Below are 42,669 nucleotides of genomic sequence, written 5' to 3' on the forward strand. Positions count from 1 at the left end.
GGTCCACGGGGTCGAGCCGATCTGCAGGGCTCTGCCGATCGCCCCGTCTACTTTCTATGCTCATGCAGCCATTGCCCGTGATCCTAATTTGGCTTCAGACCGGTCCAAACAGGACGCCTTAGATCGCAAGAAGATCAAGGACGCCTTTGATGGCAGTGGTAAGCGATATGGTGCACGTAAAATCTGGCACGAGTTGCGCCGAAACAATCACGACATCGCGCGCTGCACAGTAGAACGGTTGATGAAAGTTATGGGAATACAGGGCGTTGTGCGCGGTCAGAAGCCGATCACGACCAATCCAGACACGTCCCAACCCTGCCCAGATGATAAGGTCAACCGCGACTTCACAGCAAACATGCCAAACCAGCTCTGGGTTAGTGACTTCACCTATGTCTCAAGCTGGCAGGGCATGGTGTATGTCGCTTTTGTCATTGATGTCTTTGCTCGCTGTATTGTGGGTTGGCGCGTGTCCACGTCCATGACAACAGGGTTTGTTTTGGACGCTCTCAACCAAGCCATATGTCAGCGTATTCCATCAGGGGCGGAAGAGCTGATCCATCACAGCGACCGAGGCAGCCAGTATCTGTCGATCAAATACACCGAACGGCTAGTAGAGGCAGGTATCGACCCTTCCGTGGGAAGCGTTGGTGACAGCTATGACAACGCTCTAGCGGAAAGCACAATCGGTCTGTTCAAAACCGAGGTCATCGATTTTATGGGGCCTTGGAAATCTGTTGGACAGATCGAATGGGAAACCCTGAAATGGGTGAACTGGTACAACAAAAAACGCCTACACAGCAAAATCGATTACATCACCCCCCATGAAGCAGAGGAGAACTTCTATGAAGCCTTGAATGCCGCTGAAAAAGCAGCTTAATATTTGAACCAACAACTCTCCGGTAAAACCGGGGCGGTTCAGTACTGGCTCAGAAGGTGGCGGAACGGGCGAAGCGGCTGGGGTGATCTGCATGATCATTCCACCAATCTGACAAACATGGCTCAGAGTTTTCATGTACAGAAACTGCCTAGGAACTGACGATCACTACAAAATGAGGTTATTTTTCCAGGCAAAGCCCCATCTCTGAAATAAAACGAGACGGTTGTTGAGTTCTTGCAGCCCCCCATGGCATCATACGTGAACGCGGATAAGAAACGAATAACCAACGGCGAGCCCGTGTGACGGCGACAAATGCAGTGTTGCGTTCTTCGTTTATCTTCGCCTCCGTGTTTGCGCGGTAGTCAGGAAATGTTCCTTCACAAAACCCCATCAAGAACACAATATCCTTCTCAAGCCCCTTCATTGTGTGGACAGTGCTTAGTGTTAATCCGGTCTCGGACACGTCTGGGTTCAACTTGCCCAAAGCTGTCGCATTCCTAAATGCACTGAGAGTGCTGCCAAGACCGAGTTTCCGGAATCTGGTCCACCGGTCCGAAAACTCTTGTAGTTCAACGAGGCTACGATCAAATTCCAGCCTCTTCTGTTCATCATGCTCAGAGAGGGCCAATTCGCGCAGCTTCTTTTCGAAGAGATTCTCAAACTTCAAAACGTTTGGATTCTCGAAGTCCAGCTTCTCTATTTCAATAAGAAGGCCTCCGATCAAATCGATGCAGGATCCGTCTGAATTCGAGTAGCTGTGCCCAAACTGGCTCAGAAGATCTTCGCCTCCCCAACTCGACGGGGCGGGAATTCCGAGAAGTTGGCATAGCTTCTTTCCATCAACCCAATCGTTTGGATTGAGTTTCACCCTAACAGCGGAATCCAGCACTTTCCCAAATAGTGACACTGGTAGTTTTTCTCGCTCGCCAACCTTTACGTTAAACTCGATACCCTGTTTTTTGAGGGTACTTTCGAGTTTGGAAAACACAAACCGGTTCCGGGCAATTGCGACCATATTATCAACCGAAATCTGCCCCTCAATTTCCGGATGGCTTTTCAGTCCCACAAGGTTTTGAATGCTTGACAAAATCCAGTCCGCTTCTTCTTCCTCCGAAGGAAACGCGGCAAGTTTAACAGTGCCTTCGAGAGCGAATTCAGTTTCTTTCTGTGCACCAGGGCGAAGGCCATTTGCCGCTCGTACGACGGCCTTCGAACTGCGGTAGTTCTCGGTCAAACTAAAGGTTTTTGGCGCATAGTCTGCAACAAAAATCTCACACAGATACTGGGATGAAGACCCGTTAAAGCCGTAAATCATCTGATCTGGGTCCCCAACCATCATGATATTGTTGTCTTTGGACCCCGCCAATGCCTTCACGAATTCGTACTGAATGCGGTTTAGGTCTTGCGCCTCATCCACACAGATGTGGCTGTATTTGGCTCGATAAATGTCGCCAATCCACGGTTGGGTGAGAAGAATTCGATGCGCGTATCTAAGAATGTCGTCGTAGTCTATTCCCCGGCTGTTCAGAAGTGCGTTTTGATAGTCATTGTAGACGCGCCAAACACCCGGGTTTTCTGAGAGCCGCTCTGAAACATCCTCTTCAGACAGCATTTCTCTCTTAATTGTGGAGAACCCATCCATGTAATTTTGAAGATTTCGTTCTCTGGATTTCTTTTCCTTCGGATCTTCCACATCAAGATAGTCGTCGATGTCTACGCCATCAGCTCTTAGTGCCTCAAGAAACACCTCCATGCGATCCTTGTCACGCTCGAAGATTTGAACATTTGAGGGCAGACCAATAGTATGCCCATACTGTTCAAGGATACGTTGTGCGACAGAGTGAATTGTACCGACCCAAATCCGGTCTTCGTCGCATCCGCTACGAGTTAACCGCTCTTTCATCTCAGAAGCAGCCTTGTTGGTGAAGGTAAGAGCGATCACTCCATCCTTCTTCAAGTTAGAAAGAATGAACCGTATTCGCTCCGTCAACACACGTGTTTTGCCTGAGCCAGCCGACGCCAGAACCTGAATAGAGCCTTGTAGCGGCTGCTCGACAATCTCGCGTTGTCCTTCTGAGAGTTGTATGCTCACGTCAGCCAAGCCTCCACCTTTAAAAATGCGCTTTGAAACGCTTGCGGCACTACGGCTTCACGGGACTTCCCGAAGCCATTTTGAGAGAGCTTGTCGGCTAAGAAACCTGAATAACTGGTTTTTTCGCTACGCATTTTCTCAATCAAGTCATCGTCGCTAAGTTCTTCAAGTTCTTTTTGCTTAACTGCCAAGTATTTAGGATGCTGATTTACTTCTTTCGCTCTCTCAACAAAGGCCGCAATAATCTCATCACGCAGTCCGCATGCTTTGACTATCTCAGCTTCAAGGTCGTTCGGGTCTGATAGGTAGCCCAAGAAAAACCAGTCCTCGGAAAAGTCCAAATCCGTCTCGGATTTGATTTTGTCAATCTGGTTGTCCACAATTGTCTTCGTGGAATTTCCGTCAGCGGTATCATTATCGCTGACTATCGCGACTGGTATCCCAAGACTCAGGGCAAGTTTGATATATGGTCCATAATTCCGCCCATTTACAGCCGCCAGCGTAACACCCTTTGAAAACGCGGTTGCTTTGAACCAGTGCTCAAAGAACACCGGAGCCACTTGATCCTCCGTTTGCCCCTCAAAAAGAATTATGGCCTTCGCGAACAGTATTTCGCCCTTATTTCGCATAACTTCACGGTGAAGGGACTTCAGTTCTTCACCTGACAATCCATCGATCAGGCTATAGCACTGGGTGTGCCCACCGCGTGCTGACAAGGATCTCAAATTTGCGAGGGCACACATCGCAGCAAGATATGGAGAATGAGTGCTAACGATGGCTTGTCCAGTGCTGTCGAACAACTGAGAAAAAAGCGAGCGCTGCGCATTGGGGTGCAGGTGTGCTTCGGGTTCTTCAGCAGCAATAATTGGATGATAGGGTTCAGCCTCTTCTTGGTGCAACTCCTCCATAAGGCCTGTAAAGGCCTTTACTGCCAACATAGACGCCCAACTTCGCGTGCCCATGCCATGGTATTCCATAGAAAAGGAGCTGGCTGCGGTATCGCCAAAGTGAACGCTGAAATTCTTCGAGAGGTCCCGCAATTTTTTCGGGAACGGCGTCACTTCGGCGTTTCCTTCACCACCGAAAGACTCGTTTAGGGCATTCAGTTGCTCTTTCAATCGCGCCAGGGGTGCGCTTTTCGAAACCGCTTCTTTGTTGACGTCCGCAATCATGTTTTCAAGCACGTCAACGTCAGCTTTGTCGTATTTTACCTGTGAAAGCACTCTTCCAACAAACGATGATCTTTCATTCAGTTCGTGGTGTATGTCCCGCTGGGCATCAATCGAAACAAAAGGTACGAATTCCGAGCGGCTCGAGAACTTCAGGCTTGAAGTAGTTACAACGGAGAGCCAATTCGCGTACTCAACCCACTCTTGCAGCGTGTGCCGTTCGACCAAGAAGCCTGTTCTTGCGGCTTGCGGTTCGGCGGTAGTTCGGAATGCAAAGAATTGTCTTCCCGCAGCGTCTGCCCGGATTTTGTCTCCAAATTCGTTGGTCCATTCCTTTGAAAATGCGTTCTGACGGCTGCCTTCGTCATTGGTTGACACAATCCGAACATCTACGATAATCTTCTCCGACCGCTCATCGTCGCCATCAATGTGGAAGTCTTCATCCGACAAGTGTCGTCCATAGTCTCCCAAAGCGAGTTGCAGAGCTTTAAGTACAGAGGTTTTCCCGCAGTTATTTGGTCCGATAAGAACAGCAACCCGTGGCAATGACATTTCAAAGTCTCTGATGCCTCTGAAGCCAGAAATTCGAACTTTATCAACTAGAATCGACATCGTATATTCTTTCTGAATGCCTGCGCTCAAAGCAGCACCCGTCAACCTAAACTCTAAGTTTGTATAGAGTTTTTCAGAACTTCCCGCTAGAGGCGATCTGAAGTCATATAGTTTATTGGGTATGGGTGTTTTATTCTACGGCAGCTCCCTCCAAAAATCGATCAACCCGTGCCGACGCATCCTGATAAGCTTCGATGGTCGGCACACGCTGCGGTTCTGCACCGGCACCTTCAGCGGTTAACGCATCCATTTCAGAGCGCCTCGCAGGTTTTTCTTTCTTCCCAGAGGACACTTGCATCGCCCCAATCTTCTGTTCCAACGCCTGGATTTGCCCCTGCAGACCACGCATTTGATCCTTGGTCGATGGATACGGCAATTCCCCTGATTGCTTGTCAAATATCTCTTTGAAGAAACGGTCCTCATAGTATTTGATCCGCTTGGCTCTGACCGGCATCTGCGCATCGACCACTAGAACGATGTCATCCAAATCCATGCGTCGCACCTCATCTTCAGGCAATAGCGCTGTTTCTTCAGTGCGCTCTGACATACTGCGGCCAGCAAAGGGATTGCGGCCAACCGAGCGGGACCGCGTCACCACCCGCTTTGTGGTCTTACCGACAGCCTTGCTCAGTTCCTCAATAGTTTTCTCATCGGACGGGGTCAGGTAGAGCTTGATCCCGGCGTTCCCTTGCAATGCACGACGGGCATTCTCGCCGTAGATCTCATCAAGCGCGGGAATGGTTTGCGTCACGATCGCCAGGTTGGCCCGATATGAGCGCAGAGTTTCTATGCTGTCGGTGACAATGGGCATTTTGCCAAGCCGGTTGAATTCATCGAGCATGATCATCACCGGCCATGGCTCATCGTCTCCCGGTTCATGATCCTGTAGGGTTGCCAGAAGGTCGGAGAAAAACAGGCGGATTAACGGGGCCATTGGCTTCACCATCAAAGGCTCGACCACCAGATAGACGGACAGCGGTGTTTTCCGGATCTCTGCAAAATCAAAATCAGATGTGACCGTGGCGCGGTCAATAGCTGGATTTGACCATTGCTTGAGGCCAGATGTCATCAAGAGCGACAGATAAGAAGTCAGCGTGTCATTGTTGGTGGACGCCATGCGCATGAAGATCAGCTTGGCCGCAGGGTTTTGCACCTCATCAGCGCGGCGACGGTATTCTTTCTGCTTGTCACCCCCGGATGCTGTGATGCGATAGATTTCGCCCAAGGTGGGGCGCTTGCGCTCAAACGCCAGTAGCCCAGCCGCCACGAACAGGTCGATGCCGCCATCCAACAAGCCCTGCACGCGGTCACTATCTGCCTGTAGGAACAGGGTCGCCAGCAACTGCAATTCCATCTGTTGACGGTCTATATTCTCAAGCCCCGCAATGCGCAGCAAAGGATTATAGCGATGCGAACGGCCATCTTTCCAATCGGTCGGCGCACACCGAAACACCTTATCACCCTGCGCTGCTCGGTGGCGCGAGGTGGCTTCAAAGTTCTCGCCCTTCACATCCAGCACCACGGCGCTGCCTCGATAGGTCAAAAGGTTCGGGATCACAAAACCAGTGGTTTTGCCCCGACCTGTTGGCGCAACGATCAGCGCGTGAGGGAAAACCTTGGACATGATTAAGGGTTTTCCGCCTTTAGGTTTGCCCATTTTACCAAGGATAAACCCGTGACCGGCCTCTCCTAAAAAACCGTTTCGCTTCATCTCGGAAAGCGTCTGCCAATGGGTTTCGCCGAACTTGGTCAGGGCGTCATTCATCAGAACTGCACTCAACAGAACACCCGCGCTGGTACAAATACCGACGATCAAGTGCACGATCCGCATATCGGCAGGCCGCGTAATGCGTAGATCGATATATCCGCGCGCCAGCATCAGAAAGTCGATATCAGCACCAACGCCGAACCAGCGGAACGTCAGGAATGCCGAAGCCAACACATAGCCGAGGATCGCCCCAAGCACTGCAAAGCTGAGGAGCCCAAGGGCAATGCGCGATTTATCCATGGGTCACGCCTTTCTCACCATCTGTATCGACGTGGCGCTGGCGCTGCACCTCAAGTTCCTCGTTGGCGATTTCATCCAGCACATGCTCCATCGCAACCGAATTCGCCAGCTCTGGTTCGCCTTGCAGATAGGCTTTGGCCATATAGAGGCGATCCAGCCGGTCTTCGATGTGATCTTCCAGAACACGTTCGTCACCGATGGCGAGGTCATCGGTGTGTTTGTCACCAATCAACTCATGCAATTCCTGACGCAGTGTATCGCGATCCAAATCATCACGGAAAGGATCAGAAGCCGGATCCTGCCTGAGCCTCTGCAAGGCCTCAGATGCGGTTGGCGGCAGACCGTCAATCGGGTCGCGATGATCGTTCGTCACCTCGACATTCCCGGCGTCCCGCAGAACGTCGGCATCATTCAGGACGCGGCCTAATTCACCATGCAGCTCATCCAGCCGATCAACCGCCTTTTCCAGGTCATCGCGTCTGGACAGATCGAGCCCTTCGGTTTCGGCGATGGCAGTCAGATCACGACTGAGCCACTGACGTTCCAGCGCTGCATTCTGCGCACCGATCTCAATGCGTGACACAACCTCCTGCGTCGAAATGCCTGTGCCTTTGAGAGCCATATCCATCCGCTCAGCCACGGCGTCACTGCCAAGCTTATCCTGCACCTGATCTGCGATATTCTCTGCTGAATAAATCCCGCTATTAGACGGCGTTTCCAGCAAACTATGGGATCGAACGCCGATTGGGCTCAGATGAGAAATCGAGCGATAGATCTCGTTCAGCTCCTGCTCCAGTGCCGCGCGGCGATCTGGAGGGGCTTGTTCCACCACCTGTTCAGCCTGTTCGATCTTGCCGTGGAACGCATCCACGACCTCGTCAAATGAATGCTGTTCTTCCGCCATGCCGTACACCTTTCCGTCTGCTTCAATGGATTTGCCCTGCGCCAACATCATGGCGGCGCGCTCCAGCGCACGGGCGATATCGTGTTGATTTTCGCGAGACACCTCTGCCGCCAGCCCCTGATAAAGTCTGGCGTGCTGGGCAACATCCGCCAGCGCTTGATCCAGTTCCGGACCAACGCGTTCACGCTCGGACAGATCCTGACCACGCTCTTTTGCACGGCGATATTCCACATCGCTCAGGCTTTTGGTGGTGATCCCGCGTTCCAGCTTATGGGTCGCCTCAAGGCGGACGCCGTAGCGATCAGCGGCTTCAACCATCGCCTCGCGAAAGCTGTCATAGTTAAAATGATGCCCCTGCTTGAGATAAAAGAACTCGCCATCCTTGCTGCGCCGGTTCAGCACGATATGGGCATGGGGGTGATCACGATCTTCATGCACCGCCGCGATAAAATCAAACTGGCTGCCTTCACCCAGAAAGAACCGCTCGCAGATATCGCGGGTGATCTCAGCCACATCAGATCCCGAGGTGCCGATGGGATAAGCCATCAGCAAATGAGACGTATGGCCCAACTTCGGATGAAACCCTTCATTCCACTGCGCCGAAAACCGGCGCGTGACCTGTTCAATCTCTTTGGGTGACAGCACCTTCTGACCATCATAAGTACCGCGGCTATCGATGATAAAGCTCGACTTGGTGGTCAAATATTCCAGCTGATTGCGCAGCTGTGCTTTGCTATGGGTGCCGCCCTCACGGATCGCTTTGAAGATCGCGGGGGAATGGCCCATGGCTGCGCGAACCATCTGCTTTTGTCGCTGGCGCAGAACATGACCCCGAATGCGGCTCCAGTCCCCATCGAAGAATTCTGACCGCATGGCGGTGACGGTATTACTCCGGGCCATCGGCGAAACCTCCAAGAATGCGCGACACCTCACCAGTCAGATGACTGCGGCGGCGCTGCGCCATGTCCTGCACCTGATCCGCGATTTCAAAGATCAGCCCGGCCAACGCACGCACCTGACCATGGGCGGCATTGCCATAGGGCGGCGTCTTGCCCTGGCGTTTCGCCTCATTCAGACGCTGCGCGATCTGGTTGATATTGTTGCCCGCCCGATTGAGCGACGCCGACAACCCGCGCATCTGCTCCGCCAGATCATCATCCGGGACAAAGACGTCATTGGCGGATTGAATCAACCGGCGCAAACCATCGGCGCGCGAGTGAATATCACGCCGCGCCAGCACCGCGTCAAAGCCGTTCAGTTCTTGTTTAGTCAGACGCACATTCACCAGCTCGGACCGTACATGGCTGTCCAGCTTGCGTGCCTGATCGGCTTTCAAAGTGTAGAAAATGCTGCGCGTCGTGACGCCATATTCACGGGCCAGATCCTCAACAGAAACACCATCAGCCCGCTTGCGCACAATCGCAAAACGCTCGCTTTGCGTCAGTCGCTTGTGCCGTGGTGTGCGGGGCTGGCCCATGTGAAGTAATCATCCCTATTTCTTGCCAGTTTCATACAGACAGCCTTGTTATGGCATCTCGCCATAATTGAATCAATATTATAATATTGATGAAGGCTGTCTGTATTCCATTTGGAGCAGCCATGGGCTGCGACGGCCGGGCAATGCCCGGCCTCATGCACAAGGCATGCCACCACTTAATCGTGGTGCCATGCCTCAGCATCGCCCAACAATTGCAGAGCAGTTGCATGGGCCGCGCCTTTGGCGCTTTCAAAAGTTGGATGGTCTGGCAGTTCATGCAGATCGAAAGGCTGTTGCGGATCGTCCGGTGTTTCCACCCTGATATAGATCGCCCAACCATCGATCACAGTCTGATCATCACAATATTCCTGCCCGCCATCGGGCAAATTGCAGAACCCATGCAGATGCACGCTGGCGCGGCCCTCACGGGCCGCTTGTTTGATTTTAGAATACTTCATTGCAAAGCCTCCGTGCTGTCCGCAATGAAAAACTCATCTGGCTTTCCGTTCAGGCGGGTGCCGTCGCGATTGGTCAAACCGATCGTTGAACCGTTCTTTTTGAATCTGATCAAGTATTGCCCCAGTCGATCGCGCGTCACGACATAACCGGCATTGCTCCAGTGAACGCGATTGCCCGCGTCCACGGCCTGTTTGATCTCTTGCAAAGTCATAGCAACGCCACCTCAAGGATTGCGATTGCCCCCAAACAGTCATCGATGAGGGGTTCCTCCCCTCCGCTCATATCGCGTGTCTCTAGCCGTTCCATAACATTGTAGAGCGTGGCGCGCGCCTCTCGGGCAGCGCTGCGCAGGGATGCGGTGTCAATTGGCCGCCCGGTGGCAAATTCGTCGCTGTGAAAATCGGGGATCATGCTGCTGCCTCCTTGGTTTGATCTGCGGCTTGCAAGATAAAATCGGCTGCCTTTTGCGCCTCAGATGCCGCGCGAAAGATCGCTCGTTTGTCGTCTTTCAATGCCTTCAACCAGCCCTCAACATAAGCCGCACTTTGGCCAAATTCCGGCGCAACGCCGATCTGCGCTCCAAGGAAGCACGCGCCAATCTCGGCTACCAGTTCTTCGAATGCGTAGGCCTCACGGTTCGCAAATTTCTTGATCCGCTCAAGCCGTTTTTCGCTGCCGGTCCAATGGATCGCCTCATGCGCCAAGGTGCCAAAATAGCCCGCCGCATCGTGAAACGTGGCAATCGGCGGCATGTGGATGTGATCCTTTGCAGGGCTGTAATAGGCGCGCGGGTCTTCGGTCGTGATGATCTCCGCACCGGTTCGAGTGAAAAATGCCGCAAGCTCGGGATCCGTCTTAGTACCAAGGTCGCGCGGGGGCTCTGGCTTGATATAGTAATCCTCGGGCAAGCCTTCGATCTGATCCGCATTGAATACGCGGTAAGCGCGCGCATAGGGCAATTCTTCCTCAACGCCCAAATCATTTTCGCGGGTGAATGTTCCGTATTTAACAACGGTTGTGGATGTCTCCCCCTTGCTAACCTGTCCGCCCAATTCCTGTGCCTGTTTGTACGTCATCCAGCGGCTGGACGCATAACCGTTCTTTGCAGCCATGACCCAAAGCATCAAAATATTGATCCCTCGGTATTCCTCGCCATTATGGCGGGTTGGCAAAGCAATGCCGGATGCGCTGCCGGTCCAAGGCTTGCGCCATGGCGGCGTGCCTGCCTCGATCTCTGCAATAATGGTGTCGGTGACATGTGCGTAAACATCAAATTTCTGTGCCATTTGTGGCCTCCTTGATCAAAGTGACGCGGGTGAGGCTTTGCGCCCCCTTCCGCCGATGGGCTGCGCCTCGGCCACCTGATCTGACCGAATACGCATGTATTCGGCGGAACAAAGTGGGAGAGGGCAAAGCCCGACCCACGGCCCTGAACGGGGCTGTCAATCGGCCACATTTGCGAAGAAAATGTCTGCGCCAAAATCAGACGCCAATTTGCCGCGCGAGGAATGGCTCGCCTGCGAGACAGGGGAAATTGGTGGCTAATTTTGGGGATGGACTTAGGTTGACCGCCACGGTCAGGGATGTTGGGCGGACCAAATCAGAAGAATGAGGTCTGGATCGGGGTGAGCGGGCCAACGGCCCGTTGATCCCAGGTGCAGCCTACTGAAAATATGTGGCCCGCGCGCAAAAGCGCGGGCTCTTCTGAAATCATCGACAACTTCCAGATCAAAAAAACATGGAACATTCCCAACCCACTGACATAATTATAGATTACAACGCGAGATCCACTGAGTATATGGTTCTTAAATGTAGACCCATCCTTTGGGTTGAGTTAACCTGCCCGCATGACTAGCGAATCGAACAATCTTTCACGATGGCAGCGGGATCGCCGTGCATTCATTGAGCACAGGGTCTTTTGGCGTGGGCGTGTCGGCCTTGCCGATCTGATGGACGTTATGGGCCTCAGCCGGGCTCAAGCTTCAAAAGATCTCAATAGCTACATCAACGATCACCCCGAGCATATCATCTACGATAAGACGGCCAAGACCTACGTTATGGGTCCGAAGTTCGAAGAACACTACATTGCGCTTGATCCGTCAGAGTATCTTGATGATCTCCTGTCTATCTCACGGGGCGGTTCGGTCCCCGCTGCAGACTGGATTGTCTACCAACCGGACATTTTGGCAACCACCGTGCCTGGGCGCGGTCTAAGCGCGCTAACACTTCGCAACCTCTTATTAGCCTGCGAACAGCGCAAAGAGCTGCAAATAAGCTATCAGTCGATGTCGTCCCCCGATCCTGAAAATCGCGTTATTGCTCCTCACGCGCTTGCACATGACGGATTTCGTTGGCATGCGAGAGCGCTTTGCTCAAAAGATCAAGTTTTCAAAGACTTTGTTCTCGGGCGCATACTGAAGAGCGCATTGGGGGAACAATCAGATGCCGACGCCGGCACCGATGAAGACTGGCACCAAACAATAACGCTCAAAATCGCACCGCACCCTGGTCTGTCTGAAAACCAACGCAGGATTGTCGAGCTCGACTATGCAATGAATGACGGGGCGGCAGAACTTTTAGTGCGAAAGTGCCTTTTGTTTTACAATTTAAAGCGACTAGGCCTCGATGTTGATCCAAGTATCCGCACGCCACAGGATCAGCATATAGTTTTGATCAATGACGGAGAAGTCCGCGCTGCTCTCGAGAGGGGACGGCGATGAGTGCTTTCGCGAGACAAGACTACAAGATGTCATTCAGCACCGGCGGGCTCTTCCTGAACGAAAGCCTGGAAGTCGCCCGCTTGCATGAAAACGGTGAAGCTTGGGAAGACACAATTCTCAGAGCCATGGAGGAAGGCACAACCAGCCTACCGAAATCAGCATCGAACCGTCGATCGTTGCGCGAAATTTCTAACCGCCTGCTTACTCTTACAGATGAGGAACGCGCTTACCTTGTGGAAGAGGCTGACCGCTCCGAACAGCAGGCGATGTTGTGGATCGCCACATGCCGCGCATATCGGTTCATTCGTGAATTCGCGGTGGAAGTGGTGAGAGAGCGATACCTATCTTACCAACTCGATCTACCGCTCGAAAGCTTTGACATTCTTTTTGAGGCAAAAGCTGAATGGGATGAAGGACTGGCCGGATTAAGTCGGTCGACCCGCCTGAAACTTCGTCAAATCATGTTTCGCATGATGCGTGAGGCCGGAATCATTTCAGAAGATGACCGCATTCAAACTGCGATTGTCTCCACACGTTTGAAACACATGATTGAAGACCACAACCCCGGCGAACTGGTGATTTTCCCCAGCGTTCCGGTCGAGGGAGCTTAAATTGAAACGAGAATTAGACCGAAGAGAACGGGCCGAGCATCTCTGTCGCGTGATCAGCAGCGAACGGTTCCTTACGAAACAGGGTCTGGGGAATGAAGTGCCGTTTTTCATCTACCCCTTTCCCGCCGAGGAAGGGCTCACCATGGTTGAGGATCGTGAAAATCTTGTGACCCGAATTCAGCATTCCGGCACTCGAGTGTTGGATCTGAACCTTTACGATCTCGCGCTCGACGTACTTTCAGAGCGCGGGATCTTAGAGCAAGTGCTCGAAATCGAAGCCGACAGTAGCAAGGATGAGATCAAGGAGCTTCTACAAGGCGTCTTGGACCCACAAGCTCACCTGATCCCGCTTATTGGCCAAGCGATCCAAGCGACCCCACATGACGTCATTTTCTTGTCAGGCGTCGGTGAGATATATCCTTACATCCGCTCTCACAACGTGCTGAACAACCTACAAAGCACGGCAAAAGAAGCACCGACTGTTCTCTTCTTCCCTGGCAGCTATACCCATGCTTTGGCGACTGGCGCGTCATTGGATCTGTTTGGTCAGCTTCATGACGACAAGTATTACCGCGCTTTCAACATTTTGAATTACGAGATTTAAGCCTATGTCCCAGTTCCTATCAGAAATTTTTGAGAAACCCGTTGATCGCGCTATTGACGGCGTCATCAAGGCCGACGACGAGGCAAGCCTTCGCATCGAGCTCGACGAATATGTCATCACTGGCGAGATAGGCCAACGGCTTGAGCAGTTCCTCGAAGCCTACAACAACTATGACACATCGAATGGCGTCTGGATCTCCGGATTTTTTGGCTCAGGCAAGTCACACTTGCTCAAAATGCTGGCTCTACTGCTTGAAAACCGTGAGGTCGACGGCAAAATCGCTCACGAAATTTTTGCCGAGAAGCTTAAAGGCGAGCCAATGCTGGCAGGCGCACTCAACAAGGCCGTATCCATCCCATCAAAATCGATCTTGTTCAACATCGACCAAAAGGCAGATGTGATCACGAAGACAGACGTCGACGCCCTCCTGTCGGTCTTTCAAAAGGTCTTTGACGAAACTTGCGGGTTCTATGGAAAACAACCTCATATCGCGCAATTCGAACGCGACTTGCAGGGACGTGGCCAATTCGAAGCATTCAAAGAAGCCTATCAAAGTGCTGCAGGAAAAGACTGGGAACGCGGCCGTGAACAGGCACTCCTCGAAGCCAAGAATATTGCGGCGGCGTTTGCAGAAGCAACCGGTGGTGATCCTTCAGATGCAAAGGACATCTTGAGCCAATACCGGAAGGACACACGCGTCTCGATTGAGGACTTCGCTGGCACAGTCAAAGCTTGGATCGATGACCAGCCCAAGGGTTTCCGGCTCAACTTCTTCGTTGACGAAGTCGGCCAGTATATTGCGGACAATGTTAAGCTCATGACCAACCTGCAAACCATCGCAGAGAGCCTGAACACCAAATGCAAAGGGCAGGCTTGGATCATAGTAACTGCGCAGCAAGATATGGCGTCGGTTATCGGCGACATGACGCAACAGCAAGAGAATGACTTCTCCAAAATCCAGGCCCGCTTCAGCAACCGCATGCCGCTGAACTCGGCCGATGTCGCCGAAGTAATCCAGCGCCGCCTGCTCGCCAAGACGTCGGAAGGGCAAGTAACGCTTGGCAACCTTCATGACCGTGAAGAAAACAACCTCAAGACCCTATTCGATTTTGCTGACGGATCGATGAAGCTCAAAAACTACCGGGATCGCGACCACTTCATCTCAAGTTATCCTTTCCCCCCCTATCAGTATGACCTCTTTCAAATGGCGATCACGTCTTTGTCGGAGCACAACGCATTTGAAGGCAAACACAGCTCGGTCGGCGAGCGGTCGATGTTGGGCGTTTTCCAGGAGGTCTCGAAGAAGCTGAAAGACAAAGAAGTTGGAGGGCTGGCCACTTTCGATCTCATGTTCGAAGGGATCCGCACCGCACTGAAATCTTCGGTTCAACAGAGTATTCAGATTGCCGAAAAAAACCTGGACGATCCTTTTGCCGTTCGGGTTTTGAAATCCTTGTTCCTCGTCAAATACGTCAAAGGCTTCAAACCATCGGTTCGAAACATCGGAATTCTGCTGCTGTCAGAGTTTGAGGCGGACCAGACGAGCCAACGCCGCAAGATCGAGGAAGCATTGAGCCGTCTGGAAAGGGAAACCTACATCCAGCGGAACGGTGAGGTCTACGAGTTCCTGACGAATGAGGAAAAGGATGTCGAAGCGGAAATCAAAGCCCTCGACATCGATCCCTCTGAGCTAGCAGGTGAACTGTCGACGATCGCGTTCGATTTGATCCTAAAGCATCGCCGGATCAACCATGTTAAATCGGGATATGAATACGCCATTACTCGTAAGTTGGACGACCACGCGATTGGTCGAGAGCACGAGCTCTCTATCAATCTGATTTCGCCCCTAAATTTTGACGCTGATAACTTTGACGCCTATCGAATGGCGACAATGGCAAAGGATGAGCTCGCCGTCTGCACAGGAGCGGACGCCAACTTCTACAAAGATCTTGAGCTATTCAAGCAAACGGACAAGTTCATCCGCCAGTCTCGCAGCGGTTCTCCGCAGCCGGGTCGAGACCGTATCGTCGCCGAAAAAGGCGAGCAAAACGGTCGCCGCGCAAAAGACCTTGAAATGCGACTTCGCAAGTTGATGGGAAGCGCCCGACTTTTCGTCAGGGGTGACGAATTGGAGATCGGTGGAGAAGATGCTCAAGAGCGCATCAGCAAGGCGTTCCAGTTACTGGTCGACAAAGTTTACACCAATCTCCCGATGCTGCGCGGAGTCAGCTATACCGAGGCCGAAATCAACAAAGCGGTACAGTCGGAAAGCGGGCTCTTCGGTTCTGACGGCACAGGTATCAACGAAGCCGAACAAGACGTCCTCAGCTTCATCAATGCGCAGGCACGCAACGGGATGAAGGTCTCCGTCAAATATCTGGCTGATCGGTTCACATCTAAACCCTACGGCTGGCCAGTAACCGCAGTCCTTTGCCTTGCAGGCAGCTTGGTCGCCAAAGGAAAAATCGAAGCGCGCGTTGACAGCGCCATCAAGGAAGGCTTGGAGCTTGCCAAGGCGCTGAACAACAGTCACGCGCTAACGAACATATTGCTGACCCCTCAGACGGAATTCTCCGCTGCAGAAATTCGTCGGGCGAAAGAACTTTATCAGGAACTATTTGCGCACCCCTCATCAGGAACTGATGCGCGTGGTTTGGGTGCGGAATGGGCTACAAGCATCGATACGCTAGAAGCCGAGGTAGACGGGCTTGTTCGCCAGTCGCACCGCTACCCTTTCCTAACCGCGCTCGAGCCGTTTCATGAACTGCTGCGGGGCATGAAGGGCAAACCAGCGAACTGGTATATTTCCGACGCCCCCAAGCGCGAGGATGACCTTCTGAACGCGAAGGAGGATATCCTAGACAAGGTGAAATCTTTCATTGGTGGCGCGCAAAAGGGTATCTACGACGATGCCCGCGATATGCTCGCCAGCCAATCCGCCAACATCGACTATGTCGATCCTGATGCTGAGGCGAAGCTGCGCGCTGCATTGGAGGATCCAGGCTGTTTCAAAGGCTCAATGATCCAGAACCTCAAATCCGACCTGTTTGATCTGAAAAACAAGGTCGAACTCAAGGTGCTTGAGGAACGCAAAGCCGTCATCGCAGAGGTGGAAGACGTTTCAGCAAAGATCGCACAAATGCCTGACTTCCAGGCACTCGATACGGAAAAAAAAGCCCGTATCACCGCGCGCATTGAGAGCCACAAGGCAGGCCTTGATACGGTCACGCTAATCCCTATTCTTCAAAACAAAGTCACGCAGATTAGATCCAACTTGCTCGCTGAATTGATCGGTCAAATTGACCAGCTCGCGCATCCGGCTCCCTCTCCATTCGATCAACCCGGCGCGTCTGAAGCGCCCGCCGCGCCGCCACAGGCCCCGAGCTATATAAAAGCCGATCAGATCAAGGTGAGCTTTGACAAGCCTTACCTCTCAGATGTTTCCGACGTCGACCAGTACCTTGAAGAAATGAAAAAGACCCTGCTGGCCGAAATCCGCGCGGGCAAGAAAGTTATTGTGTAATGGATACCAACGCGCTCAAGAAATTCGCCCAAGCGGCCCGCAACCTGCTGATCGATCAGGTAACATCAAAGCTCGATGTCGTTCTGGCCGAAAACAGCGCGGCGCAGCGCGAGGCCCCCAAGGCGACCAAAGACCTCGACAACGCGATCAAACGCACCAGTAAAACGCAGGTGATCGAACAGGTCGCCTATACGTGGTTCAACCGCTTCACCGCCCTGCGCTTTATGGATGCCAACGGTTACACGCAGGTGCGCGTGGTCTCTCCGGCTGAAGGTGCCACGCGGCCAGAGATCTTGTCAGAAGCGATGGCGGGCAACCTGCCGGACAAAGCCCCAACCAGCATCGAAGCCCTGCTGAACGGACGCGCGCCATCGAATGACCCCCAGGCCGAAGCCTACCGTCAACTGCTGGTCCACACCTGCAACCAGTGGCACGGGCCGATGCCCTTCCTGTTCGAGCAGATCGACGACTACACCGAACTGCTGATGCCCGAGGATCTGCTGTCGCAGACGTCCATCCTCGCCGAACTCCGTAAAGTCATGACCGAGGACGCCTGTCAGGACGTCGAGATAATCGGCTGGCTTTACCAGTTCTACATCTCGGAGAAGAAGGATCAGGTCTTCGCGGGCCTTAAGAAGAACCAGAAGATCACGGCCGAGAACATCCCCGCCGCGACGCAGCTCTTCACCCCGCATTGGATCGTCCGCTATCTGGTGGAAAACTCTCTGGGGCGGCTCTGGCTGCTGAACAATCCGCACAGCGGGCTGGCGGCCAAGATGGACTATTACATCGCGCCGGAAGAGCCCGAGACGGATTTCCTGCGCATCGCCCGCCCCGAAGACATCCGCATCTGCGATCCCGCCGCAGGCTCGGGGCACATGCTGACCTATGCCTTTGACCTGCTCTACGCCATCTACGAGGAAGAGGGATACGACGCGACTGAGATCCCCGCGCTGATCCTGACGCACAACCTGACAGGGGTGGAGATTGACGACCGCGCGGGCGCGCTGGCGGCCTTTGCCCTGGCGATGAAGGCGGCGGGCAAGCTGGGGCGGCGGCGGTTTTTGCGGATGGAGGCAAAACCCGACATCTGCGTGTTGCAGAACGTAGCCTTTACCGATGCCGAGATGCAGGACGTGGCCGCCGTGGTGGGCAAAGATCTGTTCACCGATGAGCTGCGCGAAACGCTGGGGCAATTCGAGCAGGCCAAGAACTTCGGTTCGCTGATCGTGCCGAAACTGCGCGATCCGGCAGAGACGCTGCGGGTGGTCGAGGCGCGGGATTTCGGCGGCGACCTGCTGCTGAAGGACGTGCAGGCGCGCGTCATCGCCGTGCTGCGCATGGCCGAGGCGCTGTCGCCGAAGTATCACGTGGTGGTGGCCAACCCGCCGTATGCGGGAGGGAAAGGTCTCAATCCAAAGTTGTCCCAGTACCTGAAGGCTATGTTTCCTGCTGGCAAATCCGACCTAATGACTGCCTTCATGGAGCGTATGCCATCTCTATGTGCTCATGCTGGCTACTGGGGAATGATCAATCTTCAGTCTTGGATGTTTATCGGTTCTTATGAGCAACTTCGTATTGAGTTGATTGAACAGCAAACCATCTCCAGCTTTCTTCACTTAGGAAGAGGGCTCTTCGGGTCGGATTTTGGTAGCGTAGCGTTCATTGTTAAGTACGCAGAACCAAACGATAAGTCGCGGGCTGTGTATCGCCGCCTTTTCGAACGCCATGTACAAGTTCGGCCGCCTGAGCAAATTGAAGCACTGTTTCAAGATCGCGATTACAACCGCTTCTCCGTTGAGCAGCGCGCGATAGCAGCGATACCAGGAAGCCCCATATCGTATTGGATCTCCGAGCCGGGGATTAGAGCATTCGCCGAAGGCAACTCGGTAGGCGACAATTTCAAGGCGCGACAGGGTCTTGCAACCGCTGACGATGAACGTTTTTTGAGGAGTTGGCATGAAGTCTCCAAAGATCGATCAAGCCATTTTTCGGGAGAAAAATGGACGCCTTTTTTGAAGGGTGGTGACTTTCGAAAATGGTATGGCAATCAACACCATCTGGTGAACTGGGAAAATGATGGCGAAGAAATCAAAAATTTCACTGACGATAAAGGAAAGGTTCGATCTCGGCCTCAGAACACTCAATTTTACGGGAAGCCAGGAATATCTTGGTCGATTGTATCCAGCGGTGCTCCTTCGTTTCGTAAATTCGATGAAGGCTTCATCATTGGACACGTAGGACCAGGTATCTACGCTGAAACGACTGACGAGGAGATGGGCTTAATTTGCGCACTTAACAGCGGCGTATCGGCATACTTTCTTGGCATAATCAGCGAAACCTTCAAGTATGAAGTAGGACATGTAAACAGGCTGCCACTTCCAGTAGCTCCGCCAAAATTGATCATTGATCAGCAACTTATCAATTTGGCCAGATCCGACTGGGACGCCTACGAAACCTCCTGGGATTTCACCACGCTCCCGCTGCTCTCGCCCGATCATCGCGGCGACACGCTGGCCGACAGCTACGCCACCCTCCGCGCCCATTGGCAGTCTATGACGGACGAGATGCAGCGGCTGGAGGAAGAGAACAACCGCATCTTCATCGACGCCTATGGCCTGCAAGACGAGCTGACCCCCGAGGTGCAGATCGAGGAGATCACCCTCACCTGCAACCCCGCCTATCGCTATGGCGTGAAGGGCCTTGAGGCCGACCGCGAAACCCGCCTGCGCGCCGACACCATGGCCGAGTTCCTCTCCTACGCCGTGGGCTGTATGTTCGGCCGCTACAGCCTCGACGCCTCCGGCCTGATCCTCGCCAATCAGGGCGAGACGCTGGCCGACTACCTCGCCCGCGTCCCCGAGCCGTCTTTCATGCCGGACGAAGACAACGTCATCCCCGTGCTCGACGCCGACTGGTTCCCCGACGACATCACCGAACGCTTCCGCCTGTTCCTGCGCGTGACTTTCGGCGAAGCACATTTCCGCGAAAACCTGAAGTTCATCGAGGACTCTCTGGGCAAGAACGGAAAACCACGGTCCCTGAGGGACTATTTCACCAAGGATTTCTACGCCGACCACTGGAAGCGCTACAAAAAGCGCCCGATCTATTGGATGGTCTCCTCCCCCAAGGGGACGTTCAACGCACTGATCTACATGCACCGCTATCGTGATGACACGGTGTCGGTGCTGCTCAACGACTACCTGCGCGAGTTCATCACCAAGCTAGAGGGTGAGCGCACTCGGCTGGAGAAACTGGCCGATGATCCGAGCGCGACACAGAGCCAAAAGACCAAGGCGCTTAAGGATGTGGCCAAGGTCGCCAAGCAGATCGACGAGCTGAACGAATGGGAACGCGACGTGATCTTCCCGCTCGCGCAACAGAAGATCGAGATCGATCTGGATGACGGGGTAAAGGCGAACTATCCGAAGTTCGGCACGGCCCTGAAGAAGATTACGGGGCTGTCATGACCGACCGGATAAAAGCGGGCCTAGAGCGGCTGTTCATCGATCACCGGATCGTCTTCTGGTACGACGCCGCGCGCGACATGCGTGATGCATATGACGCCGTGGACCTGCCGGATGTAGAAAAGGTCGAGATCGCGAATAACGAGTTCGGTCTGAAATACCGGATGCTGCGGCAAGAGCCGAAACAGAAGTTTCTGGTGTTCCACGACGGCCCCGCGCCCGAGATGGCCGACAACTGGCTGCTGGACCTCTATTTCGCCTGCGGTGTCTTCAAAGCCGATCAGGCGGCGATCTGGCTGGCTGAACTGGGTCTGCCGCTGCAGTTCGAAGACGTGGTGCGCGACCACATGGAGTTCTACCGCGCCAAGGGCCGCATCGAGGCGTTAAAGCAGATGATAACCCCGTCTGACACGAAAACTGATGTGCTGCGCCGCATGCTGGCCGTCTGCGCAGGGACAGAAGGTGCCCTGGACACGGTTATCGAAGAGCTGCTAGCCGAGCTCGCGGACGAGCGAGACGATGCCATGCGCCTGATTGAGCGGTCTGGGCTAACAGAGTTCTTCTGGAAGCAGGTTGAGAATGCCTACGGCTATGTCAGCGATGCGCCCGACTTTGAGGATTTCGCGATCACATTGTTCCAGTCCTGCTATGCCCGCGCCTTGGGTGAAGATGGTAAGCTGAACGGCGAAGCGCTTCTTGTCTACCGCCGCTGGAAGAACAATCGGCTGGGGGCGAAAGCATTTGAAACGCTGAGCGGTAAGTATCAGCAAATCTTGCGTATCCCAGAAGACGTGCAAGAGCACGACATCAATGCCCTGCGTGCCATTGACCACTTCGAAGAGATCGACCGACAGATCATTCGCTCTCTGGTGCGTGAGATGGCGAGCCAGACGGTCTCATCGGCCGAGGTGCTCAAGACCGTGCGAGAGCGGCGGCAAAGCCATTGGTATCCGACCTATGAGGATATTTATCAAGCCATCGGCTATGCCACAGAATTCCAGCAGGCTTTGGCTGAGGCAAACTTGACCATGACCTCCCCCGCTGAGGGGGTTAAGCGCTATGTTTCGCACTGGTACAAGATCGACCAGCTCTACCGCAAATTCATCTATCATATGCAAAAGAGCGGTCAGGCCTCGCTGCTTAGCGCGTTGTTCGAGAGCGTAGAGAACCGCTATACGACCAATTTCCTATCTGCCGTCAATGATGCCTGGCAGGATCAGATCGCTGGACTGAGCGATTGGAGGATCTCGGGCTTTGCGCATCAGACCGATTTCTATATGGACCAGGCCGCCGAATTCCGCCGCCGCGATCAGAAGGTGGTGGTGATTATCTCAGACGCATTGCGCTATGAGGTTGCAGAGGAAGCCCTGCGTGAGATCCGCAAGCTGAACCGGTTCGACGCCGATCTAAAGCCGATGATTTCTGCTTTGCCCAGTTACACGCAACTCGGCATGGCTGCGCTCTTACCGAACAAGGATCTGGAGTTGTCGGAGGACGGCAACGTGTCTTCGTTTGGCTTGCCTACTCAAGGAACCGCAAACCGAGAAAAGGTTCTGGGCATGGGGCGCACGGGAGACCGTGTCAAAGCCATGAAGGCCGATGATTTCATGAGCCTGAAGGCGGACGACGGCAAAGAGGTGTTCCGCGATCATGACATTCTCTACCTTTACCACAACAGGATCGACATCGTTGGCGACAAGCTTGCCACCGAGGAACGCATGACAGAGGCTGCAGAAGTCGCCGTCGAAGATCTGACCAAACTGGTCCGCAAGCTTACAACCGCCAACTTTTCCAACATTCTTGTGACGGCCGATCACGGTTTTATCTATCAGCACCGCGCGTTGGATGAGACAGATTTTTCGGTAGCGGTTCCTGCTGGTGCGGAAATCCTTGTTAAAAATCGTCGATTTATCATCGGGCGAGACCTTGATGCGACATCTGGAATGAAGAAGTTCTCATCCGCAAATCTGGGTCTATCAGGCGACTTGGATGTTCTACTGCCCAATTCGATCAATCGTATGCGCGTCAAGGGGGCGGGAAGCCGGTTTGTGCATGGCGGGGCCACTCTTCAAGAGGTCATTGTTCCCGTACTCCGCGTTGGCAAACGACGCGAAGCGGATGTTGAAAAAGTTGAAGTACAGATCATCGCAACCGGAAAAAGCCTGATCTCTTCCGGCCAGACGGCGGTCACGCTCTATCAAGCACTACCAGTTTCAGAGAAGCAACAACAACGTGATGTTCTTGCGGGGATTTACGCGTCGGACGGCACGCTGATCTCAGATGAGCACCAACTGACTTTTGACTACACTTCACAAAATGCGCGCGAACGGGAACTGCCCATCAAGTTCTTACTTTCTCGCGATGCTGACCGTTTCAATAACCAGGACGTCTGTCTCAAGCTTCGCGAACGCATCGGCAAGACGAGCCACTTTGAAGATTACACAAGCCACAGCTTTCAACTGCGTCGTGGCATATCGACAGATTTCGACTTTTAAGGACCTATCATGAGCGCACTCGACGAAAAAATTAACGAGCATTTCGCGGGCTACGTGGTCCGTAAAGACCTTGTAAAAGCGGTCAAGGGCAACGCGATCGTTCCAACCTATGTTCTCGAATACCTGCTCGGGCAGTACTGTGCGACTGACGATGAAGCGTCGATTGAAAGCGGCATCGAAACCGTCAAAGAAATCCTACGCAAACACTACGTTCATCGCAGCGAAGCCGGTCTGATTCAGTCCACAATCAAGGAAAAGGGCCAATACAAAGTCATCGACCAGATCAGCGTTTCACTCAACGAAAAAACCGACAGCTATGAAGCCACATTTGACAACCTTGGGATCAAGAAAGTCGCAGTCGACAGTGGGACGGTCAAAGCGCACCCTAAACTCCTAGTCACTGGTGTTTGGTGTATCGCTGACGTCCAATACGAGTTTTCTGAAGAAGCGCGCACATCTCCATGGGGGTTGGAGACCATAAAACCAATTCAGATAGCAAAGGTAGACTACGACGGATATAAAGAAGCCCGTGCGCGGTTCACAAAAGACGAATGGATTGACCTGTTGATGCAGTCGATCGGTTTCAATCCAGAAGCCTTCGGTCGACGCAGTAAGCTTTTGCAGCTAATGCGCCTCATTCCCTTTGTGGAGCGGAATTACAACATCATCGAGCTTGGCCCCAAAGGAACGGGTAAATCACATATTTACTCCGAATTCTCGCCGCATGGGCAACTGATCTCTGGTGGTGAAGTGTCGATCCCCAAGCTTTTCGTAAACAACTCAAACGGCAGGATCGGACTTGTTGGCTATTGGGATGTCGTGGCTTTCGATGAGTTTGCGGGGCGCGAAAAGAAGGCTAACAAGGCGCTTGTCGACATTATGAAAAATTACATGGCAAACAAGACCTTCTCGCGCGGTATTAATCCAATGGGGGCTGAAGCCAGCTTCGCGTTTGTGGGGAACACCGATCACAACGTGCCCTTCATGCTAAAAAACAGCGACCTATTCGAGGCACTGCCACCCCAGTTTCATGACTCCGCCTTCATTGACCGCATCCATGCCTATCTACCCGGCTGGGAGATCGACGTAATCCGTGGCGAAATGTTCACCAGCGGCTACGGGTTCATTGTTGATTACCTTGCCGAGATCCTTCGCCACTTGCGCCAGGAGGATTTTTCAAACCGGCCGGACCTGCATTTCAAAGTTAGCGAGAAGATTTCAACCCGTGATCGGGACGCCGTCTACAAAACCATGTCGGGCTTCCTGAAGGTGATTTTCCCTGCCGGAGATGAAACAGCCGATGACGTTGAAGAGCTCTTGCAGCTCGCACTTGAAAGCCGAAAGCGCGTAAAGGACCAACTGTTTCGGATCGATGCGACCTATCCAGATGTGGACTTCTTCTACACTGGCTCTGATGGGGAAAAGCGGCGCGTCCAGACCGTCGAAGAGCAAGAGTTCCCCCAATTCTACTATCTGAAACCTGCCTTAGACCCGAAGCAGCAGGATCAATCCACTGATGCTGTCGATGATGACGTCATCGAAGTCGAACATGAGCCGCGCGACACATCGGAGACCTCAGTGCCCGCCAAGCCGCGCACCGAAGAGGGGCACCACGTATTCGCCGAAAACCGAAAGGGCGTCAGCTACGATAAACTGTTTGGGCCCTATCTAGACGGTGCATCACGGATCGTGGTGACAGACCCTTACATTCGCTATTTTTACCAGATCAAGAACATGATGGAGTTCGTCGAGATGGTGATTCAGCGCAAGGCGTTGGAAGATCAAGTGGCTATCCACCTAGTCACCGGGCCTGATGACGGAAACGTGCAAAAGCAACGTGAATTGCTGGAGAGCATTACCGAGGCGTGCATTGGTTCGGGCGTTGATTTCACCTGGGCATTTGATGGTTCGGGGACTGCTCATTCCAGAGATATCGTCACCGATACCGGCTGGAAAATCGTTCTCGATCGCGGTCTTGATATTTTCCAAGCGCCCATGCGACGTGACGGGTTCAGCCTAGGCGACCGCCTGCAGGAGCACCGCATGCTGAAGAACTTCTATGTGACCTATGTGCGGCAAGACTAACAGTGAAGCTGCGTAGATATTTCGGAAAAGAGCAAAACCATGTTCCGCGTTGATTTGAACCAAAACCGTTTGTCCCGCCTGTCCCAGAAACGCTTTTCTGAGTTGAACCTACGGGAGCGCGACCATTTGCAGGAGTGGCTGGCCAATCAACCTGACGCCCTCGGTGAGGAATTACTGATCATTCAGAAGGAGTTCGACGGGTTTGATGAAACCCGCGAACGCCTGGATCTCTTGGCGCTCGACAAGGACGGCAACCTCGTTGTAATCGAGAACAAGCTTGATGACAGCGGCAGGGATGTCACCTGGCAGGCGCTGAAATACACCGCCTATGTCTCGGGCCTGACAAAGACGCAGATAGTCGACATCTATCAGCAATACCTCGACCGCTATGCGGGCGGTGGCAATGCGGCCGTACGAATCTGCGAGTTCATGGAGGTCGAGGAGTTGGAAGAGACCGTCCTGAACCCCGGCAATGACCAAAGGATGATCTTCATCGCAGCCAATTTTCGGCGGGAGGTCACGGCAACAGTCCTGTGGCTCCTCAGCCGCGGAATTCGCGCGCAGTGCTTCAAGGTGACGCCATACGCGTTTGGCGATGAGCTGATGGTCGATATTCAGCAGATTATACCCACGCCTGAGGCCGCTGACTTCATGATCGGAATGGCGGCGAAAGACATTCAGGAAAACTCGGAAAAAACTGCCCAAAGGCGTAGCCATCAGGTTAGGCGCGAATTCTGGACCAACCTCAAGGAAGCATTCGCGCAAACACCTTGCCCAGTGTTCCCCACGATAACGGTAACCAAGGACAACTGGAACATATCTCCAGTTGTTGCTGGCACACACTACGATATCGTGCTGACCCAGAAAGCTGCTTTTGTGAAACTAAGTCTCGAAAGGCCTGCAGCTGCCGAAAACAAGGCGATTTTCGATCACATTCACTCGCATCGAGAAGAAATTGAAGCGGACTTTGGAGCTGCGCTTGATTGGCGCAGGCTTCCACAGAACAAAGTAAGTCGGATTGAAGCATCGTTGCCCTGCGATGGTTTTAACCCTGACAGCTGGCCAGAGGTCCATGATTGGATCCGCGAGACATCAACGAAAATGGCCGCCGCTATGGAGAAACACCTCAATGAAGCTATCGGCTTGGCGCGGTCTCATGACGAATAGCGGTCGTGAACCGCACGTCATGATATGATTGCCAGAGCAGGAAACCCGCCCTGGCGCTGAGGTCACTCGGTGACCGGATCTTCATCACGGCGCGGAAATGCGACCATTTCGACGTCAGGGAACATGCTGTGCTTGACGTTGATCGACGTGATGTTGCCGCTGTCGTCGGTGTTGACGAAGAGGACTCCGCAGCGGTCCCAGAAGTTCTTGCCGTCTTTTTCGCCGGATTTGACGTTCAGTTTCAGTGTTTGAGTAGCCATGTTTTGATCCTCACTTTGAGTGTTTCGATGAACATGGCCAAAGCTGGCAACAAGGGGCTGTCAGCGAGAAACTTGCCTCGCGAGGAATGCGCTGGTGCAGGGGAATTTTCTTGTTGAAGCGGGGCTTGCACCGCGTCTGTCACGGCTGCCCGCTTATGTTCAGCAATCAGAAACACGGCGTTGAGGATCTGAGTTTGGGAACGTGCACCAAATCTGAATGTAAAACCCTGCTAAAGATGGAGAAAGTGAGAGCCCTGCAATTTGGATGACACCTTCAAATATGACCTACAGGCCATAAACTCCATTTATGATCTACGGATCATATGCATGTGCCTGTGCGAGCAGCGAACGATTTCCAATGAGTGAACCGCCGCTCACCACGATTTATAGCAATTCCATGAACTCATGCAGCGTCTCGGCAGTTTGAAATAGTTTTCGAGCCTTGATCCGCTGCAGCAATGCCTCGGCATCCATGTCAGGATTTTTGAACCGCTCACGCATTTTGCGCAGGGCAGCGACAGCTGTGAGTGGGTCAAGTTCGATCGCATCAGAAATAAACTCATCGGCCGAGATGGCGTCGATGTCAAAAGGGTCGAGCGCTTCACCAGGGAAATCCTTAAGGTTTTCCGTCACAATCACCTGCGCGGATGTCGTGATCGCCGCAGCAAGAACATGGCGGTCATCCGGGTCAGGCAACACCAGCCCGGCTTCAAGCTCAACATACCCAGTGACGCATGCCTCCGGAAAGGCGCGCTCCATGGCAGAACGCTGCTTAATGGTGTCAGCGCCACCCTTCGTGATTTTGGCGATCGCACCGACAGTCTCATCCATAATCCTGTCGCTCCACCGAGGCCGAAAAAGTCCAGCCTCGGCCAGTGACAAGATTATGTTTCTGCGCATCGCACACGCCAGAACATTTGCGTCGATCAGCGCCGTGAAACGGTCGGCATAATCACTCATAAAAGATCGCTCTCCATATCCATTGCCGCGAGATCAGACAGTGCGTCAGAGCGATCGGTGTCGCGTTTCTTTTTGTATTCAAACAGATCCGCTGCTTTCACACGGCGATGTCGCCCTGTTTTGAAGAAGGCGATTTCCCCATCTTCTAAAAGCTTCACGAGATGTGGGCGCGACACATTCAACAAATCGGCCGCTTGCTGGGTCGTCAATTCTGCATCCACAGGGATCATCCGAAACCCTCGGCCGCTTGAAACCAGCCGCAACAACTCCATCAAGGATGCAGCGAGGGCTGGGGCCAACGTCACCGGTTCGATCTGTTTCTCGCCAAGCGCTAGACTCAGCTCAACCGCCTCATCACCGTTCACTTGCGAGGCAAGGATCCGGCGAAGGCTGTCAGCATTTTCAATTTCGACCTGATCGGGCAGACGTTCTGCGAACGCTTCTTTTGCTTGCATCATCATTGATTCTCTCCTTTTCACACGACGGGATCTTGCGCCCCATTCGCAATAATCAAAATAAACGAAATAAACGTAAATGCAACGAGAATATCCCAACCCTAGCGGACAGCACACATTACACGGCCCTTTCGAGACAGTTTCTGCAGCGACAACCAGCCACCACCGCGCGTGTCGTGTGCAATCGGCACCGGCATGAAAGCAGGCAATTTACGTCGTAGCGTAAATTGTCCACTTTTACGCTACGGCGTAAATTTCTTGCTGAAAACAAGATCACACCTCCAACCCCGCTGAACGCACTTGCTCTGGCGTTACGGCCTTGTTCGCCAGCAAATCAGCTACCTGACGACGGGTGATGTGCTTGCACAGGGGATGGCGTCCAAGAATCCATTCGACCAAGCTAGCGCGCCCCTTGGCTTCGGCCTCAAGGGCTTTCGCACGATCAACCTGGATCTGGGCAAGCCCCTTCTCCCATCGACGCATCTTGAACCAATTATCGGCGAAACAGACCTTGCTGCGCGTGTAGCTTTCGGTTTCGACGGCATAAGCTTTAACGGCCAGCAACAGATCCTCAGCTTTGACACCTGCCTTCACCGCCGCCGAAATTTGCTTCAGGCAGGTTCTCCGATCTCGGATCCGATCCTCGGGATATGCCGACAGGATCTTTCCAAACTCTAAATCTTCAACCTCCGCCGCCGCCTCGCGCGCGTCTACGCGCGTAGGTGGTTTATGGATGGTTTTAGGATGGTTTGGGGTCCACCGTGGACCCCGTACCCCGTCCACCATGGCCCCCCTACCGGGTTCACTCTGGACGGGGTCCACTGTGGACCCCGTCTCGACATCAGGTTCAGCAGTGGAATCCAGCTGAGATATCTTGGCCAAAACAATGCGGTAAATGACAGTGTAGCCGTTCTGACAGCGCCGTTGACCGGCCTCGATCAGAATACCCTCGTGAAGGAAATCGTTGATGGTGCGTTTGACCGTGCTTTCGCCCAATTCGGTATGACGCTGGATCGTTCCCTTCGAACACCAGATGCCCGAGCCGTCATCGCTCGCCTTGTCGGCTAGGAACATGATGATTTGCTTACGCGCAGGGCTGCCAAAGCGGCGCTCGGCGCATTCGTTCGCGATACGCCAGCTCATGAAATCACTCCCATTTGGGTTGAGATTCCGACGCGGATAACGTATGTATGTTCTTGGAAGTATTTCTTAATCCCGTTGAGGTGGATGGCCGTCCCCTCAGCGGTTTTTCTTTGCCAAACCGGCGGGGAAATCGCGTTTACACAGCGCCCGTAACCCATTGATAACCGACCCTGAACAAAACGGATCCGTTTACAATTTTTCCCTTTAAAATCAACGGAATTTTCCGGATTGCAAATCCGTGTACACCGGTTCGATTCCGGTACTCGCCTCCAATAAAATCAATGACTTGCGTCATCCTTACTCTCCTTCGCTGCCATTTTTGAAACAACCGTTGAAACTTTCACGTTTCGGTCTTGCTTCGTTCCATTTGATTTCTTGCCTCTTGAGCGCGCTTCGCCAGCTCCCTCTGTCGGATCGGCCCGCCGTACTTTTTCAGCATCTCAACACCTGAGTGACCGGTGACGGCTTTGACCATCTCGTCATCACAACCCGCCAGGTAGAGTTCGATGGTAGCGTTTTTCCGAAGACCATGGGTTTTGTAGTAACCGGCCTTTTCGTGCTCCATCTTCTTTTTGATCGCGCGCATTTCTTCGGCGACAATGCGATAGCTGACCGATTGCCCCTTTGCATTGGTTACCACCGTGCCTTCCCCTCGCTCGTAACCGGCCAGATGCTCTCGGAGCCTGTCTGTCAAAGGGATCCAGAGCGGCTTGTCTGTTTTGCCCTGTGTAAAATCGAACCCGTCATCGGAAAAATGCGCCCACTGCATTTTCACGACATCGCCAATGCGCTGCCCCGTGCCAATGCAGAGCTCATAGACGAGCCGCGCCCGCTTTGACGCCAGCGCCTCAACTGGGGAAGAAATCGGCCTGTTGTACCAGTGGGACAACGGCGAAACGCAAGTCACGCTGTATTCTGACTGGGATGTAGAGCAAGCGCTAGCAGATTTTGAGGAGCCGCCTTAACGAGGTACGTCTCATTGAAACGGACATCTACAGCATTGCTCCGCAATGGCTGCTGTGCGGGACTAGCTTTGCAGGCTTAAGCGATGCTGTTCACGGATGTGAGCCAGGATCACCATATCATCGCGTTGACGCTGGCTCATCGGGCGAACCCGCCACGCGCGAAAACCACGTGATGTGACCCGCATAACTTTGCACAGGAACTCAACTGGCCATTCTTCTTTCCAGGCGTCGATGAACGCAAATCTCACCGGCTTTGGCCTGCAAAGAAGATTGCCGCCTTTTTAACACTTCCCTCTCCTCGCGCAGCAGACGGACTTCCTTGCGAAGCCGCGTGTTCTCCTTCTCAACGTCTTCATGCGGTCCTGACATCAGGTCATCGTGTTGATGCTGTTGAACCCATTTGTTCAGCGTCGAAAGCCCAACCCCTAAATCTGATGAAAGTTGAGGCCGCGTTAAGCCACTCGTCGCCGCCATGCGCACCGCATCACGCCGAAACTCGTCTGTGTATCTCTTTGCCATTCTCTATCTCCTTCATAGCAAACATTGCTCGAAAGAGACCGGAACTAAACCGCGACAAGACCACCCGATGGATGTGCCTGTTGTGTTCCAGCGAAGGCTTAGGATGATGATCCAACATCGGTATACCGAATTGCTCGAACCTTATCTCGTGGCGGCATTCGGATCAGTTGAATGGCCCGTGGAGCCCACATCACGGTTATTGCTGGCCGTGAAACAGCATGGTGTAGCAATTGACGCGCTATACGATGACATCGGTGTCGCTGATCCCCGTGAGAAGCATCCTGTCGTGACCACAATGATTGAACGATTGGTGCCAACATCAACAACCGAAACCGTGGTCGTCAATCCCATCGTGCACATGCACCAATTCCCACCAAATTGAACCTGGAGGCCGTTGAGTGTGTAATAATTTCGGCGACCACCCAATGGCACCAAGCGATGATACCACACACCTGATTGAGCCGAGGTTGCTCCATGCAAAACTTACCCGGTGGATATCACATGCCACGTGAGTATGGCGTCGGGGCGAACCCAACGATACGCGTTTGATTGAGCCATCGCTCACAAATCAAGCAGAAATTAAATGTCCGATTTCAAGATGGTTGGCACAAAAACTGTGTCGGCACTGGTGATGTTGATTTGGGTGTCGCAGCCAATAGCATACTCCCATGTATTCCGTACATCACCAACACTAACGGCAGCTATGGGCAGTAAGCGACATTTGCAAAGTCGCACAAATGGCCCAATCCGTCCTTCACTTTGTTGGATGACAGTGCATTGCAGATTTCCCGAAGCGGACATTGACATTTCTACTCATGGTTTGCAAATGAGATCTTGTGGCTGAGCGGATCTAGTCGCAACTTATGACAGAGGCTGGATGCAAAAATGGCTGGTTAGAAGGTGGAGGCGTTGAAATGTCGATTGTACAGCCATAGGCGGTGGACAGGTTGGTGTTGGTGTAAACCGTCTGCGCATTCCCGCTCGAGACGACACGCCCGGCACGCATCATCACGATGTGATCCGCCCAGGCAGCGGTCAGGTTTAGATCGTGCATCACAGCGACAGCTCCACCTCCCTGATCCGCAAAATCGCGTGCGATTTGCATCACGTCGCGTTGATGAGCGATATCGAGACTGGCAACCGGTTCATCTAGAAATAACCAACGTGGCAAACCATTGTGGCTGGCTTCCCACATTTGACAAAGCACGCGCGCGAGATGCACGCGCTGTTGTTCGCCACCGGAAAGCTCCTGAAAAAAGCGGTTGCCATAGTCCGCCAAATCGACACGGGAAAGGGCCTGTTGAGGTAAGGTGTTTCGACGCAACGCATTTGCAGAACCTGTACCCGCCATCAACCCCAGGCGCACGACTTCGCTAACCGTGAAGGGGAAGGCGAGCGGCGTAGATTGCGCAAGAACCCCGCGCATAATGGCCTGTTCAGTAAGTGATATTTCAGACAAATCCCGACCATTTATAATCACTTGACCACCGTAAGGCATTTCACCCGTTAAGGCGCGTAAAAGGGTGGTTTTACCGCAGCCATTCGGACCAATGATGGCAGTGAACTCGCCCGGTTTTGCGGTAAAATCAATGCCATGCAAGATTTCCGTTCGCCCGATTGAGACCGTAATGTTTTTCGCTTTTAGCATGATTACATATCCAACACGCCACGACGGCGCAGTAAAATCCATAGAAAAACGGGCGATCCAAGGGTTGCAGTCACGATACCGATTGGCAGCTCTGCGGGGGCAATCACTGTGCGGCTGATGATATCGGCCAGCAGCAACAAAATTGCGCCAAGCAAAGCGGCGTTTGGCAAAAGGTAACGATGATCAGGCCCGGTTGAAAGACGCAGAAGATGTGGCACGACAATGCCGATAAATCCGATGCCACCTGACACAGCAACGGCCGCGCCAATCGCAGCAGCAACGGATAAGATCGCAAGGCCTTTCACGCGTTGAACATGCACACCAAGGTGGCGCGCGGCGGCTTCGCCCAAAGCCAGGCCGTTTAATCCGCGCCCCAAAAACGGGGCTGTGGAAATGGCCAATAGGATGATTGGCCCCGCAATCATCAGCTTTGACCACGTCGCCCCAGCCAGCGACCCCATGCCCCAAAATGTCAGATCACGCAGCTGTGCGTCATCGGCTTTATAGGTCAAGACCCCCGAGACGGCCCCCGATAAAGCGCCAAGCGCGATGCCCGCCAAAAGCATCGTCGCGACAGAGGTCTGCCCCCGCCGCGTTGCAACACGGTACAAAACAAGGGTTGAAGCCCACCCCCCTAAAAACGCGGCAAGTGGCACCAAGTAATAGCCAAAGAGCGCGGCCAATGCAGTTGGCAGAGATCCAGCCAAAACAATGGCGGAAATTGCACCAAGTCCCGCACCAGCACTGACCCCAACAAGCCCGGGATCCGCCAAAGGGTTGCGGAACAACCCCTGCATAAGTGCGCCGGACACCGCCAAAGATGCCCCCACCAGAATACCCATTAACAAACGCGGCAAGCGTATATCAAACAGCACAACGCGATCACGCAAGGTAATCTCATGCCCTTGTAATAAATCGGTGAAAACCGTGAAGGCCGAAGTTCCCGCAGCGCCCCATGTCAAGCTTAGGTATGATGTACAGGCCAGAGCGACGAGCAATGCGACTGTCATCCGGCGGGCAAGAATTGACCTGTCAAATGAGTGTTCATGGGCCGGCGAGAGAGCCTCTGACATCTCAGAGATTGCTGTCATTATTGTGACTCCGGCTTTGAAAAGAACGCCTCGGTCAATTGGGTTGCGGCTTCTGCTGTACGTGGTCCAAATCCCAACATCAGCGATCCATCCATTCGGATAATTGCGTTGTTTTGTCCTGCAGGCGTCAATTGAATTGCAGGATGCGCTAAGATTTCGCCATTGCTTGTTGAACCCGTGCCAGTTGCGGTCATCATCAAAATAACATCGGGCGCAGCCGTGATAATCGCCTCATCCGCAAGGATGCGGTATTGATCAAATTCGCTGATTGCGTTGCGTCCTCCTGCCATCTTAATAATACCATCTGCTCGCGTTCCCGTTCCGGAAACATTCAACCGACCACCTGGCATGGACAGGATGAACAACACTTTTGGACGTGCGGAATCTTCTGTTACCCGTGCCTGCCCACGCAGTTTCACTGCCTCAAGTTCGGCACCAATGCGCGCAGCAAGTGCATCCCCTTTTTCGGGCACACCCAAAGCATCGGCCACCGCATGTATGCGTGTCAGAATGCCGTTGGCGCTGTAATCACCGGGCACATCGATAAAGGGAATTTGTGCCTCGGCCAGCAATTCAAGCGTCTCTGGAGGGCCAGACCCGGGTTCCGTCAAAACAAGGTCGGGATTAACCATCAAGATACCTTCGGGTGAAAGTCGACGCATATATCCGACGTCTGGCAGGTCCAAAACATCTGGCGGAAAGACGGACGTCGTGTCACGTGCGATCACCCGATGTTGTTCTCCTAGCGCCCATATGATTTCAGTGACCGCCCCCCCAACAGAGGCAATGCGTTGGGCGTTTTGAGGGGGCTCTGCCGCGAGGGTCTGAGGCAAAAAGGCGCCCCCCGCGATTAAAGATGCTGCGAAGATAGCAGAAGAAATTAGAGGGTTCACTGATCCGCCTCCTTGCGGGGAAGGTCGACAAGGATCGTATCCCACATCGCCGCCATCGTGGGATCTTCACGACGATCCGGAAAGATCTGCAGGATGATGCGGCCTTCTGCGTCAAATGCCTCAAGTGAAAGGGCAGGTCCGCGTTTGGTAGGTTTGGTTACGATGTAAACTTCGGCCAGATGGTCTTCGCGAAGATGTAAATCAAAGCGCTCATCCAGAATGTTAAACCAAGGCCCCATGCGCTTGGTGTTTTCGACGTAACCGCCGTGAATTTGAATGCAGCCACGATTGCCGACAAACACCATGATCTTCGCTTTTTTCTCAACGGCTGCTTCAATCGCTAGCGAAACGGCAGCGGTTTCAACGGGTTGTACGTAAGGTGCACCAGCAATCCGATAGGCACCCAGACGGTTCATTTTTAAGCGCGAGGTCAGGCGGCCAAATTGATGGGTATCCGTCATCTTATCCCATTCAGCGCGCAATTCTTCCGCCTTAGCCGGGTCCGCATTGGGCATTTCTGGCGCGCCTTTGGTGCGAATTTCAAGTAGTGCGCCCTGGTCATCCAAAGCCAGTGCCGCGATACATTCGTCCCATTTGTCATGGTTGCTGGTGTCGCGCAGGTGGATTTTGTGAACAGCCATCCCTGTGCCACTAAAAACCTGCAAGCTACGGCGCAGACCCGTTTCAGTCGTCTTTTCAACGGCAAATGCATGCGTCCAAAACTTGCCGAAAATGCGCAAATCGACCTCGGGCCCCAGGATCATCGAAGCATGTGCCCCGTCGTGCCATTCATCATAGGTGCCAACACGTTCAATGACGCAGCTTTCGTTGCGCGTCAGAGCGAGGACTTCACCAAAGGCAATCGCCGCTTTCACAATGCCATCGGGTTTTGCAGCGATTCTTGTGACGCGCATCCCCTCATGTTCACCGCAATAGGCGGCAATAAGTTCGGCCTCGCTGATGTTAAGGCTTTCCGCGAAATCTCTTTCGCGCATCTTGGGGTTTTGTGCGCGCGCAGCACGGATTTCGGCGGCTGTCGGGGTGGTTTTATCCAGCATTTCAAAGCTTTCCTAGAGTTTCAGCTTTGCCTGGCCATGAACAGATTTGGGATCTGATCCTCTGCTGGAGCATATTGTTGTTTTCTTCAAGAAGCTCTTTTCTATTAGTTGACTATTTTAGTCAAGATCATTATCCCCCTCAAAATGATCTCCGGGAAACATCCGGCGACGGGAAAAACTGCAAGCAAGCCAGCAAAATATGCTGTGCCAGCCCGACGCATTGGAAAACCAAGGGGACAACATGGCACAGCCTGTTACAGAAAAACGATATCTTAAAACAAGCACCGCAATGGCCGCCGCATTGATCGCGACGCTTGCAACACCACTCAACGCCCAAGAATCGACTGCAGATGGTGGCGTGTTCACCATGCTTGGCCGTTTGGTCTTTGGTGCCGGGTCTGAACGTGTTGCGATTGACGTGCCTCAGGCAGTGACTGTTCTGAACCAGGATGATTTCGACCGCGAACAAGCGACAACTGTCGGTGATGTGCTCGAACGCATTCCGGGCGTGTCCACCGTTGGTTCTGAAAGCCCTTGGGGCGAAAGTTTCAACATCCGGGGGATTGGGTCCGGGGGATCTGCGGATGAACCACGCATTGTTATGCTGATTGACGGGGTCGGTAAATACTACGAACAATATCGCCTGGGGTCTCTGTTCACAGAGCCCGAATTTTTCAAACGCGTCGAAGTGCTGCGCGGCCCGTCATCTTCCACACTTTATGGTTCAGGTGCGATCGCCGGTGTGATCGCGATGGAAACCAAAGACGCCAGTGACTTCCTAGAAGGGGATGATACCTTCGCAGCGCGTCAACGTCTTCAGTTCACCGGGAACGGCAATGGTCGGTTGTCATCAACCATTCTTGCCTTTGCACCCAACGATAGCTTTGAAGCCCTGCTTGGCTATAACTATCGCACATCTGACATCGTTGAAGGCGGAGATGGTCAGCTTTTGACAGGCACTGAAGGCACGTCACGCGCCTTTATCGCCAAGGGTACATTGCGCTTTGGCGACGCCAATGAGCATTCGCTTGAAGCATCTGTTGTGCGCAACACATCTTTTGTGAATGACCAAGTTTACAATCTTGTGGATGCAACAACGACCGTGGGGCACGGTTGACCGCGATTTTGAAGATACAACGGCCTATCTGTTGTATAATTTCAATCCGTCGACCAATGATCTGATCGATTTGGATGTGCAGCTGTCTTATTCAAATACATCCATTGATATGTCAGATCCCCAAGCGATTTTCTTGCCCGTCACGGATTACGCGTATAAAGGCCCGACTCTGAAGGTTGAAAACAGCGCACAATGGTCTGGTGATGGTTTTGAAAACTTCCTGACAGCTGGTTTCTCGGTCGCGCAACAAGACCGCGTTGCAACGCCAGCAGCAGGTGGCAGCCTGACATTCCACCCCGCTGGTGAGACACAGACGACTGGCCTTTGGCTGCAAAACGAATGGATCAAGAATGATCGCCTCACGGTGATTGGCGGGCTGCGTATGGATCGTCAAGATCTGACACCATCTGCTGCGGTTGGATCTTTTCCTGACACATCCCGCACCGCTTATGCGGCCAATCTTGCACTGCATTATCAACTGAATGATCAGTTCGCGGTCTTTGGGTCTGCCTCATATACGGAACGCCTGCCAACCATCGATGAGATGTACGACACGCGGACCAGTGGTGGTGTGAACTATGATGTTTCCGCCGCATCCCTACAGTCAGAAACCAGCCGCAACGTTGAAGTTGGTATGTCATGGAACGCATCAGATTTTCTGCTGGCCAACGACAACTTGACGCTGAAAGCCGTGGCCTTCCAAAACCGGATGTCTGATCAAATCGCGCGCAACTCTGCCGCACCTGGCGCAGGTGTTGCGTCCTTTGTGAACCTCGATAAAACCGAAATCCGCGGTCTTGAATTGGAAGCCGCATGGGAAGCGGATCGTTTCTTTGGATCACTGGCACTGACGCATCTGAGCGGCAAGAACATTGGTGATCCGGCGTCCGCGAACCCAGGCCTGGAAAACCAACTGCCTGCGGATAGCATGACGCTTTCACTTGGGACGCGCCTGCCGGATCAAAATCTGGAACTTGGTTGGTCGCTGACCGCAGCTGTCAGTGCTGACCGCGTATCAGGTGGCAGCACGATCCATACTGCGGGCTATTCCACGCACGACGTTTACGCCAGCTGGAAACCGGATCATGGGGTCATGGAGGGTACTGAAGTTCGCCTTGGTGTTTCAAATGTGTTCGACCGAGATTACCGCACGAATTTGCAGTCCACGGGCACACGACGCGCCGGGCGTTCCATCAACTTGACGCTCTCCAAAACCTTCTGATCTCGATTTCTGTAGGAGAAACAACATGAAGAACCATGGCCAAAATCACCTTATACCGGTGGCAGCCACCATAATCGCGACCGGTTTTTTGGCCATGGCTGCACCGGCGCAGGGGGAAACCTCTGCGTCGGGCGCAACACTTATGATCGAATTGAACACCGTTTCAGAAACCCCGGGGGGATGCCGTCTAAGTTTCCTTGCCCAAAATGATCTGAGTGTTGACCTGAACACATTGGTTCTTGAAACCGTTCTGTTCACAAAGGACGGCGGTGTAGATCGGCTTACCTTATTTGATTTCCAAACCTTACCTCAAGGGCGTCCCCGCCTGCGGCAATTTGATGTTTCCGACCTGTCCTGTAGCGCCCTTGGAAGTATCTTAATCAATGGTGTGCATGCCTGCGCAGGCAGTGATGGCGACACTGAAATCACGACTGATAGCTGCAGAGATGCCTTGCGATTCAACACGCGTACTGACCACGAAATTCAAGGATAAACACATGAGTATGCTAACTTATATCGTTACGTCAGTTCGCGAATTCATAACGCTTGGTGGCCCCGTCGTCGCCATTCTTTTGATGATGTCCGTGCTGTCACTATCCCTTGTGATCTACAAGATCGGTCAATTTGCTATGCTTGGTGTTGGTCGCCGTCATAGCTTGGAAATGGCATTGAAATTTATTGATAATGGTGACCAAAAAGACGCCGAAACAGCGATAAGTAAAAGCCGCAGCCACTTAAAACCCCTGATCGCAACCGCCCTTCACGAGGCCCCCAATACCGCAGACAAGCCCCTCCTGTCTGAACGTCTTGCCGCCAGTTCCGAGCATCACATGAACCGCTTGGAGCAAGGGTTTCGCCCTCTGGATACCATCGCCCAAACCGCCCCGCTTTTGGGATTGTTCGGCACGGTTCTGGGCATGATCGAAGCCTTTCGCAGTTTGCAAGACGCAGGCACATCCGTTGACCCATCCCTGCTCGCTGGTGGGATCTGGGTCGCTTTGATGACCACCGCCGTTGGGCTTGCCGTCGCGATGCCGACCTCATTGTTGCTGACTTGGCTCGAAAGCCGCGTCGTATCTGAGCGGGTCTTCACAGATAAGGCCCTCACAATGTTGCTGTGTCCTGCTACACTCCCTGAAAATACAATCCCGAAAAACCGACATGCGACGGCGTAATCATGGCTTTGCGAGGCGCGCGTTGTCGATGACGCCGCTCATTGATATCATCTTTCTGCTTTTGCTGTTCTTCATGCTGACATCGACCTTCACGAAATTTGCAGACGTGCCGCTTATGACGGCGGGATCTGGCACAGCTTCAGCGCCACAACCTAGAAAGCAGATTTTCCTACGCCTTATGGCGGATGGTGTTTCTGTGAATGGTAACCCGATTGATTTCGCTGATATTACCCCCAGTATTTCCCGCGCCATGGGGGGCACCTCTGGACCGGCTTCGATTTTGTTTAGCCTCGGACCCAAGGTATCGTCGCAGCTGTTTGTCGATACGCTCACGCGCGCCCGCGCGATCCCCCGGGCAGAGGTCACAGTGTTGCAATGAAACGTAAACCCCGCCTCAAACGCCGACAAGCTGAACCCACAATCGCATTGATCAATGTGGTGTTCTTGATGTTAATCTTCTTCTTGATAGCGGGCACGCTTGCCCCCCCGCTGGATACAGAATTGCAGTTGGTTTCCGTTGACGGACTAGAAGGCCGGCCCCCGCCGGACGCCTTGGTCATCCATGCCGATGGACGGGTGCAATTCAGAGGTGAAGATATTGACCTCACGACTGTGGATATTTCGGTATTAACTCCTACGGCAAACGCGCCACCCTCTTCGGAGGGGGCGAGAGTTTCATTGCGGATCATACCTGATAAAAACACCCCCGCGGAACGACTGTTAGAGGTTGCCACTGCTTTGCGGCTCGCAGGCGCGACAGACATCCGCATTGTCACAGAACGAGGCCTGCAATGAAATCACGTAAAATCATGACGATAGGCGCTGTAATTCTAACATCCTGCGCCTTGCATGCGGGCGGGTTCGCATGGACTTACCAGGCAAACACTGTACAGATTTCTGGGGGGTCCCCAGCTGAGGTGGCGCGTTTGGGCAATGGTTTTATCGACATGACAAGCGGAACCCTTTCGCCTGTTACCGCTGATGACACCACCAAAACCGCTCCCCTCGAAACGGCTCAGCCCGCAACAACTCAACCCGTAACAGCGACAAGTACCACCCCTCCAGTTCAGACATCCCCCTCGTCGCCCACACGCACAGTGTCCAGTGCATCGCCAACATTGGCCACGGTGCCCCCGCCTTCTGAACGAATTACGGCCATCGCAACCGAGGTCCGTGAAGCACAAGCTGATACTCCCCGTCCAGCATCACGTCCGGTAACCCGTCCAGAACCGCGTCGCGCACAACCCAGTCCAACTCCGCAAGCCTCACGCCAGGGCGGCAATCAAAACACCCGCCGCGGCCAATCGACAGGACAGGAAACGGCAACAGCGACTGAGGCCTCTCCAAAGTCGAATGGCAGCGCATCAACCGCAGGAAATGCGGCGGCCTCCAATTATGACGGGCTTGTCTGGCGTCGCATCAGCCGAACACGCCGCAGCCGGTCAGGCGGGCGTGGCACCGCAGTGGTTAGTTTTCATATTGAGACATCAGGAACCCCCAGTCGCGTCCGCATTCAACGCTCCTCCGGCAAACCCGCGCTTGACCAAGCTGCCATAGACCATATTCATCGGGCTGCTCCGTTCCCATCTCCTCCCGCTGGTGCCCGTCGTGATTTTGGCTACACCTATGAAGGCCGAGGGTAAGAGGCGCAGGGACCATCCCAAGTTTTGTTCAACTTCTGACTGCTACATTGTGATACATGATCGTTATTTGATGTCGAAAACACGCCATTCGCGTAACTTCTTAAAACACACTAACTGCGTATTGCCGACTTCGGGGGAAGTGTTGCATGGATGTCAAATATGATTGGCCGGTGAATGGCTGCTTTCATCATTTTGACGGCGCTCCTTCGCAACCACAGAAAGTACCCGCATCCACTCGGCGCAGCGAAAGGCAAGGCCCGCTTTGGGCTGGAAGCTGCCACACGAACCCCTGATCTTTGGTTGGATGCGGGGGACTGCATGATATTTCCTAGGGAATCAAACCGCGAAGTGATCACTGAGATAGGAACAGAACACCGGGTTGATTGGCAGGCACCGATAGATGGCCGTGGCTCCATTCATCACAAATGATGCGTGTTCGCCCCGGTGGCGTCACGGGCACGAATGCTGCACGGTTTTCATCCGCACTAATATCAAGACCCCAACTCAACCTCTTGATCAGACACGACTGACGCCCATAGAAAACGTCATTGGCGAGGGAGTTGGGGCCTCTGGATAGGTGACTAATCCTACCGTTGAGATGAAGTTATGCGATGTTTTTTCGACTCCAAGGCGGTCCGCGTAAAATTCATCATCCCTTGTTCAGTTCATGCCCATCAGCCCGGTGTTCGTGTCACGGGGCATCCATTGCATTGACGGTTACCGTTGTCGTCAGAATCTATTTTTCATCGACACATTGGTCGGGGTGCCCACCAGATTGGCCCTAGGGACCAGTAAGTGTCTAATAATTACGTTGGCCTAGTGTTCACCGATGATGGTCTAAGCCGCGCAATGGGTGCGCTGCGGGCGTCTTGCAATTGATCCACTCCACACTGACCTGTCCATCTGAAACCCGACAGCTTATTCTGGAGCGGCTTTGGCATTGTAATGCGATCCGGCGCGAATTTGGGATTCGGCCAGTCGATATTAAGGCTGTTTATTGGTATCAATTTCGAAAACCAGTCAGCCAGAATAACGAGCCGGATCGATTTCTGGCTTGCCGCTTGCAGCATGAAAGATGCGCCTTGATGACGCTCACTGACTAATAATTTTCTGATTGGCTTGATTTCACCACACGCAACAAAAAAAGTTGACGACAATAATTTCCTAAAATTGAAACCAGAGTTTCACGCATTCCCCTTATAAATAGGCACGCGTCTCCTTTTATTCGTGACGAATGAAATTATCAGCGCATTCAACGCACTAGTTCCATTCGCGCGCCGCATTTCCCCTCTTGAAATGGCATCCGATTGTTCCAAATTATCCTGTGTCGGAGCACGGATCTCCATAAACTCCCAAACACTTTTGAACAATAAAGAGGAACCTATCTATGGTCGAAAGTCACAACACTACCCCAATCGCTGATAAGGTTTGCAAGCACCTGTACGAACACCCGGGATCGCCGGGCAATGTCCCCAAAGCCGTAAACGCTTGGCGTGACGGAATTTACGATTATGTCTGCAGTTCCCGTCTGGGGGAACATCTCAACAACTATCTGTTTGAAAATGTCCGCCCTGCGCTTGACCAACATGATTGTGGTCTCACGGATGCACAGAAAACGTCATTTCTTGAATATCTGCATGAACAGGTGCCTGAGTTTGAGGCCGACATCGGTGCCTTCATCGATGCCTACAGCCGCGACTTTGACAGCAATGTCGTCGCTTACATTAAAGACCTGACCTCCAACACCACAAACGTACATTAACGAGAAAGATCTAAATCATGGAAAAACATACATCCGAAGAAATCCTCAAGCAGGTGAACGAAGAACACAGGGCATATCTTCGTAACACCCCAGTTGCCGCTAATGCATTTGAAGCTGCATTTACAAATCGGGCGCGGAGCGGCCTACTGGAAGAACTGATCGAGCGTGTTTTAAATGATTGGCTGCATGAAGAGATGCAGAACTATGATCATCGCCTGACGGGTGGTCAATTAGCCGATTTTCATGGATTTGCAGGCTGTATAGGGCGGTGCAAAATTAGGCCACAGTAGCGCCGGTATTTCACCGGTGCGGGCGGCGCAAAAGTCGTCCACTTTTTGTCTGAACTGTTTGAGCAGGGAGGGCTGGAGGATTTACACTGTGGAAGTTTATTTGCAGGTGCGCCGGGCGCACTTTGATGAGGGTCGCAGCAAGCGGTCGATAGCACGTGATTTTGGCTTGGCGCGCGGAACGGTTGACAAGATGTGCGC

The 42,669-nt window shown here is 53.2% G+C and carries 38 protein-coding genes and 1 pseudogene; 19 read left to right on the plus strand and 20 right to left on the minus strand.

The features are described from left to right. A partial coding sequence (locus tag RJ38_RS12605; protein ID WP_039019245.1) for an IS3 family transposase occupies positions 1–877 on the plus strand: 877 nt, incomplete at its 5' end. A 178-nt stretch (positions 878–1,055) separates the two neighbouring features. On the opposite strand, the gene RJ38_RS12610 is transcribed toward RJ38_RS12605, so the two are convergent. From RJ38_RS12610 to RJ38_RS12650, 9 genes and pseudogenes are all read right to left on the minus strand, one after another. Further along, positions 1,056–2,969: an ATP-dependent helicase gene (locus RJ38_RS12610; RefSeq protein WP_238321699.1), complete on the minus strand. Its 1,914-nt coding sequence runs from the start codon at positions 2,967–2,969 to the stop codon at positions 1,056–1,058. Further along, the gene (locus RJ38_RS12615; protein ID WP_202903888.1) at positions 2,966–4,780 is read right to left on the minus strand and encodes an ATP-dependent nuclease; all 1,815 of its coding nucleotides are present in this window, start codon (positions 4,778–4,780) and stop codon (positions 2,966–2,968) included. The genes RJ38_RS12610 and RJ38_RS12615 overlap by 4 nt, the downstream gene beginning before the upstream one ends. Positions 4,781–4,880: 100 nt before the next feature. Next, positions 4,881–6,758 carry a type IV secretory system conjugative DNA transfer family protein gene (locus tag RJ38_RS12620; RefSeq protein ID WP_039019247.1) on the minus strand — a complete coding sequence of 626 codons (1,878 nt, stop codon included), beginning with the start codon at positions 6,756–6,758 and terminating at the stop codon, positions 4,881–4,883. Next, complete coding sequence (locus RJ38_RS12625) at positions 6,751–8,562, minus strand: relaxase/mobilization nuclease domain-containing protein (protein ID WP_039019248.1); 1,812 nt, start codon at positions 8,560–8,562, stop codon at positions 6,751–6,753. Before RJ38_RS12625 ends, RJ38_RS12620 begins: the two co-directional genes overlap by 8 nt. Further along, positions 8,549–9,139 (minus strand): hypothetical protein, encoded by a 591-nt coding sequence (locus RJ38_RS12630; protein ID WP_039019249.1) that lies wholly within the window; start codon positions 9,137–9,139, stop codon positions 8,549–8,551. Before RJ38_RS12630 ends, RJ38_RS12625 begins: the two co-directional genes overlap by 14 nt. Before the next feature lie 176 nt (positions 9,140–9,315). After that, a complete protein-coding gene (locus RJ38_RS12635; RefSeq protein WP_039019250.1) occupies positions 9,316–9,597 on the minus strand; it encodes a hypothetical protein in 282 nt (93 codons plus the stop codon). Continuing rightward, positions 9,597–9,809: pseudogene (locus tag RJ38_RS12640) on the minus strand (hypothetical protein); the annotation flags it as partial. The pseudogene RJ38_RS12640 and the gene RJ38_RS12635, both read right to left, overlap by 1 nt. Beyond that, positions 9,806–10,009: a hypothetical protein gene (locus RJ38_RS12645; RefSeq protein ID WP_039019252.1), complete on the minus strand. Its 204-nt coding sequence runs from the start codon at positions 10,007–10,009 to the stop codon at positions 9,806–9,808. The gene RJ38_RS12645 and the pseudogene RJ38_RS12640, both read right to left, overlap by 4 nt. Then, positions 10,006–10,884: an ArdC family protein gene (locus RJ38_RS12650; protein WP_039019253.1), complete on the minus strand. Its 879-nt coding sequence runs from the start codon at positions 10,882–10,884 to the stop codon at positions 10,006–10,008. Before RJ38_RS12650 ends, RJ38_RS12645 begins: the two co-directional genes overlap by 4 nt. 561 nt (positions 10,885–11,445) lie before the next feature. On the opposite strand from RJ38_RS12650, the gene RJ38_RS12655 reads away from it, so the two are divergent. From RJ38_RS12655 to RJ38_RS12690, 8 genes are read left to right on the plus strand one after another with little or no spacing between them, the layout of a single operon-like run. Beyond that, positions 11,446–12,318: a BrxR family transcriptional regulator gene (locus RJ38_RS12655; RefSeq protein WP_039019254.1), complete on the plus strand. Its 873-nt coding sequence runs from the start codon at positions 11,446–11,448 to the stop codon at positions 12,316–12,318. Between the two features lie 26 nt (positions 12,319–12,344). Next, positions 12,345–12,929 (plus strand): DUF1819 family protein, encoded by a 585-nt coding sequence (locus RJ38_RS12660; protein WP_238321697.1) that lies wholly within the window; start codon positions 12,345–12,347, stop codon positions 12,927–12,929. Position 12,930: 1 nt separating this feature from the next. Then, positions 12,931–13,533 carry a DUF1788 domain-containing protein gene (locus RJ38_RS12665; protein WP_039019256.1) on the plus strand — a complete coding sequence of 201 codons (603 nt, stop codon included), beginning with the start codon at positions 12,931–12,933 and terminating at the stop codon, positions 13,531–13,533. A 4-nt stretch (positions 13,534–13,537) separates the two neighbouring features. Next, a complete protein-coding gene (brxC, locus tag RJ38_RS12670) occupies positions 13,538–17,056 on the plus strand; it encodes a BREX system P-loop protein BrxC (RefSeq protein ID WP_039019257.1) in 3,519 nt (1,172 codons plus the stop codon). Further along, positions 17,056–20,526: a BREX-1 system adenine-specific DNA-methyltransferase PglX gene (gene pglX / locus RJ38_RS12675; RefSeq protein ID WP_039019258.1), complete on the plus strand. Its 3,471-nt coding sequence runs from the start codon at positions 17,056–17,058 to the stop codon at positions 20,524–20,526. The genes brxC and pglX overlap by 1 nt, the downstream gene beginning before the upstream one ends. After that, the gene (gene pglZ / locus RJ38_RS12680) at positions 20,523–23,018 is read left to right on the plus strand and encodes a BREX-1 system phosphatase PglZ type A (protein ID WP_039019259.1); all 2,496 of its coding nucleotides are present in this window, start codon (positions 20,523–20,525) and stop codon (positions 23,016–23,018) included. Before pglX ends, pglZ begins: the two co-directional genes overlap by 4 nt. A 9-nt stretch (positions 23,019–23,027) precedes the next feature. Then, entirely contained in the window at positions 23,028–25,103 is a 2,076-nt protein-coding gene (gene brxL / locus RJ38_RS12685; protein ID WP_039019260.1) for a BREX system Lon protease-like protein BrxL, read from the plus strand. 39 nt (positions 25,104–25,142) lie between these two features. Next, on the plus strand, positions 25,143–26,270 hold the full coding sequence (locus RJ38_RS12690) for a DUF4268 domain-containing protein (protein WP_039019261.1): 1,128 nt from the start codon (positions 25,143–25,145) through the stop codon (positions 26,268–26,270). A gap of 62 nt (positions 26,271–26,332) precedes the next feature. Here RJ38_RS12690 and RJ38_RS12695 read toward each other — a convergent pair whose 3' ends face one another. The 7 genes from RJ38_RS12695 to RJ38_RS12720 form a co-directional block, all read right to left on the minus strand. After that, entirely contained in the window at positions 26,333–26,530 is a 198-nt protein-coding gene (locus RJ38_RS12695) for a hypothetical protein (RefSeq protein ID WP_035262952.1), read from the minus strand. Between the two features lie 384 nt (positions 26,531–26,914). Next, a complete protein-coding gene (locus RJ38_RS12700) occupies positions 26,915–27,490 on the minus strand; it encodes a PIN domain-containing protein (protein WP_039019262.1) in 576 nt (191 codons plus the stop codon). Then, a complete protein-coding gene (locus RJ38_RS12705; protein ID WP_039019263.1) occupies positions 27,487–27,951 on the minus strand; it encodes a helix-turn-helix domain-containing protein in 465 nt (154 codons plus the stop codon). Before RJ38_RS12705 ends, RJ38_RS12700 begins: the two co-directional genes overlap by 4 nt. Positions 27,952–28,218: 267 nt before the next feature. Next, entirely contained in the window at positions 28,219–29,088 is an 870-nt protein-coding gene (locus RJ38_RS12710; RefSeq protein ID WP_039019264.1) for a hypothetical protein, read from the minus strand. A gap of 340 nt (positions 29,089–29,428) precedes the next feature. Then, the gene (locus tag RJ38_RS12715) at positions 29,429–29,977 is read right to left on the minus strand and encodes a site-specific integrase (protein WP_238321698.1); all 549 of its coding nucleotides are present in this window, start codon (positions 29,975–29,977) and stop codon (positions 29,429–29,431) included. 138 nt (positions 29,978–30,115) lie between these two features. Then, entirely contained in the window at positions 30,116–30,301 is a 186-nt protein-coding gene (locus tag RJ38_RS18900) for a hypothetical protein (protein ID WP_039018311.1), read from the minus strand. Further along, the gene (locus RJ38_RS12720) at positions 30,255–30,572 is read right to left on the minus strand and encodes an IS3 family transposase (RefSeq protein ID WP_039019265.1); all 318 of its coding nucleotides are present in this window, start codon (positions 30,570–30,572) and stop codon (positions 30,255–30,257) included. The genes RJ38_RS18900 and RJ38_RS12720 overlap by 47 nt, the downstream gene beginning before the upstream one ends. Before the next feature lie 106 nt (positions 30,573–30,678). Here RJ38_RS12720 and RJ38_RS12725 point away from each other — a divergent pair, with 106 nt between their 5' ends. Further along, positions 30,679–30,954 carry a hypothetical protein gene (locus RJ38_RS12725; protein WP_156121858.1) on the plus strand — a complete coding sequence of 92 codons (276 nt, stop codon included), beginning with the start codon at positions 30,679–30,681 and terminating at the stop codon, positions 30,952–30,954. 468 nt (positions 30,955–31,422) lie between these two features. On the opposite strand, the gene RJ38_RS12730 is transcribed toward RJ38_RS12725, so the two are convergent. Genes RJ38_RS12730 through RJ38_RS12745 form a run of 4 tightly spaced genes read right to left on the minus strand, consistent with a single transcriptional unit; the run spans position 31,423 to position 35,262 of the window. Next, positions 31,423–32,220 (minus strand): heme ABC transporter ATP-binding protein, encoded by a 798-nt coding sequence (locus tag RJ38_RS12730; protein ID WP_039019267.1) that lies wholly within the window; start codon positions 32,218–32,220, stop codon positions 31,423–31,425. 2 nt (positions 32,221–32,222) lie between these two features. Then, positions 32,223–33,311 (minus strand): FecCD family ABC transporter permease, encoded by a 1,089-nt coding sequence (locus tag RJ38_RS12735; protein ID WP_039019268.1) that lies wholly within the window; start codon positions 33,309–33,311, stop codon positions 32,223–32,225. Next, a complete protein-coding gene (locus RJ38_RS12740) occupies positions 33,311–34,204 on the minus strand; it encodes a heme/hemin ABC transporter substrate-binding protein (RefSeq protein WP_039019269.1) in 894 nt (297 codons plus the stop codon). The genes RJ38_RS12735 and RJ38_RS12740 overlap by 1 nt, the downstream gene beginning before the upstream one ends. Then, positions 34,201–35,262 carry a hemin-degrading factor gene (locus RJ38_RS12745; RefSeq protein ID WP_039019270.1) on the minus strand — a complete coding sequence of 354 codons (1,062 nt, stop codon included), beginning with the start codon at positions 35,260–35,262 and terminating at the stop codon, positions 34,201–34,203. The genes RJ38_RS12740 and RJ38_RS12745 overlap by 4 nt, the downstream gene beginning before the upstream one ends. 241 nt (positions 35,263–35,503) lie before the next feature. Between RJ38_RS12745 and RJ38_RS12750 the strand changes: the two genes are divergently transcribed. The 9 genes from RJ38_RS12750 (at position 35,504) to RJ38_RS12800 (ending at position 42,471) form a co-directional block, all read left to right on the plus strand. Continuing rightward, on the plus strand, positions 35,504–36,379 hold the full coding sequence (locus RJ38_RS12750; RefSeq protein WP_162183571.1) for a TonB-dependent receptor plug domain-containing protein: 876 nt from the start codon (positions 35,504–35,506) through the stop codon (positions 36,377–36,379). Further along, entirely contained in the window at positions 36,327–37,601 is a 1,275-nt protein-coding gene (locus RJ38_RS12755; RefSeq protein WP_082005735.1) for a TonB-dependent receptor domain-containing protein, read from the plus strand. Before RJ38_RS12750 ends, RJ38_RS12755 begins: the two co-directional genes overlap by 53 nt. Before the next feature lie 25 nt (positions 37,602–37,626). Continuing rightward, positions 37,627–38,094, plus strand: coding sequence for a hypothetical protein (locus tag RJ38_RS12760; RefSeq protein WP_039019273.1), 468 nt, complete (start codon positions 37,627–37,629; stop codon positions 38,092–38,094). 4 nt (positions 38,095–38,098) lie between these two features. Then, positions 38,099–38,776: a MotA/TolQ/ExbB proton channel family protein gene (locus RJ38_RS12765; protein WP_039019274.1), complete on the plus strand. Its 678-nt coding sequence runs from the start codon at positions 38,099–38,101 to the stop codon at positions 38,774–38,776. A gap of 28 nt (positions 38,777–38,804) precedes the next feature. Then, the gene (locus RJ38_RS12770) at positions 38,805–39,155 is read left to right on the plus strand and encodes a biopolymer transporter ExbD (RefSeq protein ID WP_039019282.1); all 351 of its coding nucleotides are present in this window, start codon (positions 38,805–38,807) and stop codon (positions 39,153–39,155) included. Then, positions 39,152–39,571 carry an ExbD/TolR family protein gene (locus RJ38_RS12775; RefSeq protein ID WP_039019275.1) on the plus strand — a complete coding sequence of 140 codons (420 nt, stop codon included), beginning with the start codon at positions 39,152–39,154 and terminating at the stop codon, positions 39,569–39,571. Before RJ38_RS12770 ends, RJ38_RS12775 begins: the two co-directional genes overlap by 4 nt. Continuing rightward, positions 39,568–40,419: a TonB family protein gene (locus RJ38_RS12780; RefSeq protein ID WP_052245374.1), complete on the plus strand. Its 852-nt coding sequence runs from the start codon at positions 39,568–39,570 to the stop codon at positions 40,417–40,419. Before RJ38_RS12775 ends, RJ38_RS12780 begins: the two co-directional genes overlap by 4 nt. Positions 40,420–41,806: 1,387 nt before the next feature. After that, a complete protein-coding gene (locus tag RJ38_RS12795) occupies positions 41,807–42,181 on the plus strand; it encodes a hypothetical protein (protein ID WP_039019278.1) in 375 nt (124 codons plus the stop codon). Positions 42,182–42,198: 17 nt separating this feature from the next. After that, positions 42,199–42,471: a hypothetical protein gene (locus tag RJ38_RS12800; protein WP_039019279.1), complete on the plus strand. Its 273-nt coding sequence runs from the start codon at positions 42,199–42,201 to the stop codon at positions 42,469–42,471. Positions 42,472–42,669: the final 198 nt, after the last annotated feature.

Origin of the sequence: Halocynthiibacter namhaensis, assembly GCF_000812685.1 — a bacterium.
Taxonomy (GTDB): Bacteria; Pseudomonadota; Alphaproteobacteria; order Rhodobacterales; family Rhodobacteraceae; genus Halocynthiibacter; species Halocynthiibacter namhaensis.

Bases quoted from the DNA above. Each gene is read 5' to 3' on its own strand.
- RJ38_RS12620 (WP_039019247.1), bottom strand. From the start codon at position 6,758: ATGGATAAATCGCGCATTGCCCTTGGGCTCCTCAGCTTTGCAGTGCTT.
- RJ38_RS12625 (WP_039019248.1), bottom strand. From the start codon at position 8,562: ATGGCCCGGAGTAATACCGTCACCGCCATGCGGTCAGAATTCTTCGAT.
- RJ38_RS12630 (WP_039019249.1), bottom strand. From the start codon at position 9,139: ATGGGCCAGCCCCGCACACCACGGCACAAGCGACTGACGCAAAGCGAG.
- RJ38_RS12635 (WP_039019250.1), bottom strand. From the start codon at position 9,597: ATGAAGTATTCTAAAATCAAACAAGCGGCCCGTGAGGGCCGCGCCAGC.
- RJ38_RS12645 (WP_039019252.1), bottom strand. From the start codon at position 10,009: ATGATCCCCGATTTTCACAGCGACGAATTTGCCACCGGGCGGCCAATT.
- RJ38_RS12650 (WP_039019253.1), bottom strand. From the start codon at position 10,884: ATGGCACAGAAATTTGATGTTTACGCACATGTCACCGACACCATTATT.
- RJ38_RS12655 (WP_039019254.1), top strand. From the start codon at position 11,446: ATGACTAGCGAATCGAACAATCTTTCACGATGGCAGCGGGATCGCCGT.
- RJ38_RS12660 (WP_238321697.1), top strand. From the start codon at position 12,345: ATGTCATTCAGCACCGGCGGGCTCTTCCTGAACGAAAGCCTGGAAGTC.
- brxC (WP_039019257.1), top strand. From the start codon at position 13,538: ATGTCCCAGTTCCTATCAGAAATTTTTGAGAAACCCGTTGATCGCGCT.
- pglX (WP_039019258.1), top strand. From the start codon at position 17,056: ATGGATACCAACGCGCTCAAGAAATTCGCCCAAGCGGCCCGCAACCTG.
- pglZ (WP_039019259.1), top strand. From the start codon at position 20,523: ATGACCGACCGGATAAAAGCGGGCCTAGAGCGGCTGTTCATCGATCAC.
- brxL (WP_039019260.1), top strand. From the start codon at position 23,028: ATGAGCGCACTCGACGAAAAAATTAACGAGCATTTCGCGGGCTACGTG.
- RJ38_RS12690 (WP_039019261.1), top strand. From the start codon at position 25,143: ATGTTCCGCGTTGATTTGAACCAAAACCGTTTGTCCCGCCTGTCCCAG.
- RJ38_RS12695 (WP_035262952.1), bottom strand. From the start codon at position 26,530: ATGGCTACTCAAACACTGAAACTGAACGTCAAATCCGGCGAAAAAGAC.
- RJ38_RS12700 (WP_039019262.1), bottom strand. From the start codon at position 27,490: ATGAGTGATTATGCCGACCGTTTCACGGCGCTGATCGACGCAAATGTT.
- RJ38_RS12705 (WP_039019263.1), bottom strand. From the start codon at position 27,951: ATGATGATGCAAGCAAAAGAAGCGTTCGCAGAACGTCTGCCCGATCAG.
- RJ38_RS12710 (WP_039019264.1), bottom strand. From the start codon at position 29,088: ATGAGCTGGCGTATCGCGAACGAATGCGCCGAGCGCCGCTTTGGCAGC.
- RJ38_RS12720 (WP_039019265.1), bottom strand. From the start codon at position 30,572: ATGGCAAAGAGATACACAGACGAGTTTCGGCGTGATGCGGTGCGCATG.
- RJ38_RS12725 (WP_156121858.1), top strand. From the start codon at position 30,679: ATGATCCAACATCGGTATACCGAATTGCTCGAACCTTATCTCGTGGCG.
- RJ38_RS12730 (WP_039019267.1), bottom strand. From the start codon at position 32,220: ATGCTAAAAGCGAAAAACATTACGGTCTCAATCGGGCGAACGGAAATC.
- RJ38_RS12735 (WP_039019268.1), bottom strand. From the start codon at position 33,311: ATGACAGCAATCTCTGAGATGTCAGAGGCTCTCTCGCCGGCCCATGAA.
- RJ38_RS12745 (WP_039019270.1), bottom strand. From the start codon at position 35,262: ATGCTGGATAAAACCACCCCGACAGCCGCCGAAATCCGTGCTGCGCGC.
- RJ38_RS12750 (WP_162183571.1), top strand. From the start codon at position 35,504: ATGGCACAGCCTGTTACAGAAAAACGATATCTTAAAACAAGCACCGCA.
- RJ38_RS12755 (WP_082005735.1), top strand. From the start codon at position 36,327: ATGACCAAGTTTACAATCTTGTGGATGCAACAACGACCGTGGGGCACG.
- RJ38_RS12760 (WP_039019273.1), top strand. From the start codon at position 37,627: ATGAAGAACCATGGCCAAAATCACCTTATACCGGTGGCAGCCACCATA.
- RJ38_RS12765 (WP_039019274.1), top strand. From the start codon at position 38,099: ATGAGTATGCTAACTTATATCGTTACGTCAGTTCGCGAATTCATAACG.
- RJ38_RS12770 (WP_039019282.1), top strand. From the start codon at position 38,805: ATGACGCCGCTCATTGATATCATCTTTCTGCTTTTGCTGTTCTTCATG.
- RJ38_RS12775 (WP_039019275.1), top strand. From the start codon at position 39,152: ATGAAACGTAAACCCCGCCTCAAACGCCGACAAGCTGAACCCACAATC.
- RJ38_RS12780 (WP_052245374.1), top strand. From the start codon at position 39,568: ATGAAATCACGTAAAATCATGACGATAGGCGCTGTAATTCTAACATCC.
- RJ38_RS12795 (WP_039019278.1), top strand. From the start codon at position 41,807: ATGGTCGAAAGTCACAACACTACCCCAATCGCTGATAAGGTTTGCAAG.
- RJ38_RS12800 (WP_039019279.1), top strand. From the start codon at position 42,199: ATGGAAAAACATACATCCGAAGAAATCCTCAAGCAGGTGAACGAAGAA.